The sequence below is a fragment of the Brevundimonas sp. M20 genome, assembly GCF_006547065.1.
GTDB lineage: Bacteria > Pseudomonadota > Alphaproteobacteria > Caulobacterales > Caulobacteraceae > Brevundimonas.
On the sequence record NZ_CP041243.1, the window covers coordinates 3232132 to 3287216 of the forward strand.

Below are 55085 nucleotides of genomic sequence, written 5' to 3' on the forward strand. Positions count from 1 at the left end.
GTGTATTCGACGACCATCACCCGCCCGGAACTGTACCGCTCGTACCTGCAGGAACAGCTGGCGCTGCTGGAGCAAGACTACGGCGCGACCTTCGACGTTATCCCGTCGGCGCAGGAAATCCCCTTCCCCTACGTGCTGGACGGCTCGGACGTGGTGCTGGACGCGACCATGACGGCGTCGATCGCCCGCTACTTCCCGACCACCGATCTGGCCCACATCGGCGATGAGATCTCCGATGGCCTGTGGGATTCGGACGAGGAGTTCCCTCTGGCCCAGTTCGACGGCCTGCGCACCGACTTCTCGCTGGCCCGCCTGCGCCACTACACCGGCACTCCGGTCGAGGACGTGCAGAACTACATCCTGTTCACCAACTACAACCGCTACGTCGACGAATTCGTCCGCTGGGCGCTGGAGCAGATCAAGGATCCGAACAGCATCTACGAGACCTTCTCGACCTCGGGCGGGGTCGTGGTCACGCGGGACACGCCGAACCCGGAAGCCGTCGTCGCCGACGCCGCCTGGAAAAAGCACCAGATGCCCGCCTACCACCTGACCGCGCCGGGCTGGAACGGGATCACCCTGGTCAACATCGGCGTCGGTCCGTCGAACGCCAAGACCATCTGCGACCACCTGGCCGTCACCCGGCCGCATGCGTGGATGATGATCGGCCACTGCGGCGGCCTGCGTCCGTCCCAGACCATCGGCGACTATGTGCTGGCACACGCCTATCTGCGCGAGGATCACGTTCTGGACGCCGTCCTGCCGCCGGACATCCCCATCCCCTCGATCGCGGAAGTCCAGCGCGCCCTGTACGACGCCGCCAAGATCGTCTCGGGCGCCCCGGGCGAGGAAGTGAAGCGTCGCCTGCGCACCGGCACCGTCGTCACCACCGACGACCGGAACTGGGAGCTGCGCTATTCCAAGTCGGCCCTGCGCTTCAACCAGAGCCGCGCCGTGGCAATCGACATGGAATCGGCCACCATCGCCGCGCAGGGCTACCGCTTCCGCGTGCCCTACGGGACGCTGCTCTGCGTGTCGGACAAGCCGCTGCACGGCGAGATCAAGCTGCCGGGTCAGGCCAACCGCTTCTACGAGGGATCCATCTCGGAACACCTCCAGATCGGCATCCAGGCCGTGGACCTGCTGCGCGCCGAAGGCAACCGCCTGCACAGCCGCAAGCTCCGCGCCTTCGACGAGCCTCCGTTCCGGTAGGTGATACTGCGGGCGCTATTTCGAAGACGCCCGAACGGATATTTGGACGACGAAAATTGTGACGACGGCGACAGGAGATACAGCCTGAGCCGTCGTCCTAGCGCTTGAGCCGTTCCGCATTGGCGGTCGCCGCCGCGTGGATCGGCTGCAGGGCGTCGGTCTGAAGCTTCAGCATGGCCACGCCCATGGCCCAGCTCTGTTCGAGAGACCGGGTCCAGGCGTCGGCGGCCCAGGCGCTTTGGGCGGCCATCATCTCCGCCGGGGTCCGGGAACGCAGCACAGCGTCGAAGGCCCGGCCCGCCGCCGCGGTTTCCCGTGCGGCGACCGTCTGCGCCGTCTGCGCCAGCACCGCCGCGCCGTTCAGACCGATGCGGGCCGATCTGGACATGGCGTCCAGTTTCTCCGACCCCATCAACGCCAGCTCCGCCATATCCGCGCCGGCCGGATTCGCGACGGCCTCGGCCATGATGGTCAGCCGCCGGGCGATGACGTCGCCCGAGGCTTCCAGCAGTTCCTGTCCGGCGCGGGCGGCCCGCGCGGCCTCGTCGATAGGGCTCATGGAATGACGGTGCGCCTGACCCGGCCTTACGGCAAGACCTCGACCGAGAAGTCCGCCACATCCTGTAGCAATCCCGGCACAGCGGCATCGATGATCGTCTGGCCGTGCTCCGGGCTGGCCAGCATGGGATCGGAGCCGATCCGGCCGTCCGGGAACCGGGCGCGATAGTCCAGCGCATCGCGGATCGGCCCGTTCGGCGCGATCTTCGGGCTGTAGTCGGCGGTCTTGATCCGGTCCGGATAAGCGGCCTGCGTGACCGCGATCTCGGACGGCGTGGCGTGCATCCCGTGCCCGACCGGGAACAGCCGGTTGCACAGGCTGTTCACCCCCGGCAGGTCCCACCAATTGCGCAGCTTCAGCACGAACGGCGGGCGATCTTCCGCGAACGACCACTCCGCATAGATCTCGGCGAAGGTGGCCTCGATGGTGGCGACGTTGCCGCCGTGACCGTTCAGGAAATAGATTCGCTCGAAGCCATGGCGGCTCAGCGAATGCACCCAGTCGGTGATCGCGGCCATGAACGTCGAGGGGCGCAGCGAGATGGTTCCCGCGAAGGCCAGATGGTGCTGGGCCATGCCGATGTTGAACGTCGGTGCGACCACCAGTTGCTCGTCCGCCTTCTCGGCGGCGTGGGCGATGATCTCCGGGCACAGCCAGTCGGTGCCCAGCAGGCCCGTCGGACCATGCTGCTCATTCGAGCCGATCGGCACGACCACCGTCTTCACGGTCTTCAGCCGCGCGTCGATCTCGGGCCAGGACGACAGATGCATCAGCATGGGCGGAACTCTCAAACCGGGGAAGCGGTCGCTCTACACCCATCCCGGGCCGCCGTCATTCCGGGGCGCCTCACTCCGGGGCGAAGGCCCGCATGAAGCGGCGCGTGACCTCGGCAGCGCGGGCGGCGGGATCGATCACCGGATGCGGCACGCCCAGAATGCCGCGCAGATGCCCGTGGCCCAGAACCATGCCGGAGAACATCTCGGCGGCGACATCGGGCTCGGGCACCGACAACACGCCCTTGCGATCCTGTTCCGCCAGCCAGGCGGACAGTTTTCGAAGGCTCTCGGCCGGACCCGCCTCATAGATGGCCGCCGCGATATCCGGGGCCTGGGGCGACAGCAGGGCGACCCCGCGCATCGACCCCTTGCTGTCATTGCCGGCGATCTTCTCCAGCAGCAGGCCGGCGAAACCGCGCAGCACCGCCTCGGCGTCCCCCCCCGAGCGCAGCGGGGCGCTGATCGTGTCCGACCGGCGACTGGCCAGCGCCCGCCCGATATCCAGCTTGGACGGGAAGCGGTTGTACAGCGTCTGGCGCGAGACCCCGGCGGTGCGTGCGATGGCCTCCATCGAGACTGACACGCCTTTTTCAGCGAAAAGGGCGTGCGCGGCCTCCAGGATGGCCTCGGTCTTGGCCTCGTCGACCTGTCCGGCGATTCTAGGCATTCTGTGCTCGGGACATCAGTGCGCGTCCGACGCCACGGGTGGTGCGCCCGGCTGCTGTTTCACCGGCTTGGCCAGCAGGGTCACGAAGGCCGCGAAGGCGCAGCCGACGGCCAGCATGGCGAAGGCGTCGCCGAAGGCCAGCGTCGTCGCCTGCATCTGAAGCATCCCGTTGACGGCCTTCATCGCCGAACCCGCCGGATCGATCGAGTCGGCGAAACGCTCCTGCATCGCCGACAACATGCCCTGCATGGCGCCGCTGGTGTTCTGAATGCCCTGGGTCAGCTCGCTCATGTGCAGGGCGGTGTTGGTCGTCAGCGAGGTGTTCAGAAGAGCCAGACCCACGGCCCCGCCGACGTTGCGGAACAGGTTCACCAGCCCCGAGGCGTTCTTGACCATGTGCGGCGGCAGGGTCGACATCGTCACCTGCTGCGAGGCGATCATGGCGATCATCACCCCCACCCCGCGCAGGGCCTGAACTCCGGCGAACTCCCAGAAGCCCCATTCGCTGGTCAGCGCATGGGCGTCCCACATGCCCCAGGCGCACATCATGAAGCCCCCGAACATCAGGATACGCGGATCAACCGCCCGCACCAGTCGCCCGGCGAAGGGCCCCGTGGCGAACATGGCCAGACCCGAGACGACCATGGTGGTCCCGACCTCCGCCGCCGAATAGCCCCGCACCCGCCCGAGGAAGAGCGGCAGCAGGAAGGTCCCGCCGAACAGGGCCAGGCCGACGGTGAAGGTCATCACCACGCCGACGAAGAAGTTACGATTGGCGAACGCCCGCAGCTCCACGATCGGGTTGTAGTAGGTCAACGTGCGCCAGATGAAGGCCGGGCCGGTCACGGCCGTGACCACCGTCAGCAGCAGGATCTCCTCGTCCGCGAACCAGTCATTCCTGGCGCCTTCCTCCAGCACGAACTGAAGGCTCATCAGGAAGGTCGCCATCAGGACCAGACCCAGCCAGTCGAAGCCCTTGGACAGCGACGGATCGCCCTTGTCGAAATTGGCGTAGCGGCTGACCAGGAACAGCACGAGGATTCCCGGCGGCACATTGATGAAGAACAGCCAGCGCCAGCTCAGCTGCTCGGTCAGGTGTCCGCCCAGCGTCGGCCCGATGGTCGGCGCCAGGGTCACGATCAGCCCCATGATGACGCTGGCCGTCACGCGCTGCGCGGGCGGAAAGGCGGTGAAGGCCACGGCGAAGACGGTCGGGATCATGGCCCCGCCGACAAAACCCTGAATGGCCCGGAAGAAGATCATCTGCTCGACCGACCCGGACAGGCCGACGGCGATGCTCATCAGAATGAAGCCGGTGCAGGACAGCAGGAACACCTTCTGCGTGCCCCACAGCCGCGACAGGTATCCCGACAGGGGGATCATCACGACCTCGGGGATCAGATAGGCGGTCTGGATCCAGCTGATTTCATCCGCCGACGCCCCGACCCCCGCCTGAATCTGCGGCAGGGAGGAGGCGACGATCTGGATGTCGAGAATGGCCATGAACTGGCCGATCACCATCCCGGCGAAGCCGAGCAGGAGGATCGTCCAGTTGACCTGGGGTTCGGCGGCTGCGGCGGGGGCCGGGGCCTGACCCTGCGTGACGGACTGGGACGTCATGGTTCTGCCTTCCCCGTTCGGGGCGGAGTTCAGCGCGCGGCGGTCTGGACCGGGGCGGCGGCGGATTCGGCGAAGGTCAGGCCGCCCTCGCTCTTGAGATCGACCTTCACCTCGACCGACAGGCCGGGACGCAACACCGCGCCCTCGCGACGATCCACACGGATGCGAACCGGGACGCGCTGGGTGATCTTGGTGAAGTTGCCGGTGGCGTTCTCGATGGGGATCAGGGCGAACTCGGACCCGGTCGCCGGGGCGAAGCTGTCGATGTGGCCGACCAGAGGCTCGCCCTTGAAGGCGTCGGCCTTGATCTCGACCTGCTGGCCCAGACGCATCCGGTCCAGCTGGGTCTCCTTGAAGTTCGCCACCACATAGGTGTCGCCCAGCGGCACGATCGACAGGATCACCCCGCCCGGACGGACATACTGGCCGACCCGCACACCCCGCGCGCCGACGACGCCCGCGACGGGGGCCCGAATGACGGTGCGCTCCAGCGCGATACGGGCCTGTTCGACCAGAGCGCGCGCCTGTTCCACCGAGGCGACCGATTGCTCGCGGGTCGAGCCCAGAACACCGGCGGTGCGCTGCTCGGCGGCCAGCGCGGCCTGCGCCTCGGCGACCGAGGCCTGCGCCGTGCGGGCGCTGGCGCGTTCGGTCTCGATCCGCTGTTGCGAGACCCAGCCCTGCTCGGCCAGCTGGCTGTAGCGGTTGACCTGCTGGCGGGCGAGATCGGCCTGGGCCTGGGCCTGCGCCACCGAGGCGGCGCGGCTGGCGATCATCGCCTGTTCCTGTTCGGCGCGGGCGTCCACGTTGGCGACCCCGGCCTGCAAGGCGGCCAGATTGGCCTCGGCCTGCGCCAGCTTCACCTTGGCGTCGGCGTCATCCAGACGAATCAGCACCTGACCGGCCTCGACGCGCTGGTTATCGGCGACCAGCACCTCGACCACATAACCCTCGACCTGCGGGCTCAGGGAGGTGGTGTCAGCCTGCACGAAAGCGTTGTCGGTGGCTTCCCACCTCTGCTTGCCCTGCCACCAGACAACCCCGCCGGCGATCAGGCCGAGGCCCACGATACCGGCGACGATCAGGGGGAGGCGTTTCTTGACGGCGGGATTCAGAGCCATGTCAGAACTCGAAGTACGGGGGGAGGCGCGATAAAGCGTCGCGCATAAATGGACAGCCTTGTCCAGAAATCAACTCCCTTGTTTCGGCGCCGCAACACGTCATGTTTCGCGCCATCAGGACTGAGGTTTCCGTGTCACTTCCCGCTTTCGTCGATGTGGTCATTGTCGGGGCCGGCGCCGCCGGTCTGGCGGCCGCCCGCGCCCTGTCGCACCAGCCCCTCACCATCGCCGTGCTCGAGGCCCGGGATCGCATCGGCGGCCGCGCATGGACGATCCGGTTCCAGGGCGAGGGCCTCGACATGGGCTGCGGCTGGCTGCACTCGGCGGACGAAAATCCGCTGGCGACCATGGTCGAGCCGGCGGGCCTGACCCTCGACCGCACCCCGCCGCCCTGGCAAGGTCAGGCCTTCAATCACGAGACCACCGACGCCGAGATCGCCGACTTCCGCGCCGCCTGGGACGCCTTTGACGAACGCATCGCAGAGGCCGCCGCCGGCGGTCGTGAAGGCCCTGCCTCCGCCTTGCTGGAGCCCGGCAATCGCTGGAACGGGCGGATGGACGCCATCTCCGGGGCCCTGAACGGCGCCCGCTTCGCCCAGGTCTCCATTCTCGACTACGACGCCTATCGCGACACCGGCGTGAACTGGCGCGTGCGAGAAGGCTATGGTCGGCTGATCGAGACTCTCGGCCGTCCGGTCCCGGTCATCACCGACTGCCCGGTGCGCAAGATCGACCGGACCGGTCCCGTCCTGCGGCTGGAGACCGACCGGGGCGTCATCGAGGCCCGCGCCGTGATCGTGACTCTCCCGACCGACCTGATCGCCCGCGAGACCCTGAAGTTCGACCCGCCCCTGCCCGCGCTTCTGGAGGCGGCGAACAATGTGCCGCTCGGGCTGGCGTCCAAGATGCACATGACCGTCACCGGGGCAGAGGACTTCCCCGAGAACAGCCAGCTCTGGGGCCGCACCGACACCGCCGACACCGGCGGCTATCACCTGCGCCCCTTCGGCCGGGCGATGATCGAGGGCTACTACGGCGGCGATCTGGCGCGTGGGCTGGAGGCCGAGGGACAGGCCGCCTTCTTCGCCTTCGCCGTGGAGGAACTGGTTCACCTGCTGGGCTCGAACATGCGCCGGCGGCTGGACCCGGTCGTCGCGACCCTGTGGGGCGCCGACCCATGGTCGCTCGGCGCCTACTCCCACGCCCTGCCCGGTCACGCCGGGGATCGCGCCAGACTGAAGACGCCCGTCGAGAACCGCATCTTCTTCGCCGGCGAGGCCACCGCTGAAGCCTTCTACGGCACCGCCCACGGCGCCTGGATGGAAGGTGAACGGGCGGCGCGGGAAGCCATGGGGACGCTGGGGCTTGATCCCGGGCCGCGCCCCGGCGACGAAGGCGCATGAAGCCGCCCGCGCCGAAGCGCTCGAAAAAGCCCGTCCCCAAACGCCCCGCCGTCATGACCGGCGCGGCGATCCCGGTGCTGCGCTGGCCGCCGGACGAGGATCGGGTCGAAACCATCTTCGAGCGGCTTTCGGCCTTCATGCCGGACCCGAAGACCGAGCTGAACTACACCAACCCCTTCACCTTCGTGGTCGCCGTCGCGCTTTCGGCCCAAGCCACGGACGTCGGGGTCAACAAGGCCACCGAAAAGCTGTTCAAGGTCGCCGACACGCCGGAAAAGATGCTGGCGCTCGGCGAGGAGGGGCTGATCCCGTTCATCAACTCCATCGGCCTTTATCGGGGCAAGGCGAAGAACGTCATCGCCCTCAGCCGGCTCGTGCTTGAGAAGCACGGCGGCGATGTTCCGCTCAACCGTGACGAGCTGCAGGCCCTGCCCGGCGTCGGCCGCAAGACCGCCAGCGTGGTGCTGAACGAAATGGGCGTCGAACCGGCCATCGCGGTGGACACCCATGTCTTCCGCGTCTCCCACCGGCTGGGGCTGGCCAACGCCGCGACGCCGGACAAGGTCGAGGCCCAGTTGCACCGGATCGTGCCGGAGGACTGGCTCCCCAAGGCGCATCACTGGCTGATCCTGCACGGCCGCTACACCTGCACGGCGCGCAGGCCGAAATGCACCGCCTGTGTGATCAATGACCTTTGTCCATCCCGCGCCGGGCTGATGGCGCTGGGCGAAGCCGCCTGACCGCTTCAGGAATTGAGCGCCTCGTCGTCGGCCCCGGCGTCTTCGGGCCGCAGGCCCGGATCGGTCAGCAGGCGGGTCGCCAGCGTGTCCAGCACCTTCAGGGCCGTGACCAGCTCATCATCGGGCACGCCGTCAAACACCCGTGTCCGCATCGCCGCCGCCAGACCGTCGAAGGCCGCCAGGGCCGTCGCGCCCTTTTCCTGCATCACCACCAGTCGCGACCGTCCGTCCCCGATCAGCCGACGTCGGGACACAAGACCGGCATCCTCCAGCCAGTCGACCAGCCGGGTGACGCTGGCCCCCGTGATCTTCATTCGCGCCGCGATCTCCGAGTGGGTCAGGCCCCGTCGCGCATCCGCGAGGACATATAACAGGCTCATGGGCGCCCCCGCATGCCCCGCGCCCCGGTAGGCCTCGGCGGACCGTTGCTGCCAACGCCGCGCCGCCTGCGAGACGCTGTTCACAACCTTCAATTGCAGGGAGTAGCGGGAAGTCGGCACGGCTCTCCAGGGGACGGGCGGCGTAACAATGCGTGAAACGCCGCGCCGTATCACACGTCGGATTCCGGCGTTACCGCATGCCCTTGTTGGGAGAAAAATCCAGCTCTCGCCATGATATATAGCGGGCTAAGCAAACGGGCGCCGCGCATAAATCATTTAAGGTCAGGCTTAACGCAGTTCGCGTTTCCCCTCTCTCCATATCGAGACACGCCATGAAGTCCTTCCTTCGCGCGCGCCCCGCTGATTCGGCGGGTGAGCTCGCCGAGCTGCGCGCCATGCTGGCCGCTGTTCATCGTTCGCAGGCCGTCATCGAGTTCGAGCTCGACGGCACGGTTCGCACCGCGAACCCCAATTTCCTGTCCGTCGTCGGCTACGAGCTGGACGAGATCCGGGGCCGTCACCACAGCCTGTTCATGGACCCTGACGAGGCCGCCAGCCCTGAGTACAAGACCTTCTGGCGTCGCCTGAACGCCGGGGAGTTCATCGCCGACAAATTCACCCGCTACGGCAAGGGCGGGACGCGGGCGGTGATCGAAGCGTCCTACAACCCCATCCTCGATGCGGCCGGGAAGCCGTACAAGGTGGTCAAGTTCGCCACCGACGTCACCGCCGCCGAAATCGAACGCGAACGTCGCGCCGAGGCGGACCGCAGGGAAGCCGAAATCCAGACCAATGTGGTCGAGGACACGGGGCGCGGACTGGCCGCCATGGCGGCGGGCGACCTGTCCTATCGCATCACCAACGAATTCCCGGGGCGCTACGGCCCTCTGCGTGAGAATTTCAACGCCGCCATGAACGCCATGGACGAGGCGATGGGCGTCATTCGCGACAACGCCGGAACCATGCAGTCCGGCGCCGGCGAGATCAGCAGCGCCGCCGAGGAACTGTCCCGCCGCACCGAGCGTCAGGCCGCCTCGCTTGAAGAGACCGCCGCCGCCCTGGACGAGATCACCGCCACGGTGAAGAAGACCGCCGAGAACGCCCTGTCCGCCGACACCGTCGTCGGCCACGCCCGGTCGCAGGCGCAGAGCGGCGGCGAGGTCGTCCAGCGCGCCGTCACCGCCATGGGCGAGATCGAACGGTCCTCCGACCAGATCAGTCAGATCATCGGGGTGATCGACGAAATCGCCTTCCAGACCAACCTTCTGGCCCTGAACGCCGGCGTCGAGGCGGCCCGCGCGGGCGAGGCCGGTCGTGGCTTCGCGGTCGTGGCCTCCGAGGTCCGGGCCCTGGCCCAGCGCTCCGCGGACTCGGCCAAGGAGATCAAGACCCTGATCTCGGCTTCCGGCGCCCAGGTCAAGGACGGCGTGGTTCTGGTTCGCCAGTCGGGCGAGGCCCTGACCGGCATCGTCAGCCGCATCAGCGAGATCACCGAACTGATGGGCGAAATCCGCGCCTCGACCCAGGAACAGGCCTCCGGTCTGGCCCAGGTCAACACGGCCGTGAACGACATGGACCAGGTCACGCAGCAGAATGCGGCAATGGTTGAGGAATCGACCGCCGCCAGCCTGAACCTGACCCGCGAAGCCGCCACCCTCGCCGAGCTGGTCGGACGTTTCCAGGTCAGCGAGGAGGCGCATCGTCCCACGCCGATCCGCGCCGCCGAAGCCCGGATCGCGGCCTTCGCCGCCGAGCCTGCCCCCGCCCGTCCCTCCCGCCCCCGCATGGCGGTCGGCGCCGGTCGCCCGGTCGCCGTCGCCGCCGGCTGGGAGGAGTTCTGATGACGACCGCCCTCGCCGACGGCGGGACGCGGGAGCTGGTCGGCTTCCGCGTCGGGGATCAGGCCTTCTGCATCGACATCACCTCGGTGCTGGAAATCCGGGGGTGGACCCCGGTCACGCCCCTGCCCGAAGCGCCGCCGTACATGACCGGCGTGGTCAACCTGCGCGGCACGGTCCTGCCGATCATTGATCTGGCCGAGCGTCTGGGTCTGCCGACCTCGGAGCCCTCGGCCCGGCACGCCATCATGGTCGCCCGTTGCGGCGGGCGCACCGTGGGCCTGCTGGTCGAGGCCGTGTCCGAGATCATGCAGTTGAACGACGCCATCCTTCAGCAGACGCCGGAGATGGGCCAGGGCGACGGTCAGGGCCTGATCGCCGGCATCTTCGCCGTCGACGGCGGCATGATCAGCCTTCTGGAGCTGGACAACCTGCTCCCGGCCCTGCGCGAGGTCGCCTGACCCAGCGTTGAGCCCTAAGCGTCGAGAATGGCCCGGACGGCCTGCGCGAAATTCCGCCCGCCGTCCGGCGCAGATCCCAGATAGAAGTCCGGCTCGATCAGCTCCGCCTCCATCAGCCGCCACGTCCCGTCCGGCGCCGTCGCCATGTCGATACGGGCGTAGAGCAGCTCTTCCCCGATCGCGGCCAGGGTCGCCTCGGCCAGCGCCGGCGCGCCCTGCGGCGGTTCCGGCAGGGCGACATACTGGCCGCCGAACTGCACCTGAATGCGGAAGTCCCCGTTCACCGGCCGCTTGTTCACCACGTGGCTCAGCTTGCCGCCGAAGAACAGCAGGCTGGTTTCTCCTTCCGTCTCGATGGACGGCAGATAGGGCTGGACCATCGCCGCCCCCTCCGGCGCGCCCTCCAGGGGCTCGCCCTTCGCCAGCCGCAGCGTCTTCCACGCCCCGCCCGAGACGCGCGGCTTGACCACCACCACATCGGTTTCGAACCGGTCGAAGGCGGCGTCCACATCCGCCTGCGTCACGGCCTCGACCCAGATGGTGTCGGGCACGGCCACCCCCTTGTCGGCCAGACGGCCCAGATAGCTCTTGTCCGAGTTCCAGCCGATCACCGACGCCGGGTTGCGCATCCGCACGCCCGCCGCCTCCCACGTCCGGCAGGCCTGAATCCATCGTTGATGATCGCGGTGATAGCCCCACACGATCACCGGCAGGACCAGCGGATAACCGGTCAGGCCCGACGCATCCTCGACATGGTCCGTCCACGGGGTCGGCTCGACGGTCACCCCCGCCGCCTCCAGAGCCGCCGCCAGCCGCTCCAGCACGCCGGGCCACTGGCCGGCATAGGAGGGATCGGCGGGATCGGGGGTCAGGACGGCGATACGGGTCATCCGGCGTTCCTAACGACCCCGCCCGTCTGGTCAAAGCCCCTCCGTCCCGCTATGGGCGCGCCATGACACAGAACGCCCCCCTCTACGACGTCACCGCCGTCGGCAACGCCATCGTCGATGTGCTGGCCCCCTGCGAGCCCGCCTTCCTCGACGCCCAGGGCCTCGTCGCCGGTTCAATGCAGCTGGTCGACGCCGGACAGAGCGCCGCCCTCTATGCGGCCATGCAGGCGGGTGTGGAGGCCTCGGGTGGCTCGGCGGGCAACACCGTGGCGGGCGTCGGCGGCTTCGGCGGGCGCGCGGCCTACATCGGCAAGGTCGCCGACGATCAGCTGGGCGGGGTCTTCGCCCACGACATCCGCGCGGCGGGCGTCCACTTCGACACCCCGGCCCTGGCCGACGGCGCCGCGACCGGCCACGCCACCGGCGTCTGCATGATCAACGTCACCCCGGACGGCCAGCGCACCATGTGCACCTTCCTGGGCGCCGCCAACCAGCTGACCGTCGCCGACATCGACGCCGACCTGATCGGCGCCTCGGCCATCGTCTATCTGGAGGGCTATCTGTTCGACCCGGCCCCGGCCCGCGCCGCCTTCGAGGCCGCCGCCGCCGCCGCCCACGCCGCCGGTCGCAAGGTCGCCATCACCCTGTCGGACAGCTTCGTCGTCCACCGCTGGCGCGCCGAGCTTCTGGCCTTCATCGAGGCTTCGGCCGACATCGTCCTGGCCAATGAGGCCGAACTGGCCGCCCTGTTCGAGACCGAAGACTTCGACGCCGCCGCCGCCCGCCTTGCCTCAATGGTTGACGTGGCCGCCGTCACGCGCGGCGCCGAGGGCTCGGTGGTCATTTTCGGCGACCAGCGCGTCGCTGTTCCGGCCTTCCCGGTCGACAAGGTCATCGACACCACCGGCGCCGGCGACCAGTACGCCGCCGGCCTGCTGCTCGGCCTCGCCCGCGGCCTGTCGCTGGAAGACGCCGGCAAGCTCGGCTCGCTGGCCGCCTCCGAAGTCATCGCCCACTGGGGTCCGCGTCCCATGACGTCGCTGAAGACGCTGGCGGAAGAGGCCGGGCTGGTTCTGGGCTGACCGCCTCGTCCGGGCCCGGTCTTCGCCGACGGAGCCCGGAAAGTGATTGGTGATTGGTGGTTCGCGGCGTCACGGGTGGTTGTTGTCTTGCCCCTGACCGTGGTCCCGGCCACCCACTAATCACCAATCACTTCCCGGCACACTGCCGGCCGTCTCTAGCTCCGGCGAAGCGTCACATACAGCGCCCCGTCGCCGCCGTGGTGGCGCGCGGCCGGGGCGAAGCCTGACACCACCGTCCGCAGTCCCGGCGCGGCCAGCCATTCGTGCACCGAGGCGCGGATGACGCCCGTACCGCCGCGACGGCCCTGCCCGGTCACCACCAGCACCGAGCGATAGCCCCGCGCCTGCGCCCCCATCAGAAAGGCCGTCAGGGCGTCCTGGGCCTGAAAGCGGCCATAACCGTGCAGATCAATCTTCGCCTCGATCGGATCGCGTTCGCGCGACAGCCGGCGCTTGCGGCGCGGCTCCAACTCCTCGGGCGCGCCCCGACCACGGGACGGCGACGCGGGCGCGGGCTCCGCGAAAACCGGAAGGGCGGCGGGCCGCGGTCTGGCGACCTTGGGCGGCGTCTTGCTCATGCCTTTCGGCAGGCCCTTCGAAACCGGAACAGTCTGCGGATCGACTTCGGCCATGCCCGGCGTCACGCGCAACGCCTTCTTCGCGACCTTCTCCTTCACCGAGCCCGTGACGCGGGCCCAGATGCGGCGGTCATCGGGACTGAGATCGTCCCGGCGGCTCATGACGTCCCGTCGAGGTCCTCGTCCGGCGCGGTCTCCTGCGGACCCGGGGTCCAGGCCAGCAGATCGCCCGGCTGGCAGTTCAGCTCGCGGCACAGGGCGTCCAGGGTGCTGAACCGCACCGCCCGCGCCTTGCCGGTCTTCAGGATCGACAGATTGGCCAAGGTCACGCCCACGCGGTCGGCGAGCTCCGTCAACGACATGCGCCGTTCGACGAGGATGCGATCAAGCTGGACGCGGATGGCCATGGACACTCTCTAGCTTCAGGCGCCCTGCGGGTCGACCCGCGGCGCGCCGGGTCGAAAAGGCGGAGCCTTTTGGACGCGCCGCCACATCAAATGGTCAGTTCAGACTCACGACGCAGTCGCGCGCCCTCACGGAACACTTCCGCCAGCACGAAGACGACCAGCACCGAAAAGGCGGGGGTCACCAGATCAAACACGCTGGGCGGCTCAAGCTCGCCGCGCACCAGACGTGACACCAGATACTGGCCGATCCAGGCGCCGCCGGTCACCACGGCCAGGGTCAGACCGATCTGCTTCAGGCGGCTCACGTTGGCGGGCTGAAAGGGATCGCCCATCTGCAGCGCGCGCACCATGGCGCGCAGATGGTTCAGGATCAGGGAGAAGCCGCCCAGATAGGCGGTGATCGCGCCGACGGCGAACAGGATATAGACGCGCGGAACCGGCACGGTGATGCCGCCGGAATCCGTGGTGACACGCACGCCATCCACGCCCAGCGGCACGAAGATCATGAAGATGAACAGACAGACCGAGGCGGCGGTGGCCAGGGTCAGGGCCCAGAAGGCGGCCCAGAGGACGGCGCCGAGCAGCCGGCTCATCTGGCCCTGGGCCAGACGCGGAAGGCGGATCCCGAGAGAGGGCGGTTTCGGGAAACGCATGACGTCAGGCTCTCTCAGGCCGGACGTCGGGGCGCGATCGCCGCGCGGGGTCCGGCGAACCCACGCGCGGTCTTATTAATCGCGATTGTCATGCGGCTCGTCAAAGCTCCCTGACCGGTCGGGTCAGAAGAACTGGACGAGGGTCGAGATGAAGGCGACCGGCATGACGGCCAGCAGGAAGGTGTTGAGCACGCCGTGGCCGACCTTTTCGACGAAGTAGGAAGCGTTCATGGTGTTCATAGTCGTTCTCCGGTGATCCTGAGTGAGGGATGTTTTCACCCCTCTTCGTTGAAACCGCTGCATCGATCTTGCCGGTCTGGCTCGTATCGGAGAACGTCGCGGCGTCCGTTCTTGAGATAATAGATAGGACGTGCACCGGGGTGAGTCATGTTACATATCGTTTAACGATATTAAACTTGTGCAATGAAACATTAAAGCGTCGCTTGAGGTCAAAATGCTGAAACTTGTCAAAGGGATGCGCATCGTCGCGGCGACCCACAACCCGGGCAAGGTTCCGGAGATCAAGGCCCTTCTGGGCGGACATTACGAGGTGGTCACGGCCGGAAGCCTGAACATCCCCGAACCGGACGAGACAGAGACGACATTCGTCGGCAACGCCCTGCTGAAGGCCCGCCACGCGGCGGACCTGTCGGGCGAGGTGGCCCTGGCCGACGACTCCGGTCTGTCGGTCGCCGCGCTGGACGGTGCGCCGGGCATTTTTTCCGCGCGCTGGGCCGGTCCGGACAAGGATTTCGCCTTCGCCATGCGTCGCGTGGAAGAACGGCTCGAGGAAATCCGGTCCGATGACCGCCGCGCCTGGTTCACCTCGGCCCTCGCCGTCGCCTGGCCGAACGGCCCCGCCGTGGTGGTCGAGGGTCAGGTCCACGGCCTGCTGACCTTCCCCCCGCGCGGCGACCGCGGCTTCGGCTACGACCCCATCTTCATCCCCGAAGGCCAGACGCAGACCTTCAGCGAACTCGACCCCGCCGTGAAGGACGCGCTCAGCCACCGGGCGCGGGCGTTCGAGAAGCTGAAGGCGGCGCTGATGGACTAAGGCCGAAGTGGCGAGTGGCGAGTGGCGAGTGGCGAGTGGCGAGTGTTCTCACGCCAAACCGTGTAAGGGATCAATCCAACTCCGGATCGCCTCGCCCCTGGGGTGGAATGCCCGCTACGCCCTCTTCCTCCTCGCCACTCGCCACTCGCCACTCGCCACTTCGCGACCCCGGCAGCGACGTCGCCCTCTACGTCCACTGGCCCTACTGCGCCCGGATCTGCCCCTATTGCGACTTCAACGTCGTGCGGGACCGGGGACGCACCGACGAACAGGCCGCGCTGGTCGAGGCCATCCTGACCGACATGCAGGCTCAGGCGGCCCTGACCGGCCCGCGCCGCCTCGCCTCCATCTTCTTCGGCGGCGGCACGCCCTCGCTGATGGACCCGGCTGCCGTGGCGCGGGTGATCGCGCGCGCGCAGACCCTGTTCCAGCCGCGCGGCCCCATCGAGATCACGCTGGAAGCCAACCCCACCGACGCCGAAGCCGACCGCTTCGCCGCCCTCGCCGCCGCCGGGATCAACCGCCTGTCGATGGGGGTGCAGGCGCTGGATGACGCCGCGCTGAAGGCGCTGGGCCGCAACCATTCCGCCGACGAGGCCCGCCGCGCCGTGGCCACGGCCGCCCGAGCCTTCCCGCGCCTGTCCATCGACCTGATCTACGCCCGCCCCGGACAGAGCGTCGCCGACTGGCGGGCGGAACTGTCCGAAGCGCTGGACCTCGGCTTCGAACACGTCTCGCCCTACCAGCTGACCATCGAACCCACGACCGCCTTCGGCCGCGCCTTCGCGCGCGGCACGCTGGTTCCGCCCGACGAGGACCTCGCCGCCGAACTCTATGAGACCACGCAGACCGTCCTCGAGGCCGCCGGGTTCGAGGCCTATGAGGTCTCCAACCACGCCCGGGGCGAAGCCGCCCGCTCGTCCCATAATCTCCATGTCTGGCGCGGCGGCGACTACGTCGGAGTCGGCCCCGGCGCCCACGGCCGCCTGACACTGGACGGCGTCCGCACCGCCACGGTCGCCCATCGCGGCATCGCCGATTACACCACGGGTGTCGCCGCCAACGCCCCCTGGATCGAGCGCGACAACCAGTCCCCGCTCGAGGCCGCCGAGGAACGCCTCCTGCTCGGCCTGCGCACCGTCGAGGGTGTCTCCCTCACCGACCTCGCCGCTCTCGACCTGTCCCCCGACCGTGGCCGCCTCGCCGACCTGCTCGCCGACGGCTTCCTCACTCGCACCGACGAACACATCGCCGCCACCGCCACAGGCCGTCCCCTGCTGGATGCGGTGCTGAAGGCGTTGCTGACGTAACCCCTCTATCGTCATCCCGGCGAAAGCCGGGACCAGCGGCGCCGCGACGGCGGCGAAACACAGAAGGTCAAAGCAGGACGCCGGCGCTCCTGACAGCTTCGCGCTCGCGCGCGCCGCTGGGTCCCGGATCGCGCGCCCGCTACGCGACCGCTTGTCCGGGATGACGATAGCAAGAAAGCGATACGTCCAAATTTGACGCACCGGCATGTCAGACTGGATGCCGGTCTTTGACATCGCGGTCCGTGACGCTCCCTCCGGGTTGAGCACAGGCTGAATGCCCCGCCGCACTGAAAACCTCGCCAAACGCCCTGTCGCCGGCGCCTGACGTCGTGCCCGGAGCCCTCATTCACGGTTGAAACGGCTGCCGATCACCTCGTCTGACGGGAAAATGTGCACGATGTGCACTGCATTTTTTTCGAGTGCACATTATCGCCCGACCCCGGCGCCTGTGTCGGGAAGACGGAAGTCAGGCATTTTTCCCCTGACAGGGCCGACCCTGTCAGGCACGGTCCCGCCGATGCCTGATCCGTCCGTCTTCCCGCCGACCGCCCCGCCCGCGCGCACCGTCGCGCCCGGCCTCTATCTGGTGGCGACGCCCATCGGGAACCTGCGCGACATGACCCTGCGGGCGCTGGACGTGCTGGCCGCCGCCGATCTGGTGCTGGCCGAGGACACCCGCGTCACCGCCAAACTGCTGTCCGCCTACGGCCTGAAGGCGAAGCTGGAGCGGTGCGACGACCACGCCTCGGCCCGCGCCGCCGAACAGGCGATCGAACGGCTGAAGGACGGCGCCGTCGTCGCCCTGGTGTCCGATGCGGGCACCCCGATGATCTCGGACCCCGGCTTCGTCGTCGCCCGCGCCGTTCTGGCCGAAGGCCTGCCGGTCCATCCGATTCCCGGCGCCTCCAGCCTGCTGGCCGCCCTGTGCATCGCCGGCCTGCCCGCCGACCGCGTCACCTTCGCCGGCTTCCTGCCGTCCAGGTCGGGCGCGCGGCGCACCGCGCTGGAGGAGCTTCGCACCGCCCGCCAGACGCTGGTCTTCTTCGAGAGCGGCCCGCGCCTCGCCGACAGCCTGGCCGACATGGCCGCGGTGCTCGGCCCCCGCCCCGCCGCGGTCGCCCGCGAGCTGACCAAACTCTATGAGGAGTGCGTGCGCGGCGCCCTGCCCGAACTGGCCGTCGATCCGCGCTGCCAGTCGCCCAAGGGCGAGATCGTCATCGTGGTCGCCCCCGGCGAGGTGGAGGCCGCCTCCGAGGAGGACGCCGACGCCGCCCTGACCGAGGCCCTGACCCGCCTCCCGCCCGGCGAGGCGGCGGCGGAGGTGTCGAAGGCGCTGAACCTGCCCCGCAAGCCGCTCTACAAGCGGGCGCTGGAGCTTCAGGGCCGGTGACCCGCAAGCGACCCTCGGACCGCCTCAAGGCGCCGAAGGTCGTGAAGACGCCGTCGCGCGGCTGGCGCGTCAGCCTCGGCAAGGCCGCCCACCGGGCCGGTCACCGCTCCGAATGGCTGGCCGCCGCCCTGCTGATGCTCAAGGGCTATCAGGTCCTCGGCTTCCGCCTGAAAACCCGCGCCGGCGAGATCGACATCCTCGCCCGCCGCGGCCGGACCCTCGCCGTGGTCGAGGTCAAACGCCGCGCCACGATGGAACAGGCCCTCGCGGCGCTTCAGCCGGAACAGTACGAAAGGCTGCTTTCGGCCGGTCGGGCAGTGTTGCGCCAAAGACCCAGCTTGGCCGGACATCTGTTGCGGATTGATATTGTGGCGCTGGCTCCCCGCCGCCTTCCGCGCCATCGTCCGGGTGTGAACCGGGGGCGGTCGTGACGCGCAACGAAGCTGAGACCTGCTTGAGCGAGGCCGGACTGGCCGACGACGACGCCTTCCCCCTGCTGGAAGCGGCCATCGCCTGCGCCATTCACGACTATCCGTTCCGCGACCCGGAGCCGGTCCGGCTTCTCGCCGCCGCCGCCGCCCAGCGCCTGACCGAACGGATGATCGGCGAAAGCCCGGATGACGCCCTGGCCGAGACCATGGCCTGCGACCTGCGCCTGAACGGCGACCTGATCCACTTCGAGCACGTCGGCAACACCGACATCATAGACGTGGCCGAGCGGCGTCGCGGCCTGTCGGCGGCTCTGGCGATCCTCTACCTCGACGCGGCCCGCCGCGCGGGCATCAAGGCCCAGGGCGTCGACTTCCCCGGCCACTTCCTGCTGCGGGTCGAAACGCCGGAGGGCCCGGTGGCGCTGGACCCCTTCAGCCAAGGGCGTCTGGTCATGCCGTCCGAACTGACCCGGCGCGCCCTGCGCGCCGGCCTGACGCCCCATGTCGCGGATCGGCTGGACGTCCTCATGGCCCCGGTCAGCGACCGACAGGCCCTGATCCGGCTGCAGAACCTTCTCTTCATCCGCGCCATCCGCGCCCATGACTACGAGAGCGCCGAGCGGTCGGCCGTCCGCCGCGCCCTGCTGGACCCCGAGGACCACCGCCCCTGGCTCGACGTCGCCGCCGCCCGCGAGAAGCAGGGCGCGCTGGCCGGGGCGCTCGAAGCCCTCTCCCGCGCCCGCTCGCTCGACGACGGCGCCGAAGTCCGCCGCCGCCTGTCCGTGGATCGCGTCCGGCTGCAGCTGAACTGACGCCAAAGGGTTGCGCCCGGCCCGTCCGGCGCCCATTAGCCAAGCTGCTGCCCGCGAGGCGGCCTCAAGTAGCGCGAAGCGCGGTAGGCCAAGAGACAAGTGATGCTGAAGGTCGCGATCCAGATGGACCCCATCGAAGGGGTCAATATCGAGTCCGACACCACATGGCTGCAGGCCATGGAGGCCCAGAACCGGGGCTACCCGCTCTGGGTCTATGACTTCCGCACCCTGGCGCTGGAAGACGGCGTCCTGTTCTGCCGCGCCCGCCCGGTGACGTTGCGCCAGACCGTGGGCGACCACGTGACCTTCGGCGACGAGGTGAAGCTGGACCTGTCGAAGGACGTCGACGTCATCCTGATGCGTCAGGACCCGCCCTTCGACATGGCCTATGTCACCGCCACCTACCTGCTGGAGACGGTGCACCCGAAGACGCTGGTGGTGAACGACCCCGCCGAGGTCCGCTCGGCGCCCGAGAAGCTGCTGGTGACGAAATTCCCCGGCCTGACCCCGCCGACCCTGATCAGTTCGGACCCGGTCGCCCTGGGCGACTTCCACCGCCGCCACGGCGAGGTGGTGCTCAAGCCCCTGCACGGCGCCGCCGGCTCGGGCGTGGTGCGGCTGAAGGCCGACGACCCCAACCTCGACGCCCTGGTTGAAATCCACGCCATGGGCTCGCGCGATCCGCTGGTGATCCAGAAGTTCATTCCGGCGGTGTCCAAGGGCGACAAGCGCATCATCCTGATCGATGGCGAGCCCGTCGGCGCCATCAACCGCGTCCCGGCCAAGGATCAGGTCCGCTCCAACCTGCGCGTCGGCGGCACCGCCCAACCGGTCGAACTGACCCCGCGCGATCTGGAAATCTGCAAGGCCATCGGCCCGACGCTCAAGGAACGTGGCCTGCTGTTCGTCGGCATCGACGTGATCGGCGACTATCTCACCGAGATCAACGTCACCTCCCCCACCGGCGCCCAGCAACTGCTCCGCTTCACCGGCGTCAACGCCGCCGCCCTGATGTGGGACGCCATCGAGAGCAAGCGCGCCGGATAACGTCGCTCTTGCAATGGTTGTGAGTTCGTGTTTCGTTCCTCTCCTATAGCGGGAGGGAGCCATGCACGCGAGCGTCGTCACAGTCGCGTTCGAAGGGGTCGACGCCCGGCGTGTGGACGTCGAGGTCCAGCAGCTGTCGGCGGAAACGCCGTCCTTCACCATCGTCGGCCTCGCCGACAAGGCGGTGGCGGAAAGTCGTGAACGGGTGCGCGGGGCCTTCGCGGGCATCGGACTGGCCCTGCCGTCCAAGCGGATCATCGCCAATCTGGCGCCCGCTGACCTGCGCAAGGAGGGCAACCATTTCGACCTGCCGGTGGCTCTGGCCCTGCTGGCCTCGATGGGCGTCATCCCGCCGGACGCCCTGTCCGGCTGGGCTGCGATCGGCGAGCTGGGGCTGGATGGACGGATCGCGCCGGTCGGCGGCGCCCTGCCCGCCGCCGTCGCCGCCGACGGCATGGGGCTGGGCCTGATCTGCCCCGAGTCGAATGGACCCGAGGCCGCCTGGGCGGGCGACGTGGCCGTGCTGGCGCCCCGGTCCCTCATCGCCCTGGTCAACCATTTCAAGGGGGCACAGGTTCTCCGTCGGCCCGATCCCGGCGCCATGCGCAGCGGCGAACGCGTGCCCGATCTGCGCGAGGTCAAGGGACAGGAAAGCGCCAAGCGGGCGCTGGAGATCGCGGCGGCAGGGAGCCACAATCTGCTTTTCGTCGGCCCGCCGGGCTCGGGCAAGTCGATGATGGCCGCCCGCCTGCCCGGCCTGCTGCCGCCCCTGACGCCGAAGGAGTTGCTGGAGACCTCCATGGTCTGGTCGGTGGCCGGGCTGATCGAGCGCGGCGCCCTGACCCGCGACCGCCCCTTCCGCGCTCCGCATCACTCGGCCTCCATGGCCGCCCTGACCGGCGGCGGCCTGCGCGCCAAGCCCGGCGAAGCCTCCCTCGCCCACAATGGCGTGCTCTTCCTGGATGAACTGCCCGAATATAGCGCCCAGGCCCTCGACTCGCTCCGCCAGCCCCTTGAGACCGGTGAGATCGTGGTCGCTCGCGCCAACGCCCATGTCCGCTATCCGGCGCGCTTCCAACTGGTGGCGGCGATGAACCCTTGCCGCTGCGGCGTGGGCGGCGCCGGGCGCGGGGCTTGCGGGAAGGCGCCGCGGTGCCAGATGGACTATCGCAACCGCATCTCCGGTCCGATGTTCGACCGCATCGACCTGACGGTGGAGGCGCCCCCGGTCACCGCAGCCGACATGGCCCTGCCGCCGCCCGCTGAAGGCACGGCCGAGGCCGCCGCCCGGGTCCTGCGCGCCCGTGAGATGCAGACCGACCGCCTGCACGCCGCCGGCGTCGATCCTGACACAGCGCAGGATCAGGCGGTGAACGCCCGGGTCTCGGGCGATCTTCTGGACCGCTTCGCCACGCCGGACGAGCCGGGCAAGGCCTTGCTGATGAAGGCGGGCGAGGTCGGCGGCCTGACCGCGCGGGGCTGGACCCGCACCCTGCGGCTGGCCCGCACCATCGCCGATCTGGACGGGTGCGACGGCGTCCTGCGCCGCCATATCGCCGAGGCCCTGATCTATCGTCGATCAACCGCCGACGCGAACGCCGCCTTCGACGCCCGCCGCCCGGCCGCCCCGGCTCCCGCGCCCGGCCTTCCCGCGTGGTGATCTCTTAACGTCTTGAGTTCACGGTGTGATCGAGGAGAACCCGACATGCCCCGGCGACGGATCGAACAGCCAGCCCCCGCGACGCCCGAGATCGTGTCGGCCGAGCAGCAGTTCCTTCGCCTGATGAGTCACGAGATGCGGACACCCCTGAACGGGGTGATCGGCATGCTCGGCCTGTTGTCCCGCACCAGGCTGGACGGCGCCCAGCGCGCCTATGCCGAGGCTGCGCGATCCTCAGCCGAACACCTGCTCGGCCTGGTCAACGACCTGCTGGACTACGCTCGTCTTGAAGCCGGCAAGCTGGAGTTCGACGCCGCCCCCGTCGATCTGGAGGCGCTGGTGCGCGGCGTGGCCGAGCTGCTCAGTCCCCGCGCCCATGATAGGGACCTGGAAATCGCCTGGTCAGTCGCCGCCAACGCCCCCGACGTGCTCGCCGACGAGGGTCGCTTGCGGCAGGTGCTGTTCAATCTGGCGGGCAATGCGGTGAAGTTCACCACGACCGGCGGTGTGCGCATCGCCGTCGAGCGCGCGGGGGGAACAGACGAGGCTCCGCGCCTTGCCTTCATCATCGACGACACCGGCCCCGGTGTTCCCGCCGAGGCGCGCGAGCGCATCTTCGAGGAGTTCGGCCACGTCGACTCCAGCGACGCCAGCCGTTTCGGCGGGGCGGGTCTGGGCCTCGCCGTCGTGCGCAAGCTGGCCGCCGCCATGGACGGGACAGTCGTCGTCACGGACCGCCCCGACGGCCCCGGCGCCCGCTTCCGCTTCGAGGCGCCGTTCCCGGCGGCGCCGGACACTGTGCGCGGACAACCCCTCGCGGACGTTTCCGTCGCGGTCCTCACTCCCGACCTGTTCATCCGTCAGGCCGCCGAGGCCCAGATCATAGCCTCAGGCGGGACCGTGGCGGCGGACGCCTCCATTGTGCTGGTCGATCACGCGGGGCGCCAAAGTCCGCACGGCCTCGCCGCCCGCCCCGCCGACAGCCGGGCCGTGGTGCTGCTCAAGCCCTCCGAACGTGACCTGATCGCCCGCTACCGTTCCTCCGGCTTCCACGGCTACCTCATCAAGCCACTGCGACGCGCCTCGCTGGCCGAGCGAGTTCTGGCCGTCGCCGGGGTTCAAACACTGGAACGGTCCGGCGCCCGTCCGACGCACGCCGACGACGACCGGGTTCTCCCCGGCCGCTTCTCGGGCACGCGGGTGCTGCTGGTCGAGGACAATCCCGTCGGCGCCCTGCTGGCCTCGACCTTGCTGAAACGCGAAGGCTGCGCCGTGGAGACCGCCGCCAGCGGAGACGAGGCGCTCGCCGCCCTGAAGCGCGCCCGCTATGATCTGGTCTTCATGGACATGCGGATGCCCGGCATGGACGGCCCGACGGCCTCGCGCGCCCTTCGGGCCCGTGGCGACCGCACCCCCATCGTCGCTCTGACCGCCAACGCCTTCGCCGAAGACCGCAAGGCCTGCCTTGAGGCCGGCATGAATGACCATCTGGTCAAGCCGCTGGAACTGGAAGCCATGCGGGCCGCCCTGTCCCGCTGGACGAACCGCGAAGTCCGCGCCAAGGTCGCCGTCTGAATCAAGAGACGCCGGGGGCGTCCGGAGACGCCTATGACCGACAGCTCGACGCCCGCGACCGAGGCCGCCTCGCCGCCGCCCGCGCCCAAGGGTCTGGCCGTCCTGAAGGCCGCCTTCCGCGAACGCCGGACACTGGCGATGCTGTTGCTGGGCTTCTCGGCGGGCCTGCCCTTCGCCATGCTGATCGGCACGCTGAACGCCTGGCTGACCGAGGCCGAAATTCCGGTCGCGACCATCGGCGTCCTGAGCTGGATAGGTCTGTTCGGCGCCTTCCGGTTCCTGTGGTCGCCCGTCGTGAGCTGGACCCCGCCGGTGATCGGCAAGCGGTTCGGCCGCCGGCGCAGCTGGCTGATCGTCCTTCAGGTCATCATCGCCATCGCCCTGGGGCTGGTCGCTCTGTCGCATCCCGACACGGGAGTGCTGGGACCGCTGGCCATGGGGGCTGCACTGGGCGCCTTCGCCTTCGCGACGCAGGACATCGTCATCGATGCCTGGCGGATCGAGGTCGCCGATGAGACGACGCCCATCGACCTGCTGTCGACCATCTACCAACTCGGCTATCGCACCGCCGCCCTGACCGGCGGAGCCGGCGCACTGCTGCTGGCGACGGTTCTGGGCTGGCCAGGGGTCTTCATCGTCGGCGCTGTCCTCATGGGCGTGGGCGTCATGGGCACCCTGATCGCGCCCGAACCCCAAGCCAGCTCCCGCGCTGCCGTAGCGCGCGAACGTCGGGGGTCGCCGCGCCTGCGCCTGATTGTCCTGATCGCCACCCTGTCGGCCTGGGCCTGGGCGGCCTTCATGCTGTTCCGCTTCATGGTCACAGCCCTGACCACTTCGCCGGCGCCGAGCGCGGGCGCATTTACCGGCTCGTGGGGGCCGTGGATCGTCGGCGCGACCGTGATCCTGCCCGCCGCCCTCGCCGGCCTGATTGTCTGGAAGGGTCGCGGACCAACCGCAGAGGAAGCCTCCGCCCGGCCGAAACTGGCTGATACCCTCTATGACGCCATCCTGGCGCCGCTGGTCGAACTGATGGGACGGCTGGGTTGGGGCGCATTGATCGTTCTGGGCCTGATCCTGACCTACCGCATCACCGACGGCGTCTGGGGTCCGTTCGCCTTCCCCTTCTACATGGGGGACACTGGCGGCGCGCTGGGCCACACCAATGCGGAAGTGGCGCTGGCGTCCAAGACCTTCGGCGTCTTCATGACCATCGCCGGCATCGCGCTGGGCGGCTGGGCGCTTCTGGTCATCGGCCGGATGTGGAGCCTGCTGATCGGCGCGATCCTGTCGGCCGCCACCAATCTGCTGATGATGGATCTGGCCATGGGCGCGCCGGTGATCGGCGGCTTCATGCGCGCGACGCACCTGTACGACCTGTTCGCCGTCTTCCATATCGGCGAACCGCTGGCCCGCCTGATGCTGGCCATCGCGGGCGAGAACGTTGCGGGCGGCTTCGCCGGCGCCGCCTTCGTGGCCTATCTGTCCGCCCTGTCGAACAAGACCTTCGGTGCGGTTCAGTTCGCGGTCTTCATCTCGCTGGCCCTGCTGATCGGCACGCTCGGCCGGGGCGCGCTGGGAGAGCTGGTCGATGCACAGGGCTATGCGCCGATGTTCGCCATCGCCGCCTGGCTGGGCCTGCTGGCCGTCGTGTTCTGTATCCTGGAGTGGGTGCGCGGCAGTATTGTCGAGCGTCGCAAGGTCGACGCCCGGAGCCTGATCGGCTGAAGGGGAATCGGAGCCAGGCTGGACCGCGTCCAACCTGGCCGATTTCGTTCCGGGCCTGATCGGCCCGGACTTCAGGCCTTACTCCTCGCCTTCGGCGCCGTCTTCATAGGCGGCGAAGGTCGCGGCGGTGATGATCTCGCTGACCGAGGCGCCCAGCGAAACGATCTGCACCGACTTCTCCAGGCCGACCAGCAGCGGGCCGATCACGGTCGCTCCGCCCAGCGCCTGCACCAGACGGGTCGAGATGGCGGCTGAATGAATGGCCGGCATGACCAGAACGTTGGCGTGACCGGTCAGGCGCATGAACGGATAGGCTCCCCGCAGTTCCGGCTCCAGAGCCAGTTCCGGCGGCATCTCACCCTCGTACTCGAAGTCCACGCCCTTGCTGTCGAGGATGCGGATCGCCTCGCGCACCTTCTCGCCCCGCTCGCCCGGCGGGTTGCCGAAAGTGGAGTAGGACAGGAAGGCGACGCGGGGGGTCTTGCCCAGCTTGCGCACCGTAGCCGCCGCCTGGATGGCGATCTCGGCCAGCTCCTCGGCGTCCGGAAGCTCATGGATCGAGGTGTCGGCGACGAACAGGGTCCGGCCCTTGGCCAGCAGGACCGACAGGCCGATCATCCGTTCCTTCACGTCCAGAACGCGGCGGACCTCCTTCAGCACCATATTGAAGTTGCGGGTCACCCCGGTGACCATGGCGTCGGCCTGACCGCGCGCGATCATGGTGGCGCCGAAGTAGTTGCGGTCCTGATTGATCATCCGCTGAACGTCACGGCGCAGATAGCCCCGGCGCTGCAGCTTGGCGTAGAGCCATTCGGTGTATTCGGCGTTGCGGTCGCTGATGCGGGCGTTGACGATCTCGATGCCCATGTCATCGAAATTCAGACCGGCGTCTGCGGCATTCTTGCGGATCAGCTCCTCGCGGCCCAGCAGGATGGGCGTGCCCAGTTCGGCCTGCTTGAAACCCCAGGCGGCGCGGATGACCGAGGTTTCTTCGCCTTCGGCGAAGACGACCCGCTTGTTCGGGGCGGCGCGCACCGCGCCGGAAATGTTCTGCATCAGGGCCGCCGACGGGTCGAGGCGCTGGCGCAGGGAGGCGCGGTATTCATCCATGTCGGCGATCGGCTGGCGGGCCACGCCGGTGTCCATGGCCGCCTGGGCCACGAAGGGCGGAATGAACCAGATCAGACGCGGATCGAACGGGGTCGGGATGATATAGTCCCGGCCGAACTTCAGCTTGCGGCCACGGTAGGCGGCGGCGACCTCGTCGGGCACATCCTCGCGGGCGAGAGCGGCCAGCGCCTGGGCGCAGGCGACCTTCATCTCGTGGTTCACCCGGCGGGCGCGCACATCCAGCGCGCCGCGGAACAGATAGGGGAAGGCCAGAACATTGTTGACCTGGTTGGCGTAGTCCGACCGGCCGGTCGCGATGATGGCGTCAGTGCGAACCGACAGCACATCCTCGGGCAGGATTTCCGGGTCCGGGTTGGCCATGGCGAAGATGATCGGATTGGGCGCCATGGTGGCGACCATCTCCTTGGTGATCGCGCCCTTGGCCGACAGGCCGATGACGACGTCAGCGCCGACCATGGCCTCGGACAGCGTCCGGTGGGGCGTATCGGTCGCATGGGCGGCCTTCCACTGGTCCATGCCGTGCTCGCGGCCCTTGAAGACCACGCCGTCACGGTCGACGATCACGGTGTTCTCGGCCTTCACGCCCGCCGCCTTCATCAGGGCGATGGACGACAGGCCCGCCGCGCCGGCGCCGGACAGGACGACCTTCACGTCTTCCAGACGCTTGCCCGCGACGTGGCAGGCGTTGATCAGGCCGGCGGTGGAGATGATCGCCGTGCCGTGCTGGTCGTCGTGGAAGACCGGAATGTCGAGCAGATCCTGAAGCTCGCTCTCGATCACGAAGCATTCCGGGGACTTGATGTCCTCCAGATTGATGCCGCCCCAGGTGTCTCCGATGTTCTTGACGACGGTGACGAACTCTTCCGGATCGGTGGTCTTCACCTCCACATCGAAGCTGTCGACATCGGCGAAGCGTTTGAACAGGACCGACTTGCCCTCCATCACAGGCTTTGAGGCCATGTGCCCGAGGTTGCCGAGGCCGAGGATGGCCGTGCCGTTCGAAATGACGGCGACCATATTGCCCTTGGACGTATAGTCGTAGGCCTTGTCCGCATCCTTTGCGATCGCCAGCACCGGGATGGCCACGCCGGGCGAATAGGCCAGCGACAGGTCACGCTGGGTCGCCATCGGCTTGATCGGCGCCATCGAGATCTTGCCCGGCGTGGGAAGGCGGTGGAAGTCCAGCGCGTCCTCGTCGGAGAAGGTCTGTTTGTCTGTCAGGTCGGGCATGGCTTTCGGCGTTTCCGGTCGCAAGGTCGCAGGTCGTCTGTGGCCCCGTTCCTAGTGCGCGGGACCCGGCGCGACAACCGCTGACGCAAGGGAAGGCGCAAACCCGGCGGGACAGGCTTTCCCGGCCGCCCGCCCGCCATCCTGTCCGGAAAATGTGACAGGACGGCTCGCAATTGCGCGGATTCCCGCACCTTGAGCCCGATCAGCGCGCCAAACCACTACGGCCAAGGTTGTGTCCGGGGAGCGTCGCTGTTAGTGCGACCCGTTCTCAATATCAGCCCTCCCCCAAGGCAGATCCCGTGACCCTCCGCTCCCTTCTTCTGCTGTCCACCGCCGCCGGCGCCGCCCTGATCGCGGCCCCCGCCTTCGCGCAGGACGCCTCCTCGGCCGCCGAACTCGACGACGTCATCGTCACCGGCTCCCAGGTCCGCCAGGCCCCGGCCTATGCGGGCGGCCAGGTTGCGACCGGCGGCCGCGTCGGCCTGTTCGGTTCGATGGATGTGATGGACACGCCCTTCTCCAGCACCGCCTATACGGAAGCGCTCGTCCGCAACCAGCAGGCCGTCAGCATCGGCGACGTACTTCAGAACGACCCGACCGTCCGCGTGTCCAAGGGCTTCGGCAATTTCCAGGAACTCTACGTCATCCGGGGCTTCCCCGTGTACTCGGACGACATGACCTGGAACGGCTTGTACGGCGTTCTGCCGCGCCAGTTCGTAGCGGCTGAACTGGTCGAGCGCGTCGAGGTGTTCCGCGGCGCCTCGGCCTTCCTGAACGGCGCCGCTCCGGGCGGCACCGGCGTCGGCGGCGCCTTCAACCTGACGCCCAAGCGCGCCGGAGACCTTCCCCTGAACCGCGTCACTCTTGGCTGGGACGGTGGCGACGCCCTCTATGCCGCCGGCGACTTTTCGCGACGCTTCGGAGAGAGCGGCGAGTGGGGTGGCCGCCTGAACGTCGCCGCGCGCGACGGCGAAGGCTCCATCGACCGTCAGAACAGCGAGCTTCAGGTCATCGGCCTGGGCCTCGACCGTCGTGGCGACCGCGCCCGCTTCTCGGCTGACTTCGGCTGGCAGAACCACCGTATCGACGCGCCGCGCCCCAGCGTGACGCCCGCCTTCGGCAGCACGTCGCTCCCGACCGCCCCATCGGCGGACAGCAATTTCGGCCAGTCCTGGACCTATACGGATGAGGAACAGCTGTTCGGAGCCGTGCGCGGCGAGTTCGACCTGACCGACAACGTCACCGCCTGGGCGGCGATCGGCGGACGCCGCGGCACGGAAGAGAACGTTCTGGCCAACCCCACGGCCCAGTCTGATGGAACGATCAGCGCCTATCGCTTCGACAACGTGCGTGAAGACACCGTCTGGTCGGGCGACATCGGCCTGCGCGCGGAACTCACGACCGGGCCGGTCGGCCACACGCTCGTGGCGTCGGCCTCGCAAGTGCAACTGAAGTCGCGCAATGCCTGGGCGGCGTCCGACTTCTCGGGCTTCGCCATGGGCACGCTCTACAACCCGACCCTTGTTCCGGCCCCGGCGGCCTCGATCCTGTCCGGCGACATGGACGATCCGCACGTGACCGAGCGCGTGAAGACCTCCAGCTTCGCCGTCGCCGACATCCTGTCCTTCCTCGACGGTCGTTTGCTGGCGACGGTCGGGGCCCGCTATCAGGAGATCGAGACCAGAACCTACGCCTATGCCGACGGCTCGGCCTACACGCCCTACACCGCCGATGCGGTGACCCCCGTCTTCGCGCTGGTCTACAAGCCGAGCGATACGATCTCGCTTTACGCCAACTACGCCGAAGCGCTGATCCCCGGAAAGATCGCGCCGGGCGTCGTCAACGGCGTGCCGGTGACCAACCCGGGGACGGTGCTGGATCCGTTCCGCGCTGAACAGGCCGAGGTCGGCGTGAAGTACGACGCCGGTTCGTTCGGCGGCACGCTGAGCGTCTTCCGCACCACCCTGCCGAGCGAGTCCTTCGACCCGGGCACGGGTGTCTACAGCTCGGGCGGCGAGCAGGAGAACAGGGGCGTCGAGCTGACCGTCTATGGCGAGCCCGTCGAAGGCCTGCGCCTGATCGGCGGCGCGACCTGGCTGGACGCCGAGGTCAAGCAGGCCCTGAACACCGCGCTGAACGGCAACTCGGCCATCGGCGTGCCGGAGTTCCAGATCAACGCCAACGTCGAGTGGGACGTGCCCGTCGTGAACGGCCTGACGCTGGAAGGCCGCGCGATCCACACCAGCTCGCAGCCCGCCAGCGCCGACAACACGCTGGAGCTCGACAGCTGGACCCGGTTCGACGCGGGCGTCCGTTATGAGTTCGAGGCCGGTGACCGCCCACTGACCCTCCGCGCACGGGTCGAGAACCTGGCGGATGAGGATCAATGGGTGGCCGTCGGCGGCTATCCGGGCTCGAACTATCTGACGCTCGGCGCCCCGCGCACCTTCCGCCTTTCGATCTCCACGGACTTCTGATCCGGATGAAGCCGGGCACGATCCGGGCGTGGAGCTGGGTGCATAAATGGTCGAGCCTCGTCTCGACCATTTTCCTGCTGATGCTCTGCATCACCGGGCTTCCGCTCGTCTTCACCCATGAGCTCGACCATGTCCTGCTCGGCCACGACGAGACGGCTCCCGTCTCCCGGGGCGCGGAGAAACTGAACCTCGACCAGGTCCTGAACCTCGCCCTCGCCCGCAAGCCAGGCGAGGTTCCGGCCTTCATGAGTTTCGACGTCGAGCGCCCAGTGGTGAATGTCACCAGCATCGACCCGAACGGCCCGGCCGACCGGTACAGCTTCCAGCCGATCAACCAGTTCACCGGCGAAGCCGCGCCACTCGTCGCCGGTCACCCGGTGATGGAGTTCATTCTCCAACTGCACACCGACATGTTCCTGGGGCTAGCGGGGATGCTGTTTCTCGGCGCCATGGGCCTGCTGCTGGTGGCGGCGCTGGTGTCAGGGGTGGTGCTCTACGCCCCCTTCATGCGACGCCTGCCCTTCGGAACCGTGCGGGCGACGAAGGCCGCGCGGACGCGGTGGCTCGACTATCATAACCTGCTGGGCGTGGTGACCGCCGCCTGGGTGCTGGTCGTGGGCGTGACCGGGGTGGTGAACACCCTCGCGGTGCCGATCATCGCCTACTGGAAGGATGACGCTCTCAAGGAACTAATGGTCGCCTATGACGCCCCGGTCAGCCTGACGGAGCGCAGCTCCCTCAACGCCGCCGTCGAGCGCGCCAAACAGGCCCTGCCGGGCATGACGCTGCAGTTCGTCGCCTTCCCCGGCTCGACCTATTCGACCGACAACCACTATGCGGTCTTCTTCCACGGCGACACGCCGCTGACCGAGCATCTGACCACGCCCGCCCTGATCGACGCCCGCACCGGCGAACTGGCGGCGGTCGCGCCCGCCCCCTGGTATGTGAAGTCCCTGTCCCTGTCTCAGCCGCTGCATTTCGGCGACTATGGCGGCCTGCCGCTGAAGATCCTCTGGGCCCTGCTGGATCTGGCGACCATCATCATTCTCGGCAGCGGGCTTTACCTGTGGTGGGTCAAGCATCGGTCGGCGAAACGCGGTGCGAAATGAAGACCGGTCCGTTCAGCCTGAAGGTCATCTTCGCCGTTCCGCTGGTCGTCGCCTTCCTGTCCCTGATCGGGCTCGTCGGCGCCCTGCTCGGCGACGACGTCTGGGACTGGATCGGCTGGCTGGGTCTGGGGGCCTGTATCGCGGTGACGATCTGGGCGTTGATCGCCCGACGGGTTCGCTAGCTCTAGGGCCGCGTGCCGATCCGTGACGGGTCGTCCGAACGCACCACGGACACCACGACGCCACACAGGTCCGACGCGGCTGTCGGACCGTGAACCCGGTCATCCACCGCATTGTCACGGCTGTCACCGAGCGCGAACCAGTGCCCTTCCGGCACAAGAACTTCAGGCGTGTCATCCAACATTTGGCCGTCCCCGAAGTCCGAGATTAGCCAGGACCGGCCGGAAGGCAGAGTTTCACGCCAGACAGAGACCTGCGGATACAACTGTTTCGATTGGTCCTCCGACATGGCGGCGGGATCAACGCGCTCGCGTTTGACCGGCTGTCCATCGACATGGAGGACGCCGCCCATGACCTGAACCGTCTGTCCCGATCCCGCGACGACCCGCCTGAGCCACGGCTGACCTCGGGTGCGCGCAACCACGATGTCTCCCTGAACAGGCCGGGTTGTTCCGCAGACACCGCCGGGACGGTCGGCAAGCACGACATCCCCCTCCAGGAGGGTCGGCTCCATCGAACCGGAAGACACCCGATAAGCGTGATGCCCGGCAGGCACGAGCACAGGCTCCTCCGTCAGCAGGGCGAAAAGGAGCAGCGCGGCGATCACAGGTTCAACGCGCCCGTCCGCTCGACCTCCACCGGACCGGTCATGAAGACGTGATCACTGGCCTCGTCCCAGTCGATCAGCAGGCGGCCGCCATCGACATCCACCGTGGCATGCCGACCGGTCACCCCCCGCCGCGCCGAGGCGACCAGAGCCGCGCAGGCGCCGGTGCCGCAGGCCTTGGTCAGACCCGCGCCGCGCTCCCACACCCGCAGGCGAATGTGATCCGGCGACAGGGCGTGGACGAAGCCGACATTAACCCCTTCAGGGAACATCGGGTGATGCTCGACCAGCGAGCCCGAGCCGCGCACGAAGCCGTCGTCCGGCGTCTCGCCGACAAAGAAGACCACATGCGGATTGCCCATCGAGACCGCGCCCGGCGTATGCAGCAGGGGGGCGTCGATGGGGCCGACCTGAAGCTCGATCCCTCGCGTGTCCATCTCCTCGGCCAGCGGCACCTGCTGCCAGTCCAGTCGGGGCACGCCCATGTCGACGGTCACCTGTCCGCCCGGCGCGCGGGTCGCCACGGTCGGACCACCGGCGGTGTCGATCACCACCCTGTCCTTGCCCGTGGACTCCATCAGCACCCAGCCGACGCAGCGCAGGGCGTTGCCGCAGGTTTCGACCATCGTCCCGTCATTGTTCCAGACACGCATGAAGGCGTCGGCGCTATTGCTCGGTTCGATGGCGATCAGCTGGTCGCAGCCCTCGCCCGTCTGCCGGTCCGCGATGGCGCGCACCTGCTCAACCGTCGGCGAGAACGGGGTTGCGAGCGCATTGACGACGACGAAGTCGTTGCCGGCGCCGTTCATCTTGAGGAAGGGACGGGTCATTACACTTCGCATATAGGGCCAGACTGGACCTGAGACGAGAGAACCGCGTTAAGCTGGGCCATGACCACCACCGCACCTGCCCGGAAGACCGTCGGAAAAGCTGCTCGCAAGGCGGACAACGCTCCGCAATTCCCGGAGCCGCCGGCGCGGGGCGAGGGCCTGCGGCTGCGCGCCCGACTGCGCTACCTGTACCACGGCGCGTCCCCGCTGGCGGTGAAGTTCCGACTGGCTGTCATTGTCATCGACTTCGCCATCATCGCCTTCTTCCTCGCCGCACCGATCCTGCATGAGGCGGGGATCGTCTTCTATGTGATCGACTACATCATCGCCCTGATCCTCATCGCCGACCTGACCGGTCGGGCGTTGGCGCATACGGACATCAAGGACTGGCTCAAGAAACCCGCGACCTGGGTGGACCTGTTCGTGCTGGCCACCCTGCTGTTCCCTTACTGGCTGTTCAACCTGGGCTTCCTGCGCTTGGTGCGCCTGTGGACCCTGCTACATTCCGAGTTTTTCTGGCGCACCATCGGACAGAAGTACGATGACACGCGTGTGGAGGAGGTCACCAAGGCTGTCGCCTCGCTGACCACCTTCATCTTCGTGGTCACGGGTTTCGTTTACACCAGCTTCCGGGGCGAGCATCCGGGCATCACCGGCTATCTGGACGCCCTGTATTTCACCATCGCCACCCTGACGACGACCGGCTTCGGCGACATCACCTTGCCGGGCAACTGGGGGCGGGTGCTGTCGATCTTCGTCATGCTGACCGGGATCACCCTGTTCCTGCGGCTGGCCCAGACCATCTTCCGCCCGCACAAGGTCAGCCACGATTGCCCCACATGCGGCCTGAAGAAGCACGACCCCGACGCCGTCCATTGCAAGGCCTGCGGCGAAATCCTGTGCATTCCGGACGAGGGCGCGTGACACCGCGCCGCATGACAAAGCCGTAACCTTTGTCCTCAACGCCTTGCCGACCTTCCGCCCCCGGATAAGGTGCCGGCGACTTTTCCGGGGGAGTACCCATATGTTCCGTTCCGCCGCGCTCGCCGCGCTTCTCGCCACTACCGCCCTTTCGAGCGCCGCCATGGCCCAGACCGCTCCCGCTTCCGCCAACGCCCCCTCGGGCTTCGCCACTTCAGACGCCGCCGATCCCTATCTGTGGCTGGAAGAGGTCGAGGGCGAGCGGGCGATGGAATGGGTCCGCGCCCACAATGAACATTCGCTCGGCGTTCTGCAGGGCGACCCCCGCTACGCCCAGCTGCACGCCCAGGCGCTGGAGATCGTGCAGTCTCGCGACCGCATCCCCGGCGTCGGCTTCAACCACGACGGCACGCTGGACAATTTCTGGCAGGACGCCACCCACGTGCGCGGCGTCTGGCGCACGACCACACTGGACAGCTATCGCACGGCCGAGCCCGTGTGGGAGACCATCCTCGACATCGACGCCCTGTCGACCGCCGAGGGAAAGAACTGGGTCTACAAGGGTGTGACCTGCCTGCCGCCGCAGGAGACGCGCTGCCTCGTCAGCCTGTCGGACGGCGGCAAGGACGCCGTCACGGTGCGCGAGTTCGACCGCGCCACCCGCACCTTCGTCGCCGACGGCTTCATCCTGCCGGAATCCAAGGGCGGGGCCTCTTGGATCGACGAGAACACCCTGCTGGTCTCGCGTGACTTCGGCGACGGCACCCTGACGGACTCGGGCTACCCGCGCACCGTCCGCCTCATGCGCCGCGGCCAGACGATCGAACAGGCCACGACCATCTTTGAAGGTCAGCAGACAGATGTTTCGGTCAACGCCTACACCCTGCGCAACGCCGACGGCGTGGTGAAGGCGACCCTGATCAACCGGGGGATCAACTTCTACGAGGGTGAAACCTGGCGTCTGAACGCTGACGGCACGACGACCCAGCTGCAACTGCCGGCCAAGTCCAACATCAACGCCCTGGTGCAGGGCCAGCTGGTGGTCACCACCGATCAGGACTGGACCGCCCCCTCGGGGCAGGAGTTCAGGACCGGCGACGTCATCGCCTGGAACCTCGAGCAATGGCTGGCCAACCCGGCCACGCCCGCGCAACTGATCATCCGCCCGACCGAGCGGGAAGCCATCGAAGGCATCACCGCGACCCGCAACAAGCTGGTCGTGGCCCTGTACGAAAACGTGCGCGGCTCGGTTTACGTCTACCAACCCAATCCCTCGGGCGAGTGGGCGCGGACCCGTCTGGACCTGCCGCAGAACGTCACGGTCGGCGTCGGTTCGGCCTCGGAACGGAACGATCAGGTCTTCGTCAGCGTCGCCGGCTATCTGAACCCGTCCAGCCTCTATCTGGCCGACGCCGCCACCGGTCAGGCCGATGTGGTGAAGTCCCTGCCCGCCAAATTCGACGCCACCGGCATGGTGGTCGAACAGTTCGAGGCCCGCAGCGCCGATGGCACGATGATCCCCTACTTCGTCGTCCATAAGGGCGACATGCCGATGGACGGCTCGAACCCGACCCTGCTGTACGGCTACGGCGGCTTCCAGAGCTCGCTGTTGCCCGGCTATTCGGCCACGGTCGGCAAGCTGTGGCTGGAGCGCGGCGGCGTCTATGTGATCGCCAACACCCGCGGCGGCGGCGAGTTCGGCCCCCGTTGGCACCAGGCGGCCCTGCAGGAGAACCGCCAGCGCGCCCACGAGGACTTCCAGGCCGTCGCCCTGGACCTCGAGGCCCGCAACATCACCTCGCAGCCCCGCCTCGGCATTATGGGCGGCTCGCAGGGCGGCCTGTTCATGGGCGCCATGCTGACCCAGCGCCCGGATCTCATCAACGGCGCGGTCATCCAGGTGCCCCTGTTCGACATGTTGCGCTTCCACAAGCTGCTGGCCGGCGCGTCGTGGATCGCCGAATACGGCAACCCGGACATTCCGGAACAGCGCGCCTGGATCGAGCAGTACTCGCCCTACCAGAACCTGCGCGCGGGCCAGCCCTATCCCGAGGTCTTCATCCACACCTCGACCAAGGACGACCGCGTCCACCCGGGCCACGCCCGCAAGGCGGCGGCGCGTCTGGAGGAGCTGGGCTATCCCGTCCTGTTCTATGAAAACACCGACGGCGGCCACGCCGCCGGCGCCAACCTGCAGGAGACGGCCCGCCGTCTGGCGCTGGAGTACACCTATCTGACCCGCCGCCTGATGGACTCTCCGGCGCAGCAATAGGCCGACCGGTTCAGGGCCTCGAAGCGGTGGAGGGGTGTTCCGCTCCACCGTCTCCGGTCCTTGACCACCCCGACCATCCTGCGGATGGTCCCGCTCCCCCTTCCGGGGAGGAATAACGCGGAGTCTGTTTCGATGATGAAGTCCCTGATGATGGGTGTGGCCATGGTCGCCATCGCCGCGCCCGCCTATGCGCAGAGCCAGACCCCGCCGCACTTCCCCGCCGACCTGACCCCAGCCGGCGTCCGCGCCGCCGACGATCATCTGGCGCTGGAGGAGGTCAACGGGACCGAGGCGATGGCCTTCGTCGCGGCGTCGAACGAGCGCGCCCTGGCCAGCCTGACCAACGATCCGCGCTACGAAACCTTCCGGGCCGAGGCCGAAGCCATCCTGACCGCCACCGACCGCATCCCGGCGCCCAGCTTCCTCGGCGACGGTATCGGCAACTTCTGGCAGGACGCGACCAATCCCAAGGGCGTTTGGCGCCGAACCACGCTGGACAGCTACCGTTCGGCCGATACGCAGTGGGAGACCCTGCTGGACATTGACGCCCTGTCGCGCGCCGAGGGCAGGGACTGGGTCTTCAAGGGCGCCAGCTGCCTGGCCCCGGACGAGACCCGCTGCCTGATCAACCTGTCGGACGGCGGCAAGGACGCCGTGGTCGTGCGCGAATTCGACACCACCACCAAGAGCTTCGTGGACGGCGGCTTCATCCTACCCGAAGGCAAGCACCGCATCAGCTGGCTGGACCGCGACACGCTTCTGGTCGCCACCGACTTCGGCCCCGGCACCCTGACCGAGAGCGGCTACCCCTTCATCGTCAAATCCCTGAAGCGCGGCCAGCCGCTGAACCAAGCGACCGAAGTCTACCGCGGCGACCGGTCGGACGGCGGCTATGGCGTCTCGGCTTCGGTCTATCGTGATAGCCGAGGCGCGGTGGAGGCCGTCATCATCTCGCGTCCTCTGGACACCTACCGGTCGGAGACATGGCGGCTGATTGACGGTCGACCCGCGAAGCTGGCCGTGCCCGAACAGGTCTCCATCTATGGAACGCTGGGGCAGCGGCTGGTGCTGTCGAATGACGAGGCCTGGCGCTGGGGCGCCCGGACCATCGCCCCCGGAACCCTGCTGGCGATTTCCATGGAGGAACTGGCGCGCGGCGCCGGAGGGCTCTACCCCGATACGGATCCGGAAACGATCTTCACGCCCACCCCGCGCCAGTCGCTTCAAAGCGTGGCGGTGATGGATGACCACGTCGTCGCTGTCATTTCAGACAATGTCGTCAGCCGGGTCAGGCGCTATCGCTTCGGCCAGAACAATCAGGCCGTCTGGTCGGGGAGCGATATCGCCGGACCGGAGAACAGCGCCATCGGATTAGGCGACAGTTCGAAGGCGTCGGGACGGGTCTTCGTGTCCGCTCAGGGCTTCCTGACGCCCCCCACACTGGGCCTTCTGGCGGCCGACGCTGCCGCGCCGACCGAGCTGAAGTCGGCTCCCGCCAAGTTCGACGCCTCGACGCACGTCACCGAGCAGTTCGAGGCGACGTCCTCGGACGGGACGAAGATTCCCTATTTCGTCACCCGCCCGCGCGACCAGAGCGGCCCGGCGCCGACCATCCTGTTCGGCTACGGCGGCTTCCAGGTCAGCTTCCCGCCCGCTTACAAACCCGAAATGGGCAAGCTGTGGCTCGAGAACGGCGGCGTCTTCGTCCAGGCCAACATCCGGGGCGGTGGCGAGTTCGGGCCGCAATGGCATCAGGCGGTGCTGAACGAGAACCGCCAGCTCGCCTTCGACGACTTCGCGGCGGTCGCCCGTGATCTGGAAGCGCGTGGCATCACCACCCCACGCCGTCTGGGCATCTATGGCCGGTCGAACGGCGGGGTCCTGACCTCGGTGTCGATCACCCAGCATCCGGAGTTGTTCAATGCCGCGGTCATCGAGAGCCCGCTGATCGACATGCTGCGCTATCACGAGTTGCCCGCGGGCGCTTCGTGGATCGGCGAGTACGGCGACCCCCGAATCCCCGAGGAAGCCGCCTGGATCGCCCGCTATTCGGCCTATCAACAGCTTCGTCCGGGCGCGCACTATCCGCGCGTCTACATCACCACCAACACTCGCGACGACCGCGTCCATCCGGGTCACGCCCGCAAGTTCGCGGCGCGTCTGGGCGATATGGGCTACGACCACCTCTATTATGAGGAAACCGCGGGCGGTCACTCCAACGACGCCGACCCGGTCGCCAACGCCCGTCGCTGGGCGCGCCACTACGTCTATCTGTCGCAACAGCTGATGGATTGAGGAGGCCGGGCTCCATTGGCGATGGAGCCCATTGCCCCTCTTCTGCGCTGGGGAAGTGATTAGTGGTTCGATGCCGCTCGCGCAGGTGCACGGCCTGCGGGCGCCGGCGCCGAAACCGCCACCCATTGATCACTAACCACTAATCACGAGCTGGCTCCGCAGCCCGCCGCTTACGCCGGCTCCGCCACCTTGTCCTTCTTTACCTTGGCCGGCTTTTCAGCCTTCGGAGCCTTGGCGGGCTTGTCGGCTTTCTCGGCCTTGCGAGCCGCCTTTTCAGCCTTCTTGACCTCGCGGGCGGCCTTTTTGGCGGCCTTGGCTTCCGCCTTGGCTTTCAGCGGGGCGGCGTCCGCCTCGCCGGCCAGTTCGCCCAGCAGGTCCAGGAAGACATCACGCTTGCCCTTGGGCAGCAGGCCGACGATTCGCTTGTCAGCGGCCTCGACGCGCGGGCGCGCCGCTTCCAGCGCCGCCTCGCCGGCTGGCGACAGGCGCACCGCCTTGGCGCGGGCGTCGAGCGTCGACTTCTCCCGATCCAGCAGGCCCTTGGTGGTCATCCGCGCGACCAGATCAGCGAGGGTCGAACGGTCGATGCCGGTGGCGCGCACCAGATCGGTCTGCGTCAGACCCGCCTTGTGGCTCACGGCCTCCAGCACGGCGAACTGCCGCTGGGTCAGACCGTCCGGACCCGTCTCTTCGGCATAGATATCGAGCGCCAGCTGCAAGGCGCGGTGAATCAGATGGCTGGGCGAAACGCCGAGGGCGCCGCCACGCTTGGGCTTGTTACCGGACTTGACCATGAACCGTATCCCCTCGGCTGCATCGACAGAGCTAGCAGCCGCGTTTTACGGTTTGACGACGGACAATCTCTTTCAGCGTCAAAGCCCGGTGTCGGGCGATACCGGCTCTACGGTCTCTTCATCCTTGATCAGGTGCTTCATGATGAAGAACACCTGCCAGATGCCGAAGGCGGCCGAAGCCATCCAAAGTCCGCCCCGGAAGGCCATCCAGACATCATAGGGATCCGCCGGCGGACGTTTCAACGCCTGCAGCGCGGCCTCGACCACCACCGGACTGCGCACCAGCTCGTTCACGATCGCGACGGCGGCGAAATACAGGCCGTAGCGGAGCGTCAGCCCACGCCAGCCCGCGTCGGTGATCTTCAGGGCTGAACCCAGAAGATATTTGAACGGATACCGGCCCAGCGGCAACGAACCCAGCAGCACCACCGCGAGCAGCGCGTTCTGCACCGTGATCTTGATCTGCAGCAACTTCGGATCGTGAAACACCAGCGTCAGCACGCCGAACACTAGGGCGAAGCCGCCGGTGAGCAGCGGCAAGGGCGCCAGTCGCCGCTCGACGATCCAGCCGACCGCCAGGGCGACAAACGAGGCTCCGACCAGAACCCAGGTCGCGTGCAGCATCGCCTGGGTGCTGTCCTGCTTAAGCACGAACCGCATAAAGGCATAGGCGGCCAGGAAGGCGACGAGCGCGCCGAAATCGACGGCCTGACGAATGCTGGAGCCCCGACGTTCAGTGACTTCGGTCATGGGTTCAGTCCTCCAGTCCGACCAGCGAGCGCGAGAACGCACGGGCATCGAAAGGTTGCAGGTCCTCGACCCCTTCGCCGACGCCGATCAGCTTGATCGGAGCGTCCGAGGCCTGCGCCACCGGCACCAGCACCCCGCCACGCGCGGTGCCGTCCAGCTTGGTCATCACCACGCCCGACACATAGGCCGTCCGGCCGAAGATCTTTTCCTGTTCCAGCGCATTGCGGCCGACCGTGGCGTCCAGCACCAGCAGGGTCTCGTGCGGGGCGTCCGCATCAATCTTCTTCAGCACGCGAACGATCTTCAGCAGTTCGTCCATCAGGGCCGACTTGTTCTGCAGCCGGCCGGCGGTGTCGATCAGCACGACATCGAACCCTTCCGCCTTGGCGCGGGTGTAGGCGTCGAAGGCCAGACCGGCGGCGTCGGCGCCGTCGCGGCGGCTCTCGAAGGTGGCTCCGGCCCGCTCGGCCCAGACCTTCAGCTGTTCACGCGCGGCGGCGCGGAAGGTGTCGCAGGCCACGATCATCACCTTGGCGCCCTGCGCCGTCAGGTCCGAGGCGATCTTGCCCAGGGTCGTCGTCTTGCCCGAGCCGTTCACCCCCACGAACAGGGTCACGAAGGGCTTCTGACCGGCCAGCGGCTCGTAACGGGCCTCGTGATTGATCAGCTCGGCGGCCACGGCCTCGGCCAGCGCTTCCTTGACCTCCCGCTCATTCGCCCCGGCGGAGAAGCGCAGCTCGCGGAACCGCTCCACGATCCGGTCGGTCGCCGCCGGCCCCAGATCGCTCTCCAGCAGATGCTCTTCCAGCTGTTCCAGCGCCTTGTCGCTGAGCGGCTCCTTCACGAACGTGGCGACGACCTGTTCGGTCATCTGCTTGGAGGAACGGCTCAGGCCTTCGGTCAGGCGCGAGAACCAGCCTTTTTTGGGCGTATCGGTCATGACCCCCGTTTAGCGGTCGGCGTTCGTCAGGTCACGGGCTAACGTAGCCGCAGCCCGCCTTTGGCTCTATATGAGCAAAAGACCCCTGAAGGATCGCGCCTTGGCCGAGACATCCGCCTTCCACCGCCCCGCCAACCACGGCTTCGTCCGCGTCGCCGCCGCCACCCCGGTGGTGCACACCGCCGACCCGGCGGCCAATGCTGACGAACACATCGCCCTGATCCGTCAGGCGGCCGGACAAGGGGTGGACCTGATCGTCTTTCCCGAGCTGTCCCTCAGCGGCTACGCCATTGACGACCTGCTGCTCCAGACGGCGCTGCTCGATGAGGTCGAACGGCAGGTCGACCGGATCGTGCAGACGATCAAGGATCTCAAGATCATCGCTGTCGTCGGCGCGCCGGTGCGTCACGAGCAGCGGCTTTACAACGCCGCCGTGGTCATCGCCGACGGCTGGATCTGGGGCGTGGTTCCCAAGACCTATCTGCCCAATTACCGGGAGTACTACGAGAAGCGCTGGTTCTCACCGGCTTCGCCAGAACTGAACCCAGGCGGCGGGACCCATTTCGCGGGCTATTACGCCGCCTTCGGCACCCACCTCATCTTCAGCGTTGAGGATCGTCCCGACCTGAGCTTCGGCGTGGAGATCTGCGAGGATTACTGGGCCCCGCTGCCGCCCTCGACGCGTCTGGCGCTCGCGGGCGCGCGCGTCCTGCTCAACCTGTCAGCCTCCAATGTCGTCATCGGCAAGTCCGTTGACCGCGCCATGCTCAGCTCCAGCCAGTCGGCTCGCGCCATGGCGGCCTATGTGTTCACCGCCTCGGGCTGGGGCGAGAGCACCACCGACCTGGCCTGGGATGGGCAGGCCACCATCCACGAACTGGGCGCCAAACTGGCCGAGGGCGAACGCTTCGCCCTGGAAAGCCACCTGACCGTCGCCGACATCGACCTGGACCGGATTGCGCAGGAGCGCATGCGCACCGGCACCTTCGCCGATTGCGTCCGGCGGGAGATCAAACCCGGCGACTACATCGAGGTGGCGATCCGTGAACAGGGCCTCGGTCAGGCGACCGGGGACCTTGTCCGCCCCCTCGACCGCTTCCCCTTCGTGCCCGACGACCCGGCGCGGCTGGATCAGGACTGCTACGAGGCGTTCAACATCCAGGTCCAGGGCCTGATGCGGCGGCTGCAGGCGACGGGGTCGAAGACCCTCGTCATCGGCGTCTCGGGCGGGCTCGATTCCACACAGGCGCTGTTGGTCGCCTGCCGCGCCTTCGACCGGCTGGGGCTGCCGCGCACCGGCATCCTCGGCTTCACGATGCCCGGCTTCGCCACCTCGGACAGCACCAAGTCAAACGCCTGGGCCCTGATGAAGGCGCTGGGCGTCACCGGCGAAGAGATCGATATCCGCCCCGCCGCCGAGCGCATGCTGGCCGACATCAAACACCCTTACGCCGACGGCGAACCGGTCCACGACATCACCTTCGAGAATGTGCAGGCGGGCCTGAGGACCGACTATCTGTTCCGCCTCGCCAACCACAACGGCGGCCTGGTGCTGGGCACCGGCGACCTGTCGGAACTGGCGCTGGGCTGGGCCACCTATGGCGTCGGCGACCATATGAGCCACTACAACGTCAACGGTGGCGTGGCGAAGACCCTGATCCGGCACCTGATCCGCTGGGTCGCGGCCAAGGAACATGACGGCGAAACGGTTCGCGTGCTGCACGCCATCCTGGACACCGAGATCTCGCCCGAGCTGGTCCCGGCCAGGGACGGCAAGATCCAGTCGACCGAGGCGACCGTCGGTCCCTATGCCCTGAACGACTTCTTCCTGTTCTACATCACCCGCTTCGGGATGACCCCGTCCAGGGTGGCCTTCCTGGCCCATCAGGCCTGGAAGGATGCGTCGACCGGCCACTGGCCCGAGGGCACGCCGGAGGATGAGAAGGTCGAATACGACCTGCCGACCATCAAGAACTGGCTGCGAAAATTCCTGCACCGCTTCTTTCAGACCAGCCAGTTCAAGCGCTCGGCCGTGCCGAACGGGCCCAAGGTCGTCACCGGCGGCTCTCTGTCGCCGCGCGGCGACTGGCGCGCGCCGTCCGACGCGACGGCCAAGGTCTGGATCGATGAGCTGGAGACGAACGTTCCCGGCTAGGGCAGTTCGTTCAGGAAGGGGAAAATCGCCGCCCGCGCCTCGGGCTCGTCCAGCATCGGAGCGTGTCCCACGCCCGGCACCTCGACGAAGTCCATCTTGGGCGCACGCTTGCGCATCTTGGCCGCGATGCTCTCGCTCAGCAGGTCCGATGTCTGGCCGCGCACCAGCAGCACCTGACGGCCGCGGGTCAGCCGGCCGAACATCGGCCACAGGTTCGGGACCAGCGCCTTGGCCCCCGCCGCCTTGATCGGCACGGCGATGTCCGGATCGTAGTTCAGCACCGGCGCCCCTTCCGTCCCCTCACGGAAGATGCGGCGGGCGAAGGCGTCCCAGTCGGCGTCCGTATAGCGTGGGAAGGCGACCGCGTTGATCCGCTTCGCATAGGCGGCGGCATCGGCCCAGGTCGGGGTGTCCACCGGCTGGCCTGAATAGGCGGCAATACGCGCCAGCCCTTCCTTGGCCACCTCGGGACCGACGTCATTGATGATGGCGCCCGCGATCACTTTCGAACGGATGGCGGCCAGCGCCATGGTGATCAGCCCGCCCATGGAGGTGCCGACAAAAACCGCGCGCTCGATTCCGGTCTGCGCCAGCAGAGCCAGCACATCCTGGGCATAGGTGGCCGGCTGATAGGTCATCGGATCCTGGGCCTCGTCCGACAGGCCGCGCCCGCGCACGTCGATGGCCAGCACCCGCCGCCCGCTCTGGGCGATCAGAGGAGCGATGACCTCGAAATCCTTGGAATTGCGGGTCAGGCCGTGAATGCAGATCACCGGCAGCTTCGCCGGCCCGCCCGCCGGGGCGTAGTCGCGGGCATATAGGCTGAGGCCGTCAGCGCTGGTCCAGCGGCGATCAACGAAGGACTGGCTCATGCGGTCTCCGGGAAGCTAAGGGCCAATCGTAATTCATCGGGGCGGGAAAACCCACCGGTCGAGCCCTGACAAAAACGGATCAGTGGCCGAGGAGTTCGCGGACGAAGTCGTCCAGATTGCCGCCCTCGAAGCGGAAGCCGGGGATGCCCGCGCGTTTCGCAGCCTCCATGTCCGACGGCTGGTCGCCGATCATGAAGCTCTTCGCCGGATCGATATTGTGCTCGGCGATGGCCTTCAGGATCATGCCCGGATTGGGCTTCCGGTCCGGATGGTCGGGATGGATATAGGCCTCGACCCGCCCCTCCGAGTGATACGGACAGGCATAGATGGCGCCGATACGCCCGCCCCCGAGCGCCAGCTTGCGCACGATCAGATCGTTGAAGGCGTGCATCTGCTGTTCGGTGAACAGACCCCGCGCGACGCCGGACTGGTTGGTCACGATCACGCACAGATAGCCGAGACGGTTCAGCCGACGCACGGCCTCGGCGGCGCCGGGCATCATGCGAAGCTGTGCTTCGAGGTGGGGGTAGCCCGTGTCCTCGATCAGAACGCCGTCGCGGTCGAGAAATACAGCGGGATGGCCGGTCGACATGGCGCTTGGGATAGGCGCCCCGGAGGTTCGTTGCAATCCCTCACCCGAAGTGACCCCTCACGATTTGGCGGGACCGGGCGCCATTTGTTAGGAGCGGCCAACCTCACCGGCGCGTTGAACCCGCGCCGCACCGCCCGCGCGTCCGCGACCGGAGACCACGAATGAGCATTCCCTTCATCGACCTTCAGGCCCAGCGCCTGCGTCTGGCCGGCAAGATCGAGGCCGCCGTTCAGGAGGCTGTCGTCGGCGGCGCCTGGGTCATGGGCCCGCAGGTCCGCCAGTTCGAGGCTGATCTGGCCGCCTTTGGTCAGGCGAAGCACGCGCTGGGCTGCGCCAACGGCACGGACGCCCTGGTCCTGCCGCTGATGGCCTGGGGCGTGGGCGCCGGTGACGCTGTCTTCTGCCCCAGCTTCACCTTCACGGCGACGGCCGAGATCGTGCCCTGGACCAATGCGGAGCCGGTCTTCGTGGACGTCGACCCGGTCACCTACAACATCGACCCGGTGAAGCTGGAAGCCGCCATCGAGGGCATCAAGGCCGAGGGCCGCCTGACCCCGCGCGTGGTCATCGCTGTCGATCTGTTCGGCCAGCCCGCCGACTATCCGGCCATCAAGGCGATCTGCGACAGGCATGGCCTGAAGCTGATCTCGGATTCGGCCCAGGGCTTCGGCTGCACCGTCAACGGCGACCACCCGATCAAATGGGCCGATGTCACCACCACCAGCTTCTTCCCGGCCAAGCCGCTGGGTTGCTACGGCGACGGCGGCGCGGTGCTGACCAATGACGACGATCTGGCGCAGGAGATGGATTCCTACCGTGTCCACGGCAAGGTGGTCGCCAAGGACCTGACCGCCGGGGCCGACGCCTTCGAGCACGATCCGAAATACCTGGCCATGCGCATCGGCATGAACAGCCGCCTGGACACCATTCAGGCCGCGATCCTGATCGAGAAGCTGAAGGTCTTCGGCGAGGAGATCGAGTGGCGCAACCGCATCGCCGCCCGCTACAACGAAGGCCTGCGTCCCCACGTCGGCGCGGTGCCGGACGTGCCGGCCGGAAACGTCTCCAACTGGGCCCAGTACACGATCGAGCACGATGACCGCGACGGCCTGATCGCCCATCTGAAAGAACAGGGCGTGCCCACCGCCGTCTACTATCCGGTGCCGATGCACATGCAGCCGGCCTACAGGCACTTCCCGCAGGGCGCGGGCGGTCTGCCGGTCACGGAGCGCCTGAAGGACCGGGTTCTCAGCCTGCCGATGCATTCGGATCTGGACGAAGCGACCCAGGACCGCATCATCGCCGCCGTCGCATCGTTCAAGGGCTGATCCGCATGACCGTCCAGACCACCCCGCTCAAGATCGGCGTCGCCGGAGTCGGCGTCATGGGCCGCAACCACGCCCGCGTCCTGTCGGACGTTCGTGACGTCACCGTCGCCGCCGTCTTCGATCCGGACGCCGCCACGGCCGAGGGCGTCGCGAGCCTGTACGGCGCGACCGCCTTCACCACGGCGGAGGACTTCGTCAACGCGGGTCTGGACGCCGCCGTCGTCGCCACCCCGAACCGCTACCACGCCGACCTGTCGGTTGCCCTGCTCGAGAAGGGCGTCCACGTCCTGGTCGAGAAGCCCATCGCCGCCACCGTCGCCGACGCCCAGCGGATGATCGACGCCGCCAAAGCCAACGGCCGCGTGCTGATGGTCGGTCAGGTCGAGCGCTTCAACCCCGCCGTCGAGGCCGTGAAGCGCGCCATCCAGGGCGAGGACGTCATCTCCATCCAGATCACCCGCGTCGGCCCCTTCCCGCCGCGCATGGGCGAGGTGGGCGTGGTCATCGATCTGGCGGTGCACGACATCGACATCATCCGCCACCTGACCGACAGCGAGATCGTCGAGGTCCAGCCGCAACTGGCCCGCACCAAGGCCGAGCGCGAGGACACCGCCCTGCTCCAGTTCCGGCTGGAAAACGGGGTGATCGCCCACATCACCACCAACTGGGTCACGCCCTACAAGACCCGCACCCTGCAGGTCGCCACCAAGGGCAAGTTCGTGGTCGCCGACCTGATGACCCGTCAGGTCACCGAGTATTTCGGCCAGCAGCCGGACGGCAGCTACTCCACGCGCGGCGTGATGAGCTGGCCGAACGAGCCCCTGAAGAAGGAGCTGGAAGCCTTCGCCCACGCCATCCGCACCGGCGAGACCCCGGCGGTCACCGGCGAGGACGGGCTGCGCAACCTTGAGGTCGCGCTGCGCTGCCTGGGCGAGGGCTGATTTAAGCCCCGCCCACCATTTGCATCCCCAGCCATTCGGCGATCAGGGCGGGCTTTTCGCCGCCTTCGATCTCGACGGTCAGTTCGTGCTTGATCAGCCAGCGGCCGCCGCCCTTGTCCTCGGCGGACAGCAGCTTGAAGCGACCGCGGATTTTCGATCCGGCGGGCACGGGGGCGATAAAGCGCAGCTTGTCGAAGCCGTAGTTGACGCCCATCACCACCCCGTCCAGCGGCTTCACGCAGTCATAGGACATGGCCGAGGCGAGGCTGAGGGTCAGGAAGCCGTGCGCGATGGTCCCGCCGAAGGGTGTCTGCTTCGCCAGTTCGGGGTTCACATGGATGAACTGCCAGTCCTCGGTGGTGTCGGCGAAGGCGTCGATCTTCGCCTGATCGACCAGGAACCAGCGCGAGACCCCGATTTCGGTCCCGACGAGCGACTGCAATTCTGACGGCTTGGGCATGGTTTCCTCCGGTTTTGAGGCCACGCTAGCGGGGTCGGTCCATTATCGAAACCCCTGTCTTCACCCGACCCGACACATCATGAAAATGCGCACTCAAAAATTTTTTGAGTGCACAAAGGTGCACTTTTTCCCGCGAGACGGAGGATGGGCGCAGGGCTCTACCTGAGGGGTTTGGTTGTCAAAGACCCGGGATCGACACGTTAGCAGGTCGGTGCGTCAAAATTGGTCGCAGGGGTCAGTGGAAGGGCCGCCTGTCATCCCGGCCGAAGCGAAGCGGAGAGCCGGGACCGCTTGGTCCTTTAAAAATTCAACGCCCCGGACAGCCCGCAGGGCTGAGCGGGCGACGGACAGAGCCAGGTTCAACCCTGCTCCCGGATAACCGCTTCGCAGTTTCCGGGAGGATGGAGGAAAGAGCGCCAGCGTCCCGGATAGCGCCTGCGGCGCTTCCGGGATGACAAGGGGTAGATGAGCAGGAGCCTCCCGGGCTGGTCCTGAAATGGCCTGCCCGCACCCCTCCCAACCCTCCCCGTCGAGGGGAGGGCTATCAGAGTGTAGTCATTTCCCCTCGAACCGGCCCTCGATGATCTCGCTGAACAGGGACGGGTCTACGTTGCCGCCGGACAGGACCACCGCCGTCGTCCGGTCCTTCGCCTCAACCTTGCCGGCCAGCAAGGCGGCCAGCGACACCGCGCCGCCGGGTTCGACCACCAGCTTCAGCACCCGGAAGGCGTAGCGCACGGCGTCGGCCACCTCGGCGTCCGACACGGTCTCGACGTGCGACAGGCGGCGGTTGATCGGGAAGGTCAGCTCGCCCGGACGGTCGGTCATCAGGGCGTCGCAGATGGTGCCGTGGGCCGGGGCGTGGGTCAGACGTTCGCCCGCTGCCATCGACAGCTGGGTGTCGTTGTAGTCGCGCGGTTCGATGCCGATGACCGGAACGTCCGGCAGCAGCGCGCCCATCGACAGATTGATGCCGGCGATCAGACCGCCGCCCGAGGCGCCGCACAGCAGCTGGTCGATCTTCGCCCCGACCACCTCGGCCTGTTCCACGATCTCCAGCCCGGTCGTGCCCTGACCTTCGATGACGAAGGGATCGTCGAAGGGCCGGACCAGAACGCTGCCGCGCGTGCGGGCGATCTCCTCGCCGATGTCCTCGCGGCTTTCGGTGTAGCGGTCGTACAGGCGCACCTCGCCGCCGAAGCCGATCACGCCCTCGACCTTCACCTTCGGACTGTCGGCGGGCATGACGATGATGGCGCTGGTCCCCATCATTTTCGCCGCGCAAGCCACCGCCTGGGCGTGGTTGCCGGACGAATAGGCGACGACGCCCCGCGTCAGTTCATCGGCCGTCAGACGGCTGATCCGATTATAGGCCCCACGGAATTTGAACGCCCCCGCCTGCTGCAGGTTCTCGGCCTTGAGCAGGACCCGTCCGCCCAGATGCGCGTTCAGCGCCGGGCTTTCGATCAGGGGGGTGCGAACCGCATGGCCGAGAAGCTGGCGGGCGGCGTCGCGGACGCCTTCAAAAGAGGCTGTGTGGGTCATGGGCTCTCAAGCGGCGCGAAAGTGAGGAGTGTTGGTGAGCGGAGAAGTGAGCAAGGGCGGCGCTCACGCCTCGCTCACTAGCACTCTTCACCCCGCCGGTTCACCGGCCTAACAATCACACATGAAAAGCCTCATCCTCGCTATCGATCAGGGCACCACCTCGACCCGCGCCATCGCGTTCGGCTGCACCGAGGATGGCGGCCTGCGCCCCGTGGCGGTCAGCCAGATCGAGCTGGAGCAGCATTTCCCGCATCCCGGCTGGGTCGAGCATGACGCCGCCGAGATCTGGGCCGCGACCCTGCAGACCTGTCGCGAGGTGGTGCGCAAGGCGGGCGGGATCGGTCGGTTCGCCGCCATCGGCATCACCAACCAGCGCGAGACCTCGGTGATCTGGGACGTCGCCACGGGCGAGCCCCTGCATCGCGCCATCGTCTGGCAGGATCGCCGCACAGCCGCCGCCACCGCGAAGCTGGCCGGCGCCGGACATGAGCCGGAGGTGCAGGCCGCGACCGGTCTGATCCTCGATCCGTATTTCTCGGCCTCGAAATTCGCCTGGCTGCTGGACCACGTTCCGGGCTCGCGCGAGCGGGTGCGGGCCGGCGAGATCAAGCTGGGCACCATCGAGAGCTGGCTGATCTGGAAGCTCACTGGCGGCGCCAGCCACGTCACCGACGCCACCAATGCCTCGCGCACCTCCCTGATGGACCTGCGCGCCCGCCAATGGCGGCATGATCTGGCGGAACTGTTCAATGTCCCGATGGAGGGACTTCCGGAAATCCGGGGCTGCGCCGACCATCTGGGCGACAGCGAGCCGTCGCTGCTGGGCGCGGCCCTGCCGATCCACGGGGCGGCAGGCGATCAGCAGGCCGCACTGGTGGGACATGGCGCCCTCAAGGCCGGGGACGCCAAGATCACCTATGGCACCGGGGCGTTTCTGGTCGCCAATGTCGGGGCCGAGCCGGTGCCGTCGACAACCCGCCTGCTGGGCACATTGGGTTATGACGCGCAGGGGACGGCGGCCTGGGCGCTGGAGGGCTCCATTTTCTCGGCCGGGTCGGCGATCCAGTGGCTGCGCGACGGGCTGAAGGTGATCTCGGAATCGCGCCAGTCCGAGGCCATGGCGCAGGGGCTGAAGGACAACGGCGGCGTCTATCTGGTTCCCGGCTTCACCGGTCTGGGCGCGCCCTGGTGGGAGCCGGACGCGCGCGGAACCATCGTCGGCCTGACCCGGGACAGCGGCCCGGCCCATATGGTGCGGGCGGCGCTGGAATCCCTCGCCTACCAGACCCGCGACCTGCTGGATGCGCTGGCGAAGGACGGGGCGCCGAAGCTGTCCGTGCTGAAGGTCGACGGCGGGGTCACCGCCAACGCCTTCGCCATGCAGTTCGTGGCCGATATCTGCGATGTCACGGTGGAGAGACCCGCGTTTCAGGAGATGACGGCGCTGGGCGCGGCCAAGCTGGCGGCGCTGGGGTGCGGCCTGATCGACACGCTTGACGCAGCGTCCGCCGAGGCTCCGGCCGTCTGGCGCCCCCGCATGTCCGTCGAAGACCGCGAGCGACTGCTGAAGGGCTGGCGCGGCGCGGTGAAGGCCGCCATCATCGCCGCGCAATGACCCAGACGCCCCCTGAAGACGCGCCAACAGACGCCCAGTCGACCTTCTCCGGCACCCGCGAGGTCGATCCCCGATACGCCCTTGATGAGGCGTCGCTCGGCGTCTGGCTGACGGCGAACGTCGAGGGCTACGCCGGTCCGCTGACCGTGCGCCAGTTCAAGGGCGGCCAGTCCAATCCGACCTATGAGCTGTCCACGCCCGGCAGGACCTATGTGCTGCGTCGCAAGCCGCCGGGAACCCTGCTGCCCAGCGCCCATGCGGTGGACCGGGAGTTCACCGTCATCTCGGCCCTGCACGCGCAGGGCTATCCGGTGGCGAAGCCTTGGGCCCTGTGCACCGACGACGGCGTCATCGGCTCGATGTTCTATGTGATGGACAAGGTCGAGGGCCGGGTCCTGTGGGACCTGAAACTGCCGGGGATGGCGCCTGCCGAGCGCCGCGCCGTCTATAACGCGCAGGTCGATACGCTGGCGGCCCTGCACCGGTTCGACCCCGCCGCCATCGGGCTGGGCGACTACGGCAAGCCGGGCAACTATTTCGAGCGGCAGGTCGGGCGCTGGACCAAACAGTATCGGGCGTCCGAGATCGACCCGATCCCGGCGATGGATCGGCTGATCGACTTCCTGCCCGCCACCCTGCCGCCCGAGGGGCCGACCCGGATCGTCCATGGCGACTTCCGCCTCGACAACATGATCCTTGCGCCGGATCAGGCGCAGGTGCGCGCGGTTCTGGACTGGGAGCTGTCCACGCTCGGCGATCCGCTGGCCGACTTCTCCTATCTGCTGATCGCCTGGGCCATTCCGGGCTCGTTGCGCAACGGCCTCGCCGGCGCCGATCTGAAGGCGCTGGGCATTCCGTCGGTAGAGGAGGTGGTCGCCCGCTATTCGGAGAAGACCGGCGCCCCCGCGCCGTCGAACCTCGACTGGCTGTTCGCTTACAACCTGTTCCGGCTGGCGGCCATTTGTCAGGGCATCGCCGGGCGGGTCCGCGACGGCACGGCGGCCTCGCCGCAGGCGAAGTCCATGGCCGCACAGGTTCCGGCGCTGGCCGAAGGGGCGTGGAGCTTCGCGAAGAAGGCGGGGGCCTGAAGAGAGGAATTAGGGCGTAAGAATTAGGAGTTAGGGAGGCGCAAAACGGATCGCGCCCGCCCCCTAACTCCTAATTCCTACGCCCTAATTCCTATCCGGGCTCTCCGACCAGCGTAAACGCCGCCCAATAGGCAGGATGGGCCCAGCGGCGTTCGGCGCGGACGGCGCGTTGGCCCGCCTGAAGCGCGCGGGCGCGAACGCCCGGATCGCTGACCGCGTGGCCGTCCAGATCGGCGAAGGTGGCGGTGATCAGGGTGGTGGTGGCGGCGTCCGACACCTCCCAGTGAGACACCAGCACCGACCGCGCGCCCGCATAGAAGAAGGCCCGCGCCAGTCCGGACAGCCCCTCCCCGCCCGGCCGCCCGTCAGACGCCGCGGTGTTGCAGGCCGACAGGACCACGAATTCGGCATTCAGGCGCAGCTGGGCTGCTTCGGAGGCGCTCAGATAGCCGTCGTCGGCCTCCGTCGCCTGATCCGGCGGGGTCATGACCAGCCCCGGCTCGGCCGCGGCTGATCCGGCCATCAGGCCATGGGTCGAGAAGACCACGAACCGGGCGCGCGACAGGGCCTCGGCGTCGGCGGTCCGCACCGCCCGCTCCGTGGCCTCCGAGCCGATCCGCACCACCGAGTCCGGATAGCGGGCCTTCAGCGTCTCCAGCTCCAGCCGCGATCCGCGCAGATAGGGCAGGGCCTTCAGCTTGCTGACATCGGCCAGCTGGCCGTTCATGACCGAGTCCGCCGCCGCCGCGCCGCGCGTCGGGTCGGACGGGGCTCCCGCCAGCAGGGGCGCGCCGAACGCCGCCAGCCGGAGCGGCTCGACCCTCGGCTCATTGCGCGAGGCGGGGGCCAGACCGGGCGGGCAGCCCGCGCTGCGCATCGCCGGAGAGGCGACCAGATAGCAGCGCAGCGACCGCAGGCTGGACACCGCCGGCAACCCGGCCATGGCGTAGCGATCCGCCAGCCAGGGCGTGGCGGCCAGCGCCTCCGGGTCCGCATCGGCCCCTTGCGGCGGCGCGGTCACCAGCACCGAAAGCGGCAGGGTGGACAGGGCCCCGGTCGTGACGGTGATCAGGGTGCTCTTGTCCTTGAAGGTCTCCTCGACCGGCAGGATCAGCTCGGAATAGAGCCGCCAGCTCTCGGCCCGGTCGAAAGCAACCGGCTGACGGCCCGCGAACAGGGTCGGGTCCACGTCATCGCCGCGCGGCGCGGCGGTGGCGCTCAGCGACAGACGCAACTTGTCCACCGTGACCTTCAGCCGGGCCTCATCCATCGCCTCGGAGCGGGTCCAGGCGGCGCGCTCGCGCGTGACGGCCCAGACATAGGTCGCCTCCGGATTGACCAGGATGAGCAGCAGCCCCTCGTCGGGGCGCAGCAGTTGCCGGGTCTCGGCGATGGACAGGGCGCGGGGGCTGGTCAGATCTGAATAGGCCGGGAAGCGGGTCTCGATCTCGCCGTCCAGCGCCGCCAGACGGGCGGTCGCGGCCTCCCAGTCGGACTGGGCGCGGGTCCGGGCCGCCAGATCGGCGGGATCGGACGAGGCGTAGTGCCGCTCCAGCTCCCGCTCCAGACGGTCGCGGCGGACGATCAGCGCCTCACGCTCCTCGGCCAGACGACCGAGCGCGTCATCGCCCTGGGCGAAGCGGGCGGACACCCGGGCCAGGGCGTCGGCGGCGTCGGAGGCGATGGCCCATTGGGCCGCCTCGAAGGCTTCGGCGCGCAGGCTTTCGGGCGTGTCCGGACGGGCGGGCGCTCCACCGGCGGCCATCAGCAGGCCGGCCGCCGCCAGACCCGCCGCGCAGAGCCGCCCGAAGCGCCGCATCAGTTGCTGAGCACCTGAATACTGGTGCGGACATCCCCCCGGTTGGTCAGGGCGACCCGCATCTTGCCCCCGGCGCGCGAGGACACGGTGCAGACCGGATAGTGGTCGCCGAAACCGTCACGGCACATCGTCGCGCCACGCTGGTCCTGGACAGTCAGGTCGATGTCCGTGTCGCCGTCGCCGATGGCCGCCACCCGCAGCACCTCTCCGGCGCGGGCGTCGACGTCGAAGGTCCAGCTCTCGCGGGCTCTCAGTTGCTTGACGGTGAACACCGGCCCCGCGCCGAACGGTGAGGAGCGGACGCCGCGCGTCATTGGCTCGCGCAGACGGTCGATGGCGTCGATGATCGGCTGGTTGCCCGCCGACAGGGCCGCCGCCTCGTCCAGCAGGCGGGCCGGGGTGAGGATCGGTTCTGGCCCCTCGCCCTGCCGGACCGGCACCTCGGACAGCAGTCGAGCCGCCATGATCAGGGCGCCGGCGTCCCCACGCTCGCGCCCCCATGCCGCCAGTTCGGCGGCGGTCACGGCCTGGGCCACGCCGCGCGCTTCAGGCGTAATGACCGTCTCGGGATCGGTGGTGAAGGCCGACACGCTTCCGGCCGCGGCCAGAACCGCTGCGAGGGCCAGACCCTTCATCACAGGCTTTAAACCGATCATGCGCGCATCCCCGGGCGATGACGCCCCGACGTCCGGGGCCGATCATGCACTGTGAAAGACCTCTGGAGAACAGGGATACTGATCAAAGCTGACAGCGCCGCAATCGGACGGGATCAGCGACTTTCCAGCACCGCCGCCGTCAGGATGCGGCGATCCTCCCGTGACTGGACCAGAACCGCGACCGCCTGATCCGGGCCGGAAGCCTGAGGAAGGGTGTAAAGCACGGGGCGTCCGTTCCACGGCCCCAGCACGCGCAGCGACCGCACGACGTTCACATGCCGCACTTTCTGGCCGCGATTGTCGCCGCCGCCGATCTCCACCGTCTGGGGGCCGGGCGTATAGACCACCGCGACCACCTCGGCCCCGCCCGCGGGCGCGCGGCCCGAGCCGACGCCGACCCGGTCGCCGGTCTCACGGAACTCGACATCAGGCGGAGAGACGCGGCGGGCCGCTTCCTCGTCGATGGCGATCTGGATCGCCTCGATGCTGGCCGGAGCCTGACGGCGCCCGTCGATCACCACCTGCGGCGTCGAAACATTGCGGATGCGCAGCGCCCGGCGATAGTCGCGCTGGCGCTGGGCGAACTCGGGCCGCGCGAAGGTGTCGGCCCAGCCCATATAGTCCCAGTAGTCCACGCCATAGGTCAGGGCGATGACGCCCGGCTCCGCGGCGATGGTCTCGATCCGGGCGTTGGCTTCCGGACACCCCGCGCAGCCCTGCGCGGTGAACAGCTCGACCACCACAGGCTCTGTCGGCGCGGCGCGATGACGGACACGGGTCGACGACGGCTGGGCCGATGAGGCCGCCGTGAGCAGCGCGGTCAGGCCGACCGCGATCGAGAATGTCCACCCCCAGGTACGCATGCGAACATCTTAATCACGGCGTTCACACACGCGCCGGTCATTTTCGCGTGAGCCTGGCGTCAGACCCTGATGTCGAGCAGGCTGCCGGGGCGGCTGGGGCGTTGGCCGCCCTCGCCGGCATCGGCCCTCGGCGCGACCGAGCGAACCGGCGTGTCGCGCTGGACCACCGGCGCCGTGATGGCCGGAGCCGCCGCCGCGATGGAAGGTGAAGCCGCCGCCAGCGC

General features: G+C 68.1%; 50 protein-coding genes (2 of these 50 only partly in view). 26 read left to right on the plus strand and 24 right to left on the minus strand.

What is annotated here, in order from left to right; translation table 11 throughout:
* Positions 1 to 1212, plus strand: partial view of an AMP nucleosidase gene (locus FKQ52_RS15935; RefSeq protein ID WP_141628086.1) — the 3' portion only. It extends 234 nt beyond the left edge of the window; the window shows 1212 of its 1446 coding nt (coding positions 235–1446); its start codon lies beyond the left edge, outside the window; its stop codon occupies positions 1210 to 1212.
* Between the two features lie 97 nt (positions 1213 to 1309).
* On the opposite strand, the gene FKQ52_RS15940 is transcribed toward FKQ52_RS15935, so the two are convergent.
* The 5 genes from FKQ52_RS15940 to FKQ52_RS15960 form a co-directional block, all read right to left on the minus strand.
* Positions 1310 to 1771 (minus strand): phasin family protein, encoded by a 462-nt coding sequence (locus tag FKQ52_RS15940; protein ID WP_141628087.1) that lies wholly within the window; start codon positions 1769 to 1771, stop codon positions 1310 to 1312.
* Between the two features lie 26 nt (positions 1772 to 1797).
* Positions 1798 to 2547 (minus strand): creatininase family protein, encoded by a 750-nt coding sequence (locus FKQ52_RS15945; protein ID WP_141628088.1) that lies wholly within the window; start codon positions 2545 to 2547, stop codon positions 1798 to 1800.
* Positions 2548 to 2617: 70 nt separating this feature from the next.
* Positions 2618 to 3214, minus strand: coding sequence for a TetR/AcrR family transcriptional regulator (locus FKQ52_RS15950; RefSeq protein WP_141628089.1), 597 nt, complete (start codon positions 3212 to 3214; stop codon positions 2618 to 2620).
* A 15-nt stretch (positions 3215 to 3229) separates the two neighbouring features.
* Positions 3230 to 4834 carry a DHA2 family efflux MFS transporter permease subunit gene (locus tag FKQ52_RS15955; RefSeq protein ID WP_141628090.1) on the minus strand — a complete coding sequence of 535 codons (1605 nt, stop codon included), beginning with the start codon at positions 4832 to 4834 and terminating at the stop codon, positions 3230 to 3232.
* A 29-nt stretch (positions 4835 to 4863) separates the two neighbouring features.
* Positions 4864 to 5955 carry an HlyD family secretion protein gene (locus tag FKQ52_RS15960; RefSeq protein WP_141628091.1) on the minus strand — a complete coding sequence of 364 codons (1092 nt, stop codon included), beginning with the start codon at positions 5953 to 5955 and terminating at the stop codon, positions 4864 to 4866.
* Positions 5956 to 6086: 131 nt separating this feature from the next.
* Between FKQ52_RS15960 and FKQ52_RS15965 the strand changes: the two genes are divergently transcribed.
* Positions 6087 to 7358, plus strand: a complete 1272-nt coding sequence (locus FKQ52_RS15965) for an NAD(P)/FAD-dependent oxidoreductase (protein ID WP_240811684.1) — start codon at positions 6087 to 6089, stop codon at positions 7356 to 7358.
* Positions 7355 to 8098: an endonuclease III gene (gene nth / locus FKQ52_RS15970; protein ID WP_141628093.1), complete on the plus strand. Its 744-nt coding sequence runs from the start codon at positions 7355 to 7357 to the stop codon at positions 8096 to 8098. Before FKQ52_RS15965 ends, nth begins: the two co-directional genes overlap by 4 nt.
* Positions 8099 to 8103: 5 nt before the next feature.
* Here the strand turns inward: nth and FKQ52_RS15975 are convergent, their stop codons facing one another.
* The gene (locus FKQ52_RS15975; protein WP_141628094.1) at positions 8104 to 8598 is read right to left on the minus strand and encodes a MarR family winged helix-turn-helix transcriptional regulator; all 495 of its coding nucleotides are present in this window, start codon (positions 8596 to 8598) and stop codon (positions 8104 to 8106) included.
* 212 nt (positions 8599 to 8810) lie between these two features.
* Between FKQ52_RS15975 and FKQ52_RS15980 the strand changes: the two genes are divergently transcribed.
* Together FKQ52_RS15980 and FKQ52_RS15985 are read left to right on the plus strand one after the other, a co-directional pair.
* Positions 8811 to 10319, plus strand: a complete 1509-nt coding sequence (locus tag FKQ52_RS15980; RefSeq protein WP_141628095.1) for a methyl-accepting chemotaxis protein — start codon at positions 8811 to 8813, stop codon at positions 10317 to 10319.
* Entirely contained in the window at positions 10319 to 10777 is a 459-nt protein-coding gene (locus FKQ52_RS15985) for a chemotaxis protein CheW (protein ID WP_141628096.1), read from the plus strand. The genes FKQ52_RS15980 and FKQ52_RS15985 overlap by 1 nt, the downstream gene beginning before the upstream one ends.
* A gap of 14 nt (positions 10778 to 10791) precedes the next feature.
* Here the strand turns inward: FKQ52_RS15985 and FKQ52_RS15990 are convergent, their stop codons facing one another.
* On the minus strand, positions 10792 to 11667 hold the full coding sequence (locus FKQ52_RS15990) for a RimK family alpha-L-glutamate ligase (protein WP_141628097.1): 876 nt from the start codon (positions 11665 to 11667) through the stop codon (positions 10792 to 10794).
* Positions 11668 to 11729: 62 nt separating this feature from the next.
* On the opposite strand from FKQ52_RS15990, the gene FKQ52_RS15995 reads away from it, so the two are divergent.
* The gene (locus FKQ52_RS15995) at positions 11730 to 12749 is read left to right on the plus strand and encodes an adenosine kinase (RefSeq protein WP_141628098.1); all 1020 of its coding nucleotides are present in this window, start codon (positions 11730 to 11732) and stop codon (positions 12747 to 12749) included.
* Positions 12750 to 12904: 155 nt separating this feature from the next.
* Here the strand turns inward: FKQ52_RS15995 and FKQ52_RS16000 are convergent, their stop codons facing one another.
* The 3 genes from FKQ52_RS16000 to FKQ52_RS16010 form a co-directional block, all read right to left on the minus strand.
* A complete protein-coding gene (locus tag FKQ52_RS16000) occupies positions 12905 to 13489 on the minus strand; it encodes a Smr/MutS family protein (protein ID WP_141628099.1) in 585 nt (194 codons plus the stop codon).
* Positions 13486 to 13734 carry a helix-turn-helix transcriptional regulator gene (locus FKQ52_RS16005; RefSeq protein ID WP_141628100.1) on the minus strand — a complete coding sequence of 83 codons (249 nt, stop codon included), beginning with the start codon at positions 13732 to 13734 and terminating at the stop codon, positions 13486 to 13488. The genes FKQ52_RS16000 and FKQ52_RS16005 overlap by 4 nt, the downstream gene beginning before the upstream one ends.
* An 86-nt stretch (positions 13735 to 13820) precedes the next feature.
* The gene (locus FKQ52_RS16010) at positions 13821 to 14387 is read right to left on the minus strand and encodes a DUF2975 domain-containing protein (protein WP_141628101.1); all 567 of its coding nucleotides are present in this window, start codon (positions 14385 to 14387) and stop codon (positions 13821 to 13823) included.
* A 454-nt stretch (positions 14388 to 14841) separates the two neighbouring features.
* Between FKQ52_RS16010 and rdgB the strand changes: the two genes are divergently transcribed.
* The 9 genes from rdgB (at position 14842) to FKQ52_RS16055 (ending at position 25391) form a co-directional block, all read left to right on the plus strand.
* On the plus strand, positions 14842 to 15441 hold the full coding sequence (rdgB, locus tag FKQ52_RS16015; protein ID WP_141628102.1) for an RdgB/HAM1 family non-canonical purine NTP pyrophosphatase: 600 nt from the start codon (positions 14842 to 14844) through the stop codon (positions 15439 to 15441).
* Positions 15442 to 15548: 107 nt separating this feature from the next.
* Positions 15549 to 16751 (plus strand): radical SAM family heme chaperone HemW, encoded by a 1203-nt coding sequence (gene hemW / locus FKQ52_RS16020; RefSeq protein WP_141628103.1) that lies wholly within the window; start codon positions 15549 to 15551, stop codon positions 16749 to 16751.
* 517 nt (positions 16752 to 17268) lie between these two features.
* Positions 17269 to 18141 (plus strand): 16S rRNA (cytidine(1402)-2'-O)-methyltransferase, encoded by an 873-nt coding sequence (rsmI, locus tag FKQ52_RS16025; protein WP_141628104.1) that lies wholly within the window; start codon positions 17269 to 17271, stop codon positions 18139 to 18141.
* Positions 18138 to 18572, plus strand: coding sequence for a YraN family protein (locus FKQ52_RS16030; RefSeq protein WP_370450985.1), 435 nt, complete (start codon positions 18138 to 18140; stop codon positions 18570 to 18572). The genes rsmI and FKQ52_RS16030 overlap by 4 nt, the downstream gene beginning before the upstream one ends.
* Complete coding sequence (locus tag FKQ52_RS16035; protein WP_141628105.1) at positions 18569 to 19384, plus strand: SirB1 family protein; 816 nt, start codon at positions 18569 to 18571, stop codon at positions 19382 to 19384. The genes FKQ52_RS16030 and FKQ52_RS16035 overlap by 4 nt, the downstream gene beginning before the upstream one ends.
* A gap of 99 nt (positions 19385 to 19483) precedes the next feature.
* A complete protein-coding gene (gene gshB / locus FKQ52_RS16040) occupies positions 19484 to 20431 on the plus strand; it encodes a glutathione synthase (RefSeq protein WP_240811685.1) in 948 nt (315 codons plus the stop codon).
* A 61-nt stretch (positions 20432 to 20492) separates the two neighbouring features.
* The gene (locus tag FKQ52_RS16045) at positions 20493 to 22091 is read left to right on the plus strand and encodes a YifB family Mg chelatase-like AAA ATPase (protein WP_141628107.1); all 1599 of its coding nucleotides are present in this window, start codon (positions 20493 to 20495) and stop codon (positions 22089 to 22091) included.
* Between the two features lie 45 nt (positions 22092 to 22136).
* On the plus strand, positions 22137 to 23666 hold the full coding sequence (locus FKQ52_RS16050; RefSeq protein WP_141628108.1) for a response regulator: 1530 nt from the start codon (positions 22137 to 22139) through the stop codon (positions 23664 to 23666).
* A gap of 33 nt (positions 23667 to 23699) precedes the next feature.
* Positions 23700 to 25391 (plus strand): AmpG family muropeptide MFS transporter, encoded by a 1692-nt coding sequence (locus FKQ52_RS16055; protein WP_141628109.1) that lies wholly within the window; start codon positions 23700 to 23702, stop codon positions 25389 to 25391.
* 78 nt (positions 25392 to 25469) lie between these two features.
* On the opposite strand, the gene FKQ52_RS16060 is transcribed toward FKQ52_RS16055, so the two are convergent.
* Entirely contained in the window at positions 25470 to 27752 is a 2283-nt protein-coding gene (locus FKQ52_RS16060) for an NADP-dependent malic enzyme (RefSeq protein WP_141628110.1), read from the minus strand.
* A gap of 299 nt (positions 27753 to 28051) precedes the next feature.
* Here FKQ52_RS16060 and FKQ52_RS16065 point away from each other — a divergent pair, with 299 nt between their 5' ends.
* Genes FKQ52_RS16065 through FKQ52_RS16075 form a run of 3 tightly spaced genes read left to right on the plus strand, consistent with a single transcriptional unit; the run spans position 28052 to position 31520 of the window.
* Positions 28052 to 30229, plus strand: a complete 2178-nt coding sequence (locus FKQ52_RS16065) for a TonB-dependent siderophore receptor (RefSeq protein WP_141628111.1) — start codon at positions 28052 to 28054, stop codon at positions 30227 to 30229.
* Positions 30139 to 31338, plus strand: a complete 1200-nt coding sequence (locus FKQ52_RS16070) for a PepSY domain-containing protein (protein ID WP_141628112.1) — start codon at positions 30139 to 30141, stop codon at positions 31336 to 31338. The genes FKQ52_RS16065 and FKQ52_RS16070 overlap by 91 nt, the downstream gene beginning before the upstream one ends.
* The gene (locus FKQ52_RS16075; protein WP_141628113.1) at positions 31335 to 31520 is read left to right on the plus strand and encodes a DUF4175 domain-containing protein; all 186 of its coding nucleotides are present in this window, start codon (positions 31335 to 31337) and stop codon (positions 31518 to 31520) included. The genes FKQ52_RS16070 and FKQ52_RS16075 overlap by 4 nt, the downstream gene beginning before the upstream one ends.
* A 2-nt stretch (positions 31521 to 31522) precedes the next feature.
* Here FKQ52_RS16075 and lepB read toward each other — a convergent pair whose 3' ends face one another.
* Complete coding sequence (lepB, locus tag FKQ52_RS16080; protein ID WP_141628114.1) at positions 31523 to 32125, minus strand: signal peptidase I; 603 nt, start codon at positions 32123 to 32125, stop codon at positions 31523 to 31525.
* Positions 32122 to 32955: a diaminopimelate epimerase gene (gene dapF / locus FKQ52_RS16085; protein ID WP_168196885.1), complete on the minus strand. Its 834-nt coding sequence runs from the start codon at positions 32953 to 32955 to the stop codon at positions 32122 to 32124. Before dapF ends, lepB begins: the two co-directional genes overlap by 4 nt.
* Before the next feature lie 60 nt (positions 32956 to 33015).
* Between dapF and FKQ52_RS16090 the strand changes: the two genes are divergently transcribed.
* The 3 genes from FKQ52_RS16090 to FKQ52_RS16100 all read left to right on the plus strand — a co-directional run bounded on the left by FKQ52_RS16090 (position 33016) and on the right by FKQ52_RS16100 (position 38443).
* Positions 33016 to 33879 (plus strand): potassium channel family protein, encoded by an 864-nt coding sequence (locus tag FKQ52_RS16090; protein ID WP_141628116.1) that lies wholly within the window; start codon positions 33016 to 33018, stop codon positions 33877 to 33879.
* Between the two features lie 100 nt (positions 33880 to 33979).
* On the plus strand, positions 33980 to 36148 hold the full coding sequence (locus FKQ52_RS16095; protein ID WP_141628117.1) for a prolyl oligopeptidase family protein: 2169 nt from the start codon (positions 33980 to 33982) through the stop codon (positions 36146 to 36148).
* Positions 36149 to 36280: 132 nt separating this feature from the next.
* Complete coding sequence (locus tag FKQ52_RS16100; RefSeq protein WP_141628118.1) at positions 36281 to 38443, plus strand: prolyl oligopeptidase family protein; 2163 nt, start codon at positions 36281 to 36283, stop codon at positions 38441 to 38443.
* A 170-nt stretch (positions 38444 to 38613) separates the two neighbouring features.
* Here the strand turns inward: FKQ52_RS16100 and FKQ52_RS16105 are convergent, their stop codons facing one another.
* The 3 genes from FKQ52_RS16105 to ftsY all read right to left on the minus strand — a co-directional run bounded on the left by FKQ52_RS16105 (position 38614) and on the right by ftsY (position 40927).
* Positions 38614 to 39237 (minus strand): MarR family winged helix-turn-helix transcriptional regulator, encoded by a 624-nt coding sequence (locus tag FKQ52_RS16105; protein WP_141628119.1) that lies wholly within the window; start codon positions 39235 to 39237, stop codon positions 38614 to 38616.
* Positions 39238 to 39315: 78 nt separating this feature from the next.
* Positions 39316 to 39987 carry an inner membrane-spanning protein YciB gene (locus FKQ52_RS16110; protein ID WP_141628120.1) on the minus strand — a complete coding sequence of 224 codons (672 nt, stop codon included), beginning with the start codon at positions 39985 to 39987 and terminating at the stop codon, positions 39316 to 39318.
* Positions 39988 to 39991: 4 nt separating this feature from the next.
* Positions 39992 to 40927 (minus strand): signal recognition particle-docking protein FtsY, encoded by a 936-nt coding sequence (gene ftsY / locus FKQ52_RS16115; RefSeq protein ID WP_141628121.1) that lies wholly within the window; start codon positions 40925 to 40927, stop codon positions 39992 to 39994.
* Between the two features lie 70 nt (positions 40928 to 40997).
* On the opposite strand from ftsY, the gene FKQ52_RS16120 reads away from it, so the two are divergent.
* On the plus strand, positions 40998 to 43082 hold the full coding sequence (locus FKQ52_RS16120) for an NAD(+) synthase (RefSeq protein ID WP_141628122.1): 2085 nt from the start codon (positions 40998 to 41000) through the stop codon (positions 43080 to 43082).
* Here the strand turns inward: FKQ52_RS16120 and FKQ52_RS16125 are convergent.
* On the minus strand, positions 43079 to 43954 hold the full coding sequence (locus FKQ52_RS16125) for an alpha/beta fold hydrolase (protein WP_141628123.1): 876 nt from the start codon (positions 43952 to 43954) through the stop codon (positions 43079 to 43081). The two genes, FKQ52_RS16120 and FKQ52_RS16125, sit on opposite strands and share 4 nt — an antisense overlap.
* A gap of 79 nt (positions 43955 to 44033) precedes the next feature.
* Positions 44034 to 44546, minus strand: coding sequence for an HAD-IIIA family hydrolase (locus FKQ52_RS16130; RefSeq protein ID WP_141628124.1), 513 nt, complete (start codon positions 44544 to 44546; stop codon positions 44034 to 44036).
* Positions 44547 to 44707: 161 nt separating this feature from the next.
* On the opposite strand from FKQ52_RS16130, the gene FKQ52_RS16135 reads away from it, so the two are divergent.
* Together FKQ52_RS16135 and FKQ52_RS16140 are read left to right on the plus strand one after the other, a co-directional pair.
* Positions 44708 to 45874 (plus strand): DegT/DnrJ/EryC1/StrS aminotransferase family protein, encoded by a 1167-nt coding sequence (locus tag FKQ52_RS16135; RefSeq protein WP_141628125.1) that lies wholly within the window; start codon positions 44708 to 44710, stop codon positions 45872 to 45874.
* 5 nt (positions 45875 to 45879) lie between these two features.
* Complete coding sequence (locus tag FKQ52_RS16140) at positions 45880 to 46815, plus strand: Gfo/Idh/MocA family protein (protein WP_141628126.1); 936 nt, start codon at positions 45880 to 45882, stop codon at positions 46813 to 46815.
* A gap of 1 nt (position 46816) precedes the next feature.
* Here the strand turns inward: FKQ52_RS16140 and FKQ52_RS16145 are convergent, their stop codons facing one another.
* Positions 46817 to 47275: a MaoC family dehydratase gene (locus tag FKQ52_RS16145; RefSeq protein WP_141628127.1), complete on the minus strand. Its 459-nt coding sequence runs from the start codon at positions 47273 to 47275 to the stop codon at positions 46817 to 46819.
* Positions 47276 to 47830: 555 nt separating this feature from the next.
* Positions 47831 to 48820 (minus strand): threonine/serine dehydratase, encoded by a 990-nt coding sequence (locus FKQ52_RS16150; protein WP_141628128.1) that lies wholly within the window; start codon positions 48818 to 48820, stop codon positions 47831 to 47833.
* Between the two features lie 121 nt (positions 48821 to 48941).
* Here FKQ52_RS16150 and glpK point away from each other — a divergent pair, with 121 nt between their 5' ends.
* Positions 48942 to 50435: a glycerol kinase GlpK gene (glpK, locus tag FKQ52_RS16155; protein WP_141628129.1), complete on the plus strand. Its 1494-nt coding sequence runs from the start codon at positions 48942 to 48944 to the stop codon at positions 50433 to 50435.
* Positions 50432 to 51523, plus strand: a complete 1092-nt coding sequence (locus FKQ52_RS16160) for a phosphotransferase family protein (RefSeq protein WP_141628130.1) — start codon at positions 50432 to 50434, stop codon at positions 51521 to 51523. The genes glpK and FKQ52_RS16160 overlap by 4 nt, the downstream gene beginning before the upstream one ends.
* 91 nt (positions 51524 to 51614) lie before the next feature.
* Here FKQ52_RS16160 and FKQ52_RS16165 read toward each other — a convergent pair whose 3' ends face one another.
* The 4 genes from FKQ52_RS16165 to FKQ52_RS16180 all read right to left on the minus strand — a co-directional run.
* Positions 51615 to 53342 (minus strand): CHAT domain-containing protein, encoded by a 1728-nt coding sequence (locus tag FKQ52_RS16165; protein WP_141628131.1) that lies wholly within the window; start codon positions 53340 to 53342, stop codon positions 51615 to 51617.
* Positions 53342 to 53998: a hypothetical protein gene (locus FKQ52_RS16170; protein WP_141628132.1), complete on the minus strand. Its 657-nt coding sequence runs from the start codon at positions 53996 to 53998 to the stop codon at positions 53342 to 53344. The genes FKQ52_RS16165 and FKQ52_RS16170 overlap by 1 nt, the downstream gene beginning before the upstream one ends.
* Positions 53999 to 54111: 113 nt before the next feature.
* A complete protein-coding gene (locus FKQ52_RS16175) occupies positions 54112 to 54861 on the minus strand; it encodes a thioredoxin family protein (RefSeq protein WP_141628133.1) in 750 nt (249 codons plus the stop codon).
* A gap of 59 nt (positions 54862 to 54920) precedes the next feature.
* Positions 54921 to 55085: the 3' portion of a hypothetical protein gene (locus tag FKQ52_RS16180; RefSeq protein WP_141628134.1), read on the minus strand. Its footprint extends 96 nt past the window's final position; 165 of the gene's 261 nt are visible here — the last part of the coding sequence; its start codon lies beyond the right edge, outside the window; the stop codon is at positions 54921 to 54923.

What these genes read in the sequence shown, in the direction of transcription:
- FKQ52_RS15940 (WP_141628087.1), bottom strand. Translation starts at nt 1,771, where the DNA reads ATGAGCCCTATCGACGAGGCCGCGCGGGCCGCCCGCGCCGGACAGGAA.
- FKQ52_RS15945 (WP_141628088.1), bottom strand. Translation starts at nt 2,547, where the DNA reads ATGCTGATGCATCTGTCGTCCTGGCCCGAGATCGACGCGCGGCTGAAG.
- FKQ52_RS15950 (WP_141628089.1), bottom strand. Translation starts at nt 3,214, where the DNA reads ATGCCTAGAATCGCCGGACAGGTCGACGAGGCCAAGACCGAGGCCATC.
- FKQ52_RS15955 (WP_141628090.1), bottom strand. Translation starts at nt 4,834, where the DNA reads ATGACGTCCCAGTCCGTCACGCAGGGTCAGGCCCCGGCCCCCGCCGCA.
- FKQ52_RS15960 (WP_141628091.1), bottom strand. Translation starts at nt 5,955, where the DNA reads ATGGCTCTGAATCCCGCCGTCAAGAAACGCCTCCCCCTGATCGTCGCC.
- nth (WP_141628093.1), top strand. Translation starts at nt 7,355, where the DNA reads ATGAAGCCGCCCGCGCCGAAGCGCTCGAAAAAGCCCGTCCCCAAACGC.
- FKQ52_RS15980 (WP_141628095.1), top strand. Translation starts at nt 8,811, where the DNA reads ATGAAGTCCTTCCTTCGCGCGCGCCCCGCTGATTCGGCGGGTGAGCTC.
- FKQ52_RS15985 (WP_141628096.1), top strand. Translation starts at nt 10,319, where the DNA reads ATGACGACCGCCCTCGCCGACGGCGGGACGCGGGAGCTGGTCGGCTTC.
- FKQ52_RS15990 (WP_141628097.1), bottom strand. Translation starts at nt 11,667, where the DNA reads ATGACCCGTATCGCCGTCCTGACCCCCGATCCCGCCGATCCCTCCTAT.
- FKQ52_RS15995 (WP_141628098.1), top strand. Translation starts at nt 11,730, where the DNA reads ATGACACAGAACGCCCCCCTCTACGACGTCACCGCCGTCGGCAACGCC.
- FKQ52_RS16000 (WP_141628099.1), bottom strand. Translation starts at nt 13,489, where the DNA reads ATGAGCCGCCGGGACGATCTCAGTCCCGATGACCGCCGCATCTGGGCC.
- FKQ52_RS16005 (WP_141628100.1), bottom strand. Translation starts at nt 13,734, where the DNA reads ATGGCCATCCGCGTCCAGCTTGATCGCATCCTCGTCGAACGGCGCATG.
- FKQ52_RS16010 (WP_141628101.1), bottom strand. Translation starts at nt 14,387, where the DNA reads ATGCGTTTCCCGAAACCGCCCTCTCTCGGGATCCGCCTTCCGCGTCTG.
- rdgB (WP_141628102.1), top strand. Translation starts at nt 14,842, where the DNA reads ATGCTGAAACTTGTCAAAGGGATGCGCATCGTCGCGGCGACCCACAAC.
- hemW (WP_141628103.1), top strand. Translation starts at nt 15,549, where the DNA reads ATGCCCGCTACGCCCTCTTCCTCCTCGCCACTCGCCACTCGCCACTCG.
- rsmI (WP_141628104.1), top strand. Translation starts at nt 17,269, where the DNA reads ATGCCTGATCCGTCCGTCTTCCCGCCGACCGCCCCGCCCGCGCGCACC.
- FKQ52_RS16045 (WP_141628107.1), top strand. Translation starts at nt 20,493, where the DNA reads ATGCACGCGAGCGTCGTCACAGTCGCGTTCGAAGGGGTCGACGCCCGG.
- FKQ52_RS16050 (WP_141628108.1), top strand. Translation starts at nt 22,137, where the DNA reads ATGCCCCGGCGACGGATCGAACAGCCAGCCCCCGCGACGCCCGAGATC.
- FKQ52_RS16055 (WP_141628109.1), top strand. Translation starts at nt 23,700, where the DNA reads ATGACCGACAGCTCGACGCCCGCGACCGAGGCCGCCTCGCCGCCGCCC.
- FKQ52_RS16060 (WP_141628110.1), bottom strand. Translation starts at nt 27,752, where the DNA reads ATGCCCGACCTGACAGACAAACAGACCTTCTCCGACGAGGACGCGCTG.
- FKQ52_RS16070 (WP_141628112.1), top strand. Translation starts at nt 30,139, where the DNA reads ATGGGTGGCCGTCGGCGGCTATCCGGGCTCGAACTATCTGACGCTCGG.
- FKQ52_RS16075 (WP_141628113.1), top strand. Translation starts at nt 31,335, where the DNA reads ATGAAGACCGGTCCGTTCAGCCTGAAGGTCATCTTCGCCGTTCCGCTG.
- dapF (WP_168196885.1), bottom strand. Translation starts at nt 32,955, where the DNA reads ATGACCCGTCCCTTCCTCAAGATGAACGGCGCCGGCAACGACTTCGTC.
- FKQ52_RS16090 (WP_141628116.1), top strand. Translation starts at nt 33,016, where the DNA reads ATGACCACCACCGCACCTGCCCGGAAGACCGTCGGAAAAGCTGCTCGC.
- FKQ52_RS16095 (WP_141628117.1), top strand. Translation starts at nt 33,980, where the DNA reads ATGTTCCGTTCCGCCGCGCTCGCCGCGCTTCTCGCCACTACCGCCCTT.
- FKQ52_RS16100 (WP_141628118.1), top strand. Translation starts at nt 36,281, where the DNA reads ATGATGAAGTCCCTGATGATGGGTGTGGCCATGGTCGCCATCGCCGCG.
- FKQ52_RS16105 (WP_141628119.1), bottom strand. Translation starts at nt 39,237, where the DNA reads ATGGTCAAGTCCGGTAACAAGCCCAAGCGTGGCGGCGCCCTCGGCGTT.
- FKQ52_RS16110 (WP_141628120.1), bottom strand. Translation starts at nt 39,987, where the DNA reads ATGACCGAAGTCACTGAACGTCGGGGCTCCAGCATTCGTCAGGCCGTC.
- ftsY (WP_141628121.1), bottom strand. Translation starts at nt 40,927, where the DNA reads ATGACCGATACGCCCAAAAAAGGCTGGTTCTCGCGCCTGACCGAAGGC.
- FKQ52_RS16120 (WP_141628122.1), top strand. Translation starts at nt 40,998, where the DNA reads ATGAGCAAAAGACCCCTGAAGGATCGCGCCTTGGCCGAGACATCCGCC.
- FKQ52_RS16125 (WP_141628123.1), bottom strand. Translation starts at nt 43,954, where the DNA reads ATGAGCCAGTCCTTCGTTGATCGCCGCTGGACCAGCGCTGACGGCCTC.
- FKQ52_RS16130 (WP_141628124.1), bottom strand. Translation starts at nt 44,546, where the DNA reads ATGTCGACCGGCCATCCCGCTGTATTTCTCGACCGCGACGGCGTTCTG.
- FKQ52_RS16135 (WP_141628125.1), top strand. Translation starts at nt 44,708, where the DNA reads ATGAGCATTCCCTTCATCGACCTTCAGGCCCAGCGCCTGCGTCTGGCC.
- FKQ52_RS16140 (WP_141628126.1), top strand. Translation starts at nt 45,880, where the DNA reads ATGACCGTCCAGACCACCCCGCTCAAGATCGGCGTCGCCGGAGTCGGC.
- FKQ52_RS16145 (WP_141628127.1), bottom strand. Translation starts at nt 47,275, where the DNA reads ATGCCCAAGCCGTCAGAATTGCAGTCGCTCGTCGGGACCGAAATCGGG.
- FKQ52_RS16150 (WP_141628128.1), bottom strand. Translation starts at nt 48,820, where the DNA reads ATGACCCACACAGCCTCTTTTGAAGGCGTCCGCGACGCCGCCCGCCAG.
- glpK (WP_141628129.1), top strand. Translation starts at nt 48,942, where the DNA reads ATGAAAAGCCTCATCCTCGCTATCGATCAGGGCACCACCTCGACCCGC.
- FKQ52_RS16160 (WP_141628130.1), top strand. Translation starts at nt 50,432, where the DNA reads ATGACCCAGACGCCCCCTGAAGACGCGCCAACAGACGCCCAGTCGACC.
- FKQ52_RS16165 (WP_141628131.1), bottom strand. Translation starts at nt 53,342, where the DNA reads ATGCGGCGCTTCGGGCGGCTCTGCGCGGCGGGTCTGGCGGCGGCCGGC.
- FKQ52_RS16170 (WP_141628132.1), bottom strand. Translation starts at nt 53,998, where the DNA reads ATGATCGGTTTAAAGCCTGTGATGAAGGGTCTGGCCCTCGCAGCGGTT.
- FKQ52_RS16175 (WP_141628133.1), bottom strand. Translation starts at nt 54,861, where the DNA reads ATGCGTACCTGGGGGTGGACATTCTCGATCGCGGTCGGCCTGACCGCG.